This window comes from Clostridium algidicarnis DSM 15099, assembly GCF_002934235.1.
GTDB classification, from domain to species: Bacteria; Bacillota; Clostridia; order Clostridiales; family Clostridiaceae; genus Clostridium_L; species Clostridium_L algidicarnis.
Genome location: NZ_PTIS01000013.1, coordinates 1 through 57,671 on the forward strand (window position 1 = coordinate 1; position 57,671 = coordinate 57,671).

Sequence of the window (57,671 nt, forward strand, 5' to 3'; positions counted from 1 at the left end):
ACTTTGAACCATTAAACCCCATCCCTGAGCTTGAAAGAATTTCTACCATGCCAGGGAAATAGCAAAAGTTAATTGAACTTTCACAACAACTTATAGTAAAAAATCAAGTTGTATAGATATAATCAAATTATTTTCACCTATCAGCATTTTGTTAAAAGTAAACAGTCTGAAAAGGTGTATTCTTGTTGCTCTTTTTTAATTTTCCAGAATAAATTTAAAAGTTCTGGTGAAAGAAAAAGTAATACCTCATTATTTTAGAGCACATTTTCACTTTTCAAAGTGTAATTTAAAACTAAAAAGTTTTAATCTGTTTTTTCATAGATTAGTTAACACTATCATTCTTTTTTACTGCTTATTTGTTTTTCACACCAATTACAAAATAAAAACATTAATAAAAAAAAGCATAACAAAATACTTAAAAATACTAAATCAAGAACCATGCTTAATTCCCTCCTCACTTAAGATATATCCACAATTTTTAATCTTTTCCCTTGGCATAACATCTATTATATATCTTTAAAATTTAAAACTAAACTATGGTTAAATCTTTAAAATAAGCTTATCTACCTTATTAGAGGCAATGAAACAACAAGGGCTATCTATACCGTAGTGATGTTTGATGTTTTCTCGTTTTAAGATAGGTATATAAATATATAAAAGCTACCTTTATCATTTATATAATAAAGGTAGCTTTTAACACTATATTTTTATATTTTTATATTTCTATATTGGTTCCTACATTGTTTTTTATTGCTTTTTCATATATTCTATATGCTGTAACTAGATCTAGTACACCAATTCCAACAGTTTTAAAGAGTGTGATTTCATCATCACTTTCTCTTCCTAGTATTTCGCCTGATATAACTTGTCCTAATTCACCTTCAAAATCTTTGTTTGATATAATTCCTTTTTCCATTGGTATTATAAAGTCCCCTGCTTCTGCAAGAACTCCTTCTTTTGTATCAAAATATATTTTATCTGACTTTTTAATTAAAACTTCGTCTAATTCTTGCATCTTAGGTGTATAAGCCCCAATTCCATTAACATGAGCACCTTTTTTTACTAAACTTCCATTAAAAACTGGCCTTTTAGAGGTTGTAACTGTAGTTATAATATCCGCATCTTTTATAGCCTCATTACCATCCTTTACAGCTATTATTCTTGTATTATACTTAGCTAACTTTACTTTCATATCTTCTACAAATTCCTCTGCTCTAGACTCATTTATATCAAAAATTCTAACTTCATCTAAATCTCTTACACAAATCATTGCCTCTAGCTGCGAAGGTGCCTGACCCCCTGTTCCAAAAAGCACTGCAATCTTAGCATCTTTTCTAGCTAGAATATCTGTAGCAGCTCCTTGCACTGCACCCGTTCTTAATTGAGTTAAATAAGTTCCATCCATTATAGCTGTAACCTCTCCAGTTTTTCCATCAAGTAAAATCATTTGAGCTGGAATTGAAGGCTTTCCTATTTCAATATTTTTAGGGAATACAGATACTATCTTTATTCCAGTAGCATCAATACCCTCTACATAAGCTGGCATAAATAAGCTCTGACCTTCATATTTGGGGATATCTATATTAACCCTTAAAGGCACTATACTTTCACCTTTTGAATATATCTTTAAGGCTTCTTTATCTGCTTCAATAGCATCTTCCATAGTAAATACTTTTTTTATATCTTCTTTAGTCAAAATTAACATTAAATCACTCCCTGTATTTTTTTGGATGCACCCCAGAGGTGCATCCATTATATGGTATAAAAACTGTTTTGTAAGTATACTTACAGGTACTTCTTATATTGTTTTATTTGTTTTTTATAATATGGGTATTTATCCACGTATTATTAGTGAATTCTCTAGACCTTATTTCAACTCTATCACCATATATGTTTAATAATAATCCTTGTGAATATTTACTATCTTCTTCGCCTTTTTCTGAGCAAGTGTAGGCTATTGAAGATGTGTTTACCATAGTAAATCCATCTTCGTAAATAGATTTTGGATGATTTAATATATAGTGTGAATGTCCTGAAAAGAGTATACTTTGTGGATATTCTTTTAGTATTTCCATAAGCTTTCCATCTTTTAATTCCCCAGATTCACAGCTACCATATACGGTATTGTAAATTGGTTGATGCAAAAATATAAATATAGGTTTATTATCTTTATCATGAACTTCTAATACCTTTTTAAGCCATCTGTATTGAGTTTCAGATATTATTGGAGTATCTCCATTAGCCATATCTGAAATCATAGATTCTTCACCACCTAAAGCTATAAAGTGATATCCTTCTATCCATTTATCATAATAAAGAGCCGGCATACCTGTTTTTTTAACAAACCTATCACTTAATTCTTTGTCTGTAACTTTAGACTCTTTGAAAACTCCTCTTTCGTAATACTCATGGTTACCAATAGAAATAACCCTTTCTACCTTTGGATCTAAGGTTTTATTTAACAAGTGCATAAACTCATCATACTGAGATTCTAGACCATTGTTTGTAATATCTCCTACTACAGCTAATACTTTAAGGTTTGGCGCTACATTTTTGTAATCATTTAAAGCCCTTTTAAACAAATTTTTTTCTCTTTCATCACCAATATGCACATCGCTTATAACACCTATTTGAAGATTTGGTATAGAGTTTTTATCCTTTTCCTTACTAGCAAAAACATTACTATGTAGTATAAAATTAAGTGCTATTAGCCCCAGTATAAATATAAAAACCTTTTGTTTCAATTTAACTTAATGTAAATCCTTGTTTTAAAATTGAACTCTTTATTGCTCCCTTAGTTGCGGGCTCATTATACTGGACCTTTACCTTCCCTGTTCCAGCATCAACCTGAACCTCTTGCACACCTTGTATTTTATCTAATGAGTTTTTGATTTTAGTCTTACCTTCTGAATTCATAACCCCTGATACTTCATATTGAATCTTCTTCATAAAAAATCCTCCTTTGTATTTAATAACTTAAACATATTATTATCAAATACAAAGGATTTTATGTAATAACTATTACATATTTATATATACTTTTTAGTGTCCACAATATTTAAAGGATTTTAGTAATTGCTTCAATTTCTTTTGTTAATTAAACTGGCTATCATAAAGTTTATAATAATATTCCTTTCTTTTTATTAATTCTTCATGTGTACCCATTTCCATTATGCTTCCATTATCAATTACCATAATTTTATCTGCATCTTTTATAGTGCTTAATCTATGAGCTATTATAAAACTTGTTCTACCTTTCATAACTCCTAGCAAAGCTTCTTGTATTTTAAGTTCTGTACGTGTATCTACGCTACTTGTAGCCTCATCTAATACTAATATTGATGGATTAGATAAAATAGCTCTAGCTATAGATACAAGTTGCTTTTCTCCTTGACTTAAACTTACTCCACCCTCCGAAATAATTGTATTATATCCTTTAGGTAATTTACTTATAAAAGCATCTGCATTAGCAAGCTTAGCAGCACTTTCTATTTCCTCATCTGTAGCATTTAAGTTTCCATATCGAATATTTTCTTTTATAGTATCCGAAAAAAGATAGCTATCTTGGAGTACTATTCCAAAAGCTTTTCTTAAACTATCTTTAGTGTATTTTTTAATGCTTTTCCCATCTATTAGTATATCTCCCTTTGAAACATTGTAAAACCCTGTAAGTAAATTAACAATAGTTGTCTTTCCAGCACCCGTAGGCCCAACTAAGGCAATATTTTCTCCCCTTTTCACATTAAAACTTATGTCCTTAAGCACATAAGAATCTTCATTATACCCAAAGGTTACATTTTGAAATTCAACATCTCCTCTTACATTGCTTAATACCTGTGCATTTTTTATATCTCTTGGCTCTTCCTTTTCATCTAAAGTTTCAAATACCCTTTCAGCACCTGCTACGGCAGATTGAAAGGTATTAAATATACTTGCTAAGTCATTTAAAGGTCTTGCAAACTGCCTTGAATAGCTAATAAAACTTGCTATTATTCCAACGGTAATTAAATCCTTTACCGCAAGTACTCCGCCTATAGCTGCTACAGCTGCAAATCCAATATTATTAATCACATTCATTAAGGGCATTATATAACCAGACCATACTTGAGCCTTTATTCCTACTTCACATAAGTTTGAATTTAAGTCATCAAACTCTTCAATTATCTTATCTTCCCTATTAAAAGCCTTTACCACATGAATTCCAGATATAGACTCTTCAATATGACCGTTTAATTTACCTAAAACCACCTGCTGTTCTTTGAATAATACCTTGGTTCTTTTTGCTATACTATTTGTCATAAATAAAACCAAAGGTAATGTCACCATACTTGCAACAGTAAGAAGAGGACTTAATATAATCATCATAGTAAAAGCACCTATAATATTTATAAAACTTGACATTAATTGAATTGTAGACTGAGATATGGTAGTACTTACGTTTTCTATATCGTTAGATAATCTACTCATTATTTCTCCATGAGTATGAGTATCAAAAAACATCAAAGGCAAACTTTGAAGCTTTTCAAAAAGTGCTTCTCTTAATCCAAATACAATTCTTTGGGATATACCAGCCATTATAAACCCTTGCAATAGCGTTATCAAACTATCCATAATATATGTTGATATAAGCACTATAGCTATTATCTTAAGGGTTTTAAAATCAACATAAAGCTTCCCTAAATTTAAAGCATCTACAGCTTTCCCTATTAAATATGGAACTAAAAGTCCAAAAGCTGAGCTTATTATTACAAGAGTAAATATTACTATCAATAGTTTTCTTTCTTTCCCAAAATACTCCCAAAGCCTTATAAGAGTTTCTTTAAAATTCTTTGGCTTAACTACTGGTTGCATACCTCTGTTTCTTTTGAAACTGTTTCCAGCGGGTATATTAGGTTTGGGACTTGTATATGAAGCACCCCTTTTATCTTTCTCCATTTATCTCCTCCCCCTTCCTATTTGTGAGTAATATATATCTTGGTAAACTTCAGAGCTTTTCATTAATTCTTCATGAGTTCCTATACCTACCATACATCCATTATCTAATACAATTATTTTATCTGCGGACATAACTGAAGTAATTCTTTGTGCTATTAATAAATAGATAATATTTTGTGAGTATTCCTTTAACCCTTTTCTTATCTCTCTTTCAGTAGTTAAATCCACCGCACTAGTAGAATCATCTAAAATAAGTATGTTTGGATGTTTAATCAAGGCTCTTGCAATAGAAATTCTTTGTTTTTGACCTCCAGAAAGATTCACTCCGCCCTGACCTAAAATAGTATCATACCCTTTTTCAAAAGAAGTTATAAAATCATCAGCTTTTGATATTTTAGCTACCATTTGCACTTCTTCTAAACTTGCATTTTCATTTCCCCACCTTATATTATCTAAAATACTTCCTGTAAAAAGTATTGTTTTTTGTGGAACTATGGATATTATCTCTCTTAGAACTTTTAAATCGAAATCCTTTACATCCACTCCATTTACTTTTATGTAACCTGATTTCACATCATAAAATCTTGGTATTAAATTAACTAAGCTACTTTTTCCAGATCCTGTGGCTCCAATTATACCTATGGTTTCTCCAATATCACAGGTAAATGTAATATTTTTAAGAATATCCCCACCGTTTTTATCATAAGAAAAGTATACATTGTTAAATTCTATTTTTTCATATGTATCTTTTGGAGTTAAGGTATCTTCTTTAACTATTAGGCTGTCTTCCTCTGAAAAGACCTCTCCTATACGCTCTGCTGACGTCCTTGCTCTTATAAACATGTTAAATACATGAGATATCATTATTAATGAAAATAATATTTGTGTCATATAATTTATAAATGCAATTATTTGTCCTACCTTCATAGTTCCGTTATTTACCTTTATTCCCCCAAACCAAATAACTAAAACAATGCCTAAATTTACGGTTAAAGTGATGCTAGGATTTAGAATTGACATAACCTTCATACCCTTTATTGAAGCATCAGTAAGCTCTCCATTTACATCTTTAAATCTTTCCTTTTCATAGCTGAATCTATTAAAAGCTTTTACCACCCTTACCCCAGATAGATACTCTCCCATTACTCCATTTACTTTATCTAAAGCTCTTTGTATGTTTTTAAAAAAAGGATAGCTAACCTTCATATTTATAAATATAAATACAGTAATAATAGGGACTATTGCTATAAGTATGAAAGCCATAGATGGATTAATTAATATGGCCATTATTATACTTCCGATGCACAGTATAGGTGCCTTCACAAATATCCTCATTGTTCCATGAGCAAAGGTTTGTACTTGATTTACATCACTTGTGAGCCTTGTCATAAGTGATGCTGTTTTAAATTTATCTACATTTTCAAAGGAAAAACTTTGTATCTTTTTAAAAAGGTCTCCTCTAAGATCACTACCAAACCTTTGCGATACATTACTTGAAATAATATTTCGTGTTATAGCACATGATGCTCCTATAGCTGTTACAAGAAGCATTAGCCCACCCAAATTAAGCACTAATGATATATCCTTTGTTGCAACCCCTTTATCTATAATTTTCGACATTATAGTAGGTTGCATAAGATCACAAAGAGTCTCAATAGTTATAAATATAAATGCAATCATATACTTATTTTTATACCTTTTTATATACTTATTCAAATAATCCATTATATCACACCCCAAAATTAAACTCATAATATGTTTAAATAAGAAAAAGGCAGATTTTAGCTGCCTTTTATTTCTTTTATATTTCAAAATCATAGACCTATATATATTTTACACAAGCTATACAATTTCTCTTATTATTTTGCTATTATTTCAATTCCATCTTCTGTTACTAAAATCATGTTCTCCCACTGTGATGAAAGTGATCCGTCTTTTGTAATAGCTGTCCAGTCATTATCCTCATCTATAAATAGCTTATAATCACCTGCATTTATCATAGGTTCGATAGTAAACATCATTCCAGGAACTAAAATCATTCCCTGTCCTTTTACCCCATAATGATATACAAAAGGCTCCTCATGAAATTCGATTCCAACTCCATGTCCGCCAAAATCTTTAACTACAGAAAATCCATTATTTTCTGCATGGGTTTGAATAGCTTCTCCAATATCACCTAAAAATCCCCAAGGCTTAACTGCTTCTATTCCTTTTTCTAAACATTCTTTACTTACCTTAACTAGCTTTCTAGCCTCATCACTTACATCACCAATCATGAACATCCTTGAAGCATCAGAATAATATCCATTAAATATAGTAGACACATCTACATTTATTATGTCTCCATTTTTAAGTATTATGTCTTTGCTTGGTATACCATGACAAACTTCCTCATTAATTGATGTGCAAACACTCTTTGGGAAGCCCTCAAAATTAAGAGGAGCTGGTACAGCACCTTTAGATATAGTATAATCATAAACTAACTTATCAATTTCTTCTGTGCTCATTCCCTCTTTAATATTTTCAGCTACTAAATCTAAAATAGCATCGTTAATAGCTGCACTCTTTTTTATAGCCTCTATTTCTTTTGCATTTTTAATCATATCTCTTGTAGGTACTTCATATCCTTCAAGTTCTAGCGAACTTAATCTTTCATCAAAATCTAAATGGCACCTTTTGTATTTGAGTCCACTTCCGCACCAACACTTACTATTTCTATCTAAACTCATTTAATCGTCTCCTTAATATAATACAATTCTTGCTAAATATTATTAATTAATAATATTTATATCATTATACTTTATTATACTCTTTTATGATAATTTTTAAAGTACTGTTTATATTATATGTTGTCTTTTCTATATTCTATATATTTTTATGTACTCTTTATATATTCTTTTTCATATAATACCTTTTAAAAGTAGATCCTATCCTCTTCCATTCTATCCACAATAGCTAATGATTCAACTTTCACGCCTAAATTATTTATGGCTTCTCTTCCACCTTGAAAACCCTTTTCAATAACAATTCCTACTCCTACAACTTCTGCTCCAGCTTGTTTTACTATATCAATTAATCCACAAGCAGCACATCCACTAGCTAAAAAGTCATCTAATATAATCACTCTTTCATTAGCCTTTATAAAACTTTTACTTACCATCACATTATAAGTTTTATCTTTAGTATAAGAATGAACTGACGATTTATAAAGATCATTGTCTATATTTAAGCTCTCAGCCTTTTTTGCAAAAACTACTGGCACAAAGTTAAAATATTGAGATGCTATAGCTGCTATACCAATACCTGAAGCTTCTATAGTAACAATCTTATCCACCTTTTCTCCTTCAAATCTTCGCTTAAATTCTTTTCCTATTTCATTTAATAAAACTATATCCATTTGATGGTTTAAAAAGCTATCAACCTTTAATATTCTTCCATCTCTAACCTTGCCGTCTTGTATTATTCTATTTTTTAACAAATCCATAAAATTCATTCCTTTCGATTAACTACACTATTAAATTTTTAAACAATTTTCATAAAACTTTACACACTTTTATTTTCTAATCCATATGTATTAAAATTATATAAAATTCATTGTACCTTTTAAATAAAAAAATTCGAATATCTTTGTATAAATTCTTATTTAATATTATACCATATTGCTTGATTATTTTTTAAACTTGTAATTTACTTGTATAACATACACCAATTATATTGTTTTTAAATTTACATATGGATTATCTAAATTTAAAAAGGTTGTTGATAATTAAAATTATCAACAACCTCTCTATTTTTTAACATTATATAAAACTATATAATATACTAACTACTTGCTTTTTGGATATTTTTTATATACTAATGAGCATATAAAAGCTGTAAATGGTACCGTTAGTACTACACCTATACTTCCACTTATACCTTGTATAATTTCAGTACCTACTATATCAAGATTTAAAAGTTGCAGTGATGCCATATTGCTTGAAACAATAAGTATTATAAGACTTAAACTTCCTCCTGCAAAAGCTAGTATCAAAGTGTTAGACATAGTTCCTATAATATCTTGTCCTATATTCATCCCTGATTTAAATAAATCTTTAGATGAAAGTTTATGATTTAAACTAAATATTTCATACAGTGCTGAGGATATAGACATAGCCACATCCATTACTGCCCCTAATGATGCTATAAGTATACCAGCAAACATAATTCCATGGAGTTTTAATGAAGAGTTTTCTGCTACATACAACATATTCTCTGTATTTTCCATAGTTAAACCTGATAGGTGTGCAAATTTACCAGATACATAGGATATAATTCCTGCTGCAACGATGCCCATTAAGGTACCTATAATAGCACAATAAGTTTTTTTACTCCTACCATTTAAAAGGTATAGCGTCACAAATGTTATCATAAAAGCTACTCCTATAGCTGCTACCACTGGACTTACGCCTCTTAACATAAGCGGAATCATAAAAAAGATTATACTTACAAAGGTAAATATTAAAGCCACAACAGATTTAACTCCTTTTAATCTTCCTATACCTATAATAGTTAATATAAAAATTCCTACTAGTGAATATATGACATTAGATCTTTTGTAACTGTAAATAGTTATATCACTGATTTGACCTTTATCTTTAAGTATAGCTACAACTATCTCCATATCTTTTTCTACCTTCGTGTTATATAGCCTACTTATGGAATTTTTGATTTGGAAGACTTGCCCCCTATATTCCCCGCTTCTTAACTCTACAGTTATATTTTGCATACCTACTTCTATATAATTTAACTTTTCATCTTTTTGAACCTTTTCAGTATCTATAGATTTTACTATAGCTTTTTCATAGGTTACATTCTTTCTTGCTTTATCTTTTAAAAATCCACCTTGATAAATAAGCTTTGAGGTAGCTACTATTAATATGGAAACTACTAGTACAACTATTATACCTGCATATCTTTTTAGACTCTTCATTATATATCTCCTCATAGAAATTTATATATTATCTTTTGTTTATATTTTATATAATTTTTGAACCTATTACTATTTCTTTTTTTTAATTATTAGTACACCACCTAATGTTAGTGTGATTCCTAATGTTAAAAGCATTTCTAATGTTACCCCTCCTGTTTTAGGAATTTTATTCCACATTGGCTTTTCTCTAGAAGATGTTGTGTCTTTTATATCTACCGGATTCAGTGGCTTTACGGGTATTTCTGGTTTGCTTGGATCCACCGGTTCTACAGGTATTTCTGGTTTATTTGGATCTACTGGATCTACTGGATCTACTGGATCTACTGGATCTAATGGTTCTACTGGATCTACTATATCCCCATCCTTTATCTTTAATATTTCTCCAGAATTTCTAACTCTTATTCTATTTCCTTCTGGGTCTACTGATGCAAGTCCGATAGCTGAAATACTATCTCCAACCTTAATTGTTACATCCCATTTCCCCTTAGTTGCTTCGTCCTTTCCATCCCATATATAACCTTGAAGATGAACTCTTGCAGTTCCTGAGCCATCATTTATATATATGCTATCCGCAGTTATCCTTTCAACCTTACCAGAAGTCTTTATTAATAATCCTTCTGTTTCTTTTAACATTGAGTCTTTAGTAGACATAACCTTAGGCTCTATAGGGCTTTCATTAGCATCTATTATCTCTAGATTTTCATCTTCATTGCCATCAAGAGCTAATTGAAGGTCCTCTTCATATGATCCTGTAACACCTGTTATTCTTACTTTTTGTCCAACTTTTAATGGTGTCTTTGAAATACCAAACACTGTAATTCCAGCTGTTTCATCTTGTACATATATAACCTCAAAGAAAGAGTTTTTTGGATTTACTCCTTCAGATTGAGATGTAACTGTTCCTTCTATGGTATATCTTTCACCCTTTTGTTTTTCTGCTATATTTCTAAATTCTTTTATAGATATCTTTTCTGCTATCTTTTTAGGTGCCAACCATCTTAAAGCATTTTCAGTTATCTTTCTATTAGCATTTTCTATGTTTTCTATTTCAAAATCCGTGAAAAATGATGAACCTGAAACCATAACCTTTGAACCATTTGCTAACTCCTCAGCTGCTAGTACCTTTACATTTCCCTTTTCTACAGGAACATTGTCTCCTTGTTTATCTGCATCCTGTGTTAGAGTTGTATCATGTCCAGAAACTAAAAATTCCACTTTAGAAAGATCTGCCCCCTCTTTTGCCACTACTGAACATCCACTATAAAAACTATAGGTTTGATCTTTTCCTAATCCAGATGTTATACCGTATTTACTATCTGCGAACATATCAAAGGCAAGTCTAAATGTTTGATTACTGTATTTATCATTATCTATAACCTGATCATCATTAATTCTTAAATTAGAATTAATAGCCTGAAGTATAGGATTTAATTGTTTGTCATTGCTATATTCACCTTGTCCATCACCATAATCAGCCTTACTTGCAATTATTATATTCCCACCATTTTCAACAAAGTTTGCAATAACTTGAATTTCCTTTTCTGAATATTTTTTGGGACTTAATATTATTTCTCCTGTTACCTTATCTTTAACCTCAACACTTTGTGGATTTGTTATTACTAATAGTTTAGAATCTTTTAAAACATCTTCGGTTAATTCATTTTTATTAACAACGCATGTTCCTTCATTACTTTCAATTAATTCCTTAAAGTTCCTTATTTGATCTTTATACTTTCCATTAATATACTCATTCTCCTTAGAGCCATCAACAACTACCCTTGCTATATCTTCTGATTTTTTAACTATATGTTTAGTACTTACAACAAAGTTTTTATTTACATCATCAATCTTTATAGTTGCTTTAGCACTTATGGTAAATTCTCCTGTAGATTTTGGGATCCATTTAATCTTAACATCGTCATTGGTTGATGCTTTTAATTTTAATGTATCTTCATGTATCTTTTCTTTATTATTATCTTGCTCTGCAAAGTATTCAATTCTAACTCCTTCTAGATCCTTTTCTGAGTTATTAAATACCTTTGTTGTTAATTCTACTTCTTCACCTAATGCACTAAGTTTTGAATCTGCTACTATAGATGTAAGTCCTACTGATACTGTTTCTCCTACCCAAACTGGTGCAGTAACAGCAATATCTTTATCTGATTGATCTACTCTTATATAATAATAGGAGTATTCTGGTTTAAGTTCTACATTCCAATCAGCTGATGAAGAATCAAACTTCTTTGATTCAACTACAGCACCACCATTAGCTATAATTGATATTTTGGATATCTTGTCCTCTTTATCTTCATCCATTACATTAATTTTAAAATTGAGCTTTTCTGCATCTTTAAATATTGTTCCCATTGGCTCATCATTAACTGTTAGGTTTATTTTTAAGTTTTCATCTTCTGTAGCATATACCTTTCTTTCTCTTAAAGATTGATATATAGCTTCCTCTGTAAGTGCTGGTGCCTCAATAACAGTTCTAGCACTATTAGCATTTCCCCATCTACCTTTATGGTTATCTTGATTGTTAGTTGGTGCTACATGCCATCCTTTATCTAAAGCTCTTGTGTAATATTCAAAACTTGGGAAATATCCACTTCCTCTTATAGGACCTTCACCATTTCCAACTTCTATCATGTTTACTACATTATCTGCAGCACTTGAATAAAATCCAAAGTCTCCAAAATCCCCAAAGGTCTTTCCTGGATGATTTAATTGACTTATAGTTTCTTCAGCTTTTGAAATGGTATCATAATATGTTTTCAAGTCCATTTTACTATTACTTCTTGTTTCAAATCCTTTACTATTAAATGTATTTATATGTCCCCAACCACCTGTAGATTTAGACCAAGTCATCTCATATCCATATAAGGATACAAACTTACCTTCATCTTTGTATTTTGCTGCTGCTACTCTACCTTGTTTCCATTTTTCACTCATTGATCCATCATTTATATTAGCCGCTGTATCATTATCAAACCAATTTGAGTGATCTGTTACTGCTAAGAAATCTACATTTGCTTTATTTTTTCCATATTCATAAGCTTCATCTATAGTTCCTATACCATCTGAAAGATTAGTATGTGAGTGTAATTGTCCAAAATATAGTTCTTTAGATTCTATGCCCACACTAAATGTCCAACTGATTTCAGTATTATTTCCTACTATATCAGCTAATATAACTTTAACATTATGAGCTCCATCTTTTAAATTTTCTTTTGGTGTAAACTTAAATCCCTCTTCAGTTATATCACACTTACTTGTTATGTCTTCATCATTTAAAGCAATCTTTACCGTATCTTTATTAATTCCTGATTCATCTTGAAATTTTGCACTTATTTCTGGTCTATTATTTTCTTTTGTGCTTCCTATTGGCATCTTATTTGAAACCTCAGGTCCATTTTTATCTGTGCGTGCTTTAACTATTACCTTAGTTTGTGACTTTATCTTAGGATTATCTAAAGAGGATACTGTTATAATAGACTCCCCTTGTTTTAAGGCCTTGATTTTTCCTTTATTTATAGTAACAACGCTATTGTCAGATGATTCCCATGAAACGTTGGTTTGTGTTGTATTACTTGGCTTAAACTCAAGTCCTAAGATATTTTCATCTTCAATCTCCATATTCATTTCTTTTTGCACTAATATATCTTCTAATTCTATTACTTCTATTTTACCTCTAGTTACTACTTTTATATCATCTAAGGCAATATTACCACCATTTTTTTCATAAGAAAATTTTAATTGATTAAACTCTTTAGGTAGATCAATCTCTATAAATTCTCCACTTACCTTTATTTCCTCTAACATTTTTACAATTTCCCAATTTCCTTCTTTTAATCCTTCAATTTTAAGTTTCGAATAGTTTGGATTACCTGGAGTAGATAAATTTGAAGCTACCCAAAATGAAACTTCCATGTCTTTTTTGCTATTAAAAGTAGGTGTTATTACTGCATCTACCTGTGTTTTAGCTATCTTTAAAGAAGGTCCATTTCTACTTTCACCAGTCTTAGTTTTATAAAAATCTGTTGTTTTCAAAGTCCACCCTTCTGGTACCTCTTTAGGGTCTTTAGCTAACCCATCAAATCCTTCATAGATAAGTATCTCTTCTTGTGCTTGTTCAGCTAATACAGGTATTACTGGAGAGAAAACGTTTACCAATACCATAGACAAAATCATTAGCCACAAAACCGACTTTCTTGATCTTTTTTTCATTAAAATTCATCCCCCTTGTATTTTATATTTAGGCATCTTTAAAGTATCTTTAACATCACAGTAAAATTTGTGCTATGTTTAATCTATAAATCCTATGTACAAAGTTCCTAAAGTTGAATGGTTATACCCCTGCATAGCACAAATTTTAAATATGAATTAGTTACTTTTTAGATACCTTACTAAGCTAAATCTTTTAAATAATTATGTAACATTTGTGAAAGCGCTTTACTAATCTTTATAGAAATACATATATTCATTATATATTGAATATATGGTTTAAATACTCACTTTTATATTCTTATATACAACTTTAAGTTTATATGCTTATGCTTGAATTGTCAAGCAATTGTAAATTAAGCTTCATTTGTAAAAAAGAATCTATCTCATAATTTTAAAAAGGACTGCCTCAAATTTTTTATTTTGATGCAGCCCTTACTTTAAATATTATGTTGATTTTTAAAAAGTTTATTTTTATGAAGTAGTATCATAAATACTAAAGTTAAAAGTATTCCTTTAAATACACTACTCATGCTTATACTCCACCATATTCCGTTTAGTCCAAGCAAATTTTCTGAAGATAATATTTTGGCTGCTGGTACTCTAAGCCCTGTGAATACTATACCTATAATAGATGGGAATAAGGTTCTTCCAAGTCCATTAAATGCTCCTGTAGTAGTTATTTCAAGACACATAAAGAGCTGAGAATATCCAAGAATTCTTAAATAAACTATCCCATATTCTATAGCTTCTTTTTCGGGTATAAAGAATCCAAATATGTACTTTCCTCCAAATACTAAAAGTAGTGTGGCCAGTATTCCGACTACAGATGCCATTGCTAAGGTGTAAAAATATCCTTTACGTATTCTATCATATCTTTTAGCACCATAATTTTGACCAACAAAGGCTCCAAGAGCTGTAGAAAGCCCTCCTGCAGTCATCCATGATACAGCCTCTATTTGGGATCCAACCTTTTGAACTGCTATAGGTACAGGTCCCCATACAGCAATTATTCTTGCTATTAGCATAGAAAACAATGTAAATAATCCATTTTGGAAGGCCACAGGCATTCCAAGTCTTGCTATATCTTTTACATAATAAAAATCTATTTTAGAAAATATATTTATTTTAAATGCATGTTCTTCACTTTTATACATAATAACTAAAAAACAAGTAGTAACTAAAGCCTGAGCCAAAACCGTTGCTATAGCTGCTCCCTTTACTCCCATAACTGGGAATGGACCTACTCCAAATATCAATAAGGGGTCAAAAATTATATTAAATATAAGACCTACAGTGTTTATTAAAAATGGTATTTTACTATTGCCTGTACCATTAAATATAGCTGTAAATACAGGGTTTAAAAAGTTAAATATAATCCCCATTCCAACTATAGAAAGATAACTTTCAGCCATAGATATTACATGAGTATCACCAAGATTGAAAAAGCTAATAAGGTTACTTTTAAAAATCACAAGTATAAATGTATATATTATAGCAAAAATTATATTTATTTGTAGGCTTGTAACTATATACTTTTTTGCTGCCTTCTCATCCTTTTTTCCAACAGCTTGAGCTACTCTAACTTCTGCACCAATCTTAGATATTAATATAAATGCCATAGAAAGCCAGGTAAAAAATCCAGCAGTGCCAATAGCCGCTACAGCCTTACTTCCAACTCTTCCTATCCATATCATATCCGTCATATTATAAGCCATTTGTATAAAAGAAGTACCCATTATTGGTAATGCAAGTCTTATAAGGCTTGTACCTATATTTCCCTCTACAAGATCTATTTTTTTCAACTACACCACTCATTTCTTAACAAATTTTATTTCTTAACAATCTTAAGTATATCTACAATAATCGCTTTAAGCAATATCCTATATTTATCTTTTATTTTAATGTTTTTTTAAATTACAAAACTCAATCTACAAATTTTATTTCCTAAGAAATACTACAACTCTATCTTTTATTTAGAACAAAACACCTTTACTAGCTGCAAAAAAAGAGATAGAAATCTGAGTTTTCTATCTCTTAAAAAATGTGTTATCTACTTTTTAATATTTTTTATAGATTCTTTTGCATATTTTGTATTAACAATCTTATCATAGGGAGCCCTTTTATCAAGTTCTCCTGCTGTGTCCATTACATCCATTAACTTATTTAAGCTTTCCTCTTTTAATATAGGATCTTCACACCAAGCATCTACAGACTTATATCTTTTAACTACCTTTATTAGATCATCCATGCTAATATCAGTAAAAAATGGTGCTATAGATTTTGCTATGTCCTCTTCACTATGATTTTTAACATATAGTTGCCCTTTGTATATAGCATTTGTGAACTTTTGAATTACTTCTGGATTCTTTTCCATATAATTATTAGTTACACAATATGCTGTATAAGGTATCTCTCCTGATAATTCTCCTATAGAAGCTAATATATATCCCTTATTTTCCTTTTCTACAGCTGTGGCCGCTGGCTCAAATAACGTTACATAATCACCTTCACCCGCTATAAATACTCCACTCATTACATTAAATTGTACATCAGTTCTTACATTTACTTCTCCTTCTTTAGTATTTTCCCCTACCTTAAGCCCCTTATCTTTTATAACATACTCTAATGTCATTTCAGGCATTCCGCCTTTTCTTCCCCCAATTACTTCTTTTCCTTTTAATTCTTCAAGCTTAAAGTCCTTTTTATCTTCTCTTCCAACTAAAAAGCTTCCATCTCTTTTAGTAACTTGCGCAAAGTTTATAGCATAATCTTTACTCTTTTTATTATAGATATATATAGAAGCTTCCGGCCCCATAAGTCCTATTTGTGACTCTCCTGAAACTAGAGCAGCCATGGTTTTATCTGCACCTTGAGCTGACATAAGTTCTACTTTTAACCCTTCCTCTTCAAAAAAGCCTTCATTAATAGCTACATACTGTGGTGCATAAAAAACAGAATGAGTAACTTCCGCAACCTTTATTTTAGTTATCTCATCTTTTTTAGTGCAAGATGTAAGTGTTATTGCTATTGCTAATGTAAATGGCAAAGCCAATGCTATCTTTTTAATAATTTTCATAATGTCACCACCACTTTTTTATAATATAAACCTTTTAATATTTTATTGTAACTTAGTTAATTTCTTTTTTGTTTATATAACTTTTCTATTACATTTACAACTTGATACATAATCAAAGCACAAATTGCTAAAACTACAACACCCATCATAACCAAATCTAATTTAAATACCTGTCCACCATATACAATCAAATATCCTATACCATACCTAGATACTAAAAACTCTCCAACTATAACCCCAACCCAGGACATTCCTATATTTATCTTTACTATATTTATTATATTTCCAATGTTTGAAGGTAATATAAGCTTTCTTAGTATTTGACCTTTTGTAGCTCCAAAGCTTTTTAGCATTTTAATCTTTTCCTCATCTGCATTTATGAAATGATTATATGCAGATAAAATAGTTGTAACTAATGAAATTGTTATTGCAATTACTACTATACCTTTTATACCGGCCCCAATCCATACTATAAGAATAGGTGCCAGTGCAGTTTTGGGTAATGCATTTAAAACAACTAAAAATGGATCTAAAATTTTAGATGCAGTTTCAGACCACCAAAGCATTATAGCTATTAAAATTCCGAGTATGGTCCCTATAGTAAATCCAAATACAGTTTCTAGTACCGAGATCCCTATATGTTTAAATAGCTCACCAGTTTTTACGTATTTTAGAAAAAGCAAATATATATCACTTGGTTTACTAAATAAAAAGGTATCTATTACATTAACCTTTGCTAGGACTTCCCAAATTAATAGACATATTATAAGAATAAAAATTTGCCAAAATAAAATCATTCTTTTTTGTCTTTTTTTATCCTTCAAAAAGCTTTCATAAGGGCTCAAATCTTTATTTTTCATAAATATCTAGCTCCTTCCATAAAACATCAAAATAATCCTTAAACTCCGGTGCCTTCCTTGCAGATAAAGGAGTTTTATCCCCTTCAACTGTAAGCTTAATATCATGTATAGACTTTATGGTTGAAGGCCTTCTAGACAGTACCCCTACAAAATCTGCCATGGATATTGCTTCAGATATATCATGTGTAACTAATATTGTAGTCTTCTTCTCATTTTTTATAATTTTATATATATCATCGCTAACTAAAAGCCTAGTTTGATAGTCAAGGGAGGAAAAAGCTTCATCTAAAAGCAAAATATCTGGATCCACCGCAAGAGTCCTGATTAAAGCTACTCTTTGCCTCATTCCTCCAGACAGCTCTTTTGGGTACCTATTTCTAAATTCCCAAAGCCCATAATTTTTTAAAAGACCTTCTATCCTTTTTTTATGGTTATTATCTAGCTTTTTTTGTATCTCAAGTCCAATAGTTATATTATCCATTATAGTTCTCCACTCTAAAAGATGATCTCTTTGAAACATATAACCTATTTTACCCTTAATATAAACTTCTCCAAAGTTTGGTTTTAAAAGACCGCTTAATATATTAAGAAGTGTTGATTTACCACAACCTGACGGCCCTAATATAGCCAAAATCTCACCTTTTTCTACAGAAAAATTTATATTTTTAAGCACATTTAATTCACCTTCTAAAGTGTAAAAGTCCTTATTAATATCTTTAACATCTACCATTATCTCCATAAACTCACCTCCATAAAAGGTCCTATCTAAACCTAAATTTAACATAGGCGCCTTTATACTATATTATCTAACTCTAATATAAAGTGTGATTAATTCTTTTGAAATATTTATTCTATCATGTTTAAAATCAGAAGCTATATTAAAACATAAAAAGTTATAGGTAGAAACTTCCACCTATAACTTTTATGCTATTTTTAAATATAACATTCATTAATAATTACCCTAACATATTATTTAACATTATTACCTGATTTACCTTCAAAATTTAAATTCTTGTTTACTTTGTCTAAATAATCTACTTCTTGTACTATATTGTTTTCAAAACTTTTCACAGCATTTCTTGTATAACGTCCTATTCTAACTACACCTTTACCGTCTGTATTTAGCCTTTTCATAAAATCTCCTCCTTTTTATATAGTTTCAGCCATTTTTCAAAAAACATACTAGAAAATATAGTACCTATAATTGTAGAAATTCCCCACAGTGGTTTCATTATCATTTGATAATAACTTGTACCCATTATTACATATCATATGTCTCATTTTAAGGGTTCTATCATATAATATGAGTATATAAAATTATCAATTAGGAGTGAATTAATTGGAAAATGCTAAACTTGGAACAAGAGCCTCCTTAATCACTATTTTAGTAAATATAGTTCTTTGTATATTTAAAATGCTAGCAGCTTTTGTCGGCAAAAGTAGCGCAATGCTAGCCGATGCTGTTCATAGTCTTGCTGACATATTAACAACAGTTATGGTTATAATCGGTCTAAAAGTATCAAGTAAAGCAGCGGATACAACCCATCCATATGGTCATGAAAAATTCGAGCCCATATTTGCAAAAATTATGAGTTTTATATTAATATTCACTGGAGTCTCTATAGGCTATAAGGCCTTAATGGACTTAATATCAGGAAATCTAAATTACCCTGGTAAAATAGCATTAATTGCTGCTGCAGTTTCTATATTTGTAAAAGAACTTATGTATTGGTATACAATAAAGATAGCAAAGAAAATAAAAAGTGTTGCAATGGAAACGGACGCTTGGCACCATCGTTCTGATGCATTATCCTCTATAGGTACATTTTTAGGTATATTAGGTGCAAGAATGGGATTGAAAATTTTAGACCCTATTGCAGGACTTCTCGTAAGTTTTTTAATTATAAAAATTGGTATAGAATATTACTTAAAATCCATAAATGAGCTAGTGGACCACTCTGCAGAAGATAATATTGTAAAGCAGATTGAATATATAGCCTCTAACGTTCCTGGAGTTATTAACATTGTTAACTTAAAGACTAGATCCTTTGGAAATAAGGTCTATGCCGATATTGAAATATCTGTAGATGGAGATTTAACTATAAATGAGGGGGATAAAATAGCTGAAAATGTCCATGGGTTAATTGAAGATAATATTTCAGACATAAAACACTGCCTAGTAAAGTTAAAACCTAAATAATAAATTGATATTTATAGGTGGACTCGGTATTTATGGTGCATATATAAATAAAAAGTATACAGGTACTTGGCTTAAGATTCATAGAATAGCAGCTTTTACACTAATAGTTTCTATAATCATACACGTTATATAAAAGGTAGCTTTTTATTGCAAAAAACACCTTATAGAATACACAAATAAAGAAGTGCATCTATAAGGTGTTTTGATTTAATTATGCTGCTATCTTCAAAAATTCTTCCATAGAAAGAGTATACTGAATTTGCTTTGAAAATTCTTTATCTTTTGTAAACCCTATTTTCTTGAAAGCTTTTGTAGATCTTTTATTTTCGTAGCTTATTTTGGCTATTACCTCATCTACTCTCCAATTAAAAAATGCGTGTTTTAATCCTTCAAAAATAGCTTCAGGTCCAAGTCCCTGACCCCACTTTTCTCTATCACCAATTACTATTACCATTTCTGCTCCATTAGGTTTTGGAACAAGTCTCAAAAAACCAATAGGCTCATCTTTTTTTGTAGTTACCATGAAAAAGCTACCATCATTATTAAATAAATGAGTAAGGATTGGCATATTAGTATTATGTATTACTTGTTTAATACTTTTACAGACGTTTTGTCCTTCATTTAAATATTCCACAACTTCTTCATCCTCCAGCCAGTCAATAATCTTCCATGCATCATTAGTAAAGACTTCTTGACGTAACCTTATATTATTAACCTTCATTTTTATATAACCCCCATAAAATAATAAAAACCCTATTATAGGCAAAATTCTCGCCCTTAATAGGTTTCGACTAAATACTTATAAAGCATACCATCCTAATACATTTATGACAACCATTGTATCCTGCCCTTTTATGGGGTAATCTAAGTTTACTAACATTTAAATGAGGATGCCTTTAAAAAAATGCCTATTGCTCCTTTAAGCTAGCTTTTTAGATATAAAAATTATCAAGTGATTCTTAGACTCAGGTGGAGTTTGATTATAAGGAATACATCTCTCCATCTGAGTCTTAGAAGAACTTATCCAAGGGCGTAGCAGCCGTCATACACCACCTTGAAAAGGATAGGGTTGTTACGGATGGTAGTCATCGGATAAATCAAGAATTACCTTCTTAACAAAACCCCACCAAATTAATTTGATGGGGTTTACTTGAATTAAATTTAACTTTTCTAGTCTCTATATTTCCATAATAATAGGTAAAATTATCGGTCTTCTTTTTGTCTTTTCATATAAAAACTTTTCTACAGCCTTTTTCATATTTACTTTTAGGATATACCACTCAACTACCTTATTATCAAGGCAATTTTCAAGTTCTCTTCTAGCAATTTCTTTAGCTTCATTAATTAAGGCATCTGACTCCTTTACATATACAAATCCTCTTGTTATTATATCTGGACCGGCAATTATGCTGAAGGATTCTTTTTCTATGGTTACAACTATTGTAAGCATACCATCTTGAGATAAATACTTTCTATCTCTAAGAACTACATTACCTACATCTCCAACTCCAAGGCCGTCTACAAATACAGACCCTGTGTGTACCTTTCCTGAGATCTTAGCCTCTTTTTTAGAAACTTCTAAAACTTCTCCTGTTTCTAAAATAAATGTGTTTTTCTCATCCATCCCAAGGCCTTGAGCTAGCTTTGTATGATGTCTTAAATGTCTATATTCACCGTGTACAGGCATAAAGTACTTAGGTCGAATCAAAGCATGAATTAATTTTAGTTCATCTCTATATGCATGACCTGATACATGTACCTCTTCTAAATCTTCGTAAATTACCCCAGCACCCTTTTTAAATAATTGATTTATAACTTTATTTATCATTTTAACATTACCAGGAATAGGTGAAGCTGAAATAATAAATAAATCTTTTGGTTCAATTTCAATCTTTCTATGAGTACCAAAAGCTATTCTAGTAAGAGCTGCCATAGGTTCTCCTTGGCTTCCTGTAGTTATTATTGTTACTTGCTCATTAGGATACTTTTTCATTTGATCTAAAGTTATTACTTGACCTTCTGGTATGTGTAAATATCCAAGTTCCATAGCAAGCTCTGAAATATTTTCCATACTTCTTCCACTAAAAGCTACTTTTCTACCGAATTTAATAGATGCATTTACTATCTGCTGCATCCTGTGTATATTTGAAGCAAAGGTCGCTACTATAACTCTTCCCTTAGCATTAGATAATATTCTAGTTAATGTATCACCTATTGCCTTTTCTGAAATGGTGTGACCTGCACGTTCCACATTAGTACTATCAGCTAAAAGCAATAATACACCTTGTTTACCTAAAGTCGAAATCCGTTCTAAATCCATAACTAATCCATCTATAGGTGTAAAGTCTATTTTAAAGTCTCCAGTATGGAATATTACACCAACTGGCGTATGAACTGCGATGCAGCAAGAGTCTGCTATACTATGAGTATTTCTAATAAATTCTACCTTTAAATTTTGTAATTCAACTATATCTCCAGCTTCCACTACATGAAGATCACAATCTGAAAGTATATTATGCTCTTTTAATTTATTTTTAACTATGCCTAAAGTTAAATTTGTACCGTAAACTGGCACATTTATTTGTTTTAAAATGTAAGGTAGAGCTCCAATATGATCCTCATGACCATGAGTTAAAAAAATACCCTTTACTTTATCAGAATTATCTACTAAATATTTTACATCTGGAATGACTAAATCCACTCCATACATGTCTTCATCTGGAAAAGATACCCCACAATCTATAACCATTATTTCATCTTTATACTCAATTGCTGTTATATTTTTTCCTATTTCCCCAAGTCCGCCTAAGGGGATAACTTTTACACTGTTTTCCATTATTATTAATTCCCTCCGTTTCTCTATAAGGATAGTATCTTTCTATTATCTTTCCTTATAATGTTCAAATTAATTCTTTTTTCTTTAAATTTTCAAAACCTTTAAAATACAGTATTTTTCATAAAATAATTCATTTCACTAATTTTAAGTATATATAAATGTTTTATCTAAATTTCTATAATTAATTTTAAGTTTCCTTATGATAACCAATATTACAAACCTTGCTTAAGGTAATATATTATTTTAAGATACATCATAATTTCATTTTACCATTAAATGCTCTTTTATACATCAAATTTTATAATAATTCAAAGGCATTTTAATATATAACAAGTTTTTTTATCTAAATTCATGTTTTTTATCTGTCTATATATCTATTCATAATATATCTTGATATTTTTATATACATATATATCTTTCACTTTATCTTTGTATTTAAACATACACTTAGCTTTTACTTTACTTATATATAAAGAGTCTATAATAATTTTATGTAAATTACTATAGACTCTTTATATTCTTTATTAATACATTAAATACTTAATTCCCCTACTATATTTTTAGTTTTTATATTATTAGGATTCAACTCCATAGACTTTTTGTAATTTTCTAAAGCTGCCTTATTATTACCTTGGCATATGTTATACATTATAAAAAAATATATTTAATTAATTTAGGGGGGCTTATATTTAGAGAATTAAGAAATTCAAAAAGGCAATTACACGATCATCATTTAGAAAGAATACTAAATGAAGAAGAAAAGAAAGTAGCTCTTATGTCATTTATAGATAAATATTCTCCTGAATTTAACAAAGAAGGATCAGAATATATAAATAGAGCAGTTTCAAAGACTAATATTGTAAAAATAACTATTGATAAGGCAACAGCTAAAGGAAATTTAAAATAGATCAAAAGGGAAATATGCTTTCATTTAATTTATCATATTCATTTCTTAAATCCTTATATTTTGGATATTATTTTATTATAAATTTTCTTCATATGGGATTCACTTGAGTGTATATCTATCTCACTGATTGGAATCCACTTAACATCACTATTCTCATCTGGTTTAATAATAACCTGCTCATTCTCATCAGCCTGAACTAAATATACTACTGATATATGTAAATGTGATGAAACATACTTTCCTTTTCTTAAATGTCCTAACACAGGTAAAATATCTAATGAAACAATCTTATTAGTGATAGGAATAATATTTTTTACTCCTGTTTCTTCTTTAATCTCTGATATAGCAACACCTAATAAATCTTCCTCACCGTCTGCATGTCCTCCTGTCAAAGACCATGCATTGAATATATTATGATGTGCCATTACGTCACATTGTAAGAATATTGTGAATTAACGCTATTTCCCCATTATGCTCATTACTCATCAGTTCATTACTTATTTTCAAAATATCAGAATGCTATCCATCTGCATTTTACCTTATATCTAACTCTTCGTTAGGGCATTCTCCCTTTCTAACCGTGATAATAACTGATAGATAATCCTGTATCATTTCTCTGGTAACATTCATTTGCATAAGATATAAATCTGCCAGTATTTTCTTAAATCCTAAAAGCACTTCCCTATGATCCAACTCCACTGGCACAGGTGTATATTCTACCAGGAATACAGTTCTTGCAACATCATACAAAAAATCTCCATGACACAGGTTCATAAAATCTATAACAACTGTATGTCCATTGGATATTAGTATATTACCTGGATGGAAATCACCATGACAAAGAGCATTCCCATCTGGTAATTTATCTATCCTTTGCAATACTTCTTCTTTATTCAAATCAACTGATGGTTCCTTTGGTATATGAGACTTTAAAAATTCCTTGTAATTTGGTACATTACTAATTCTATTTTGAAGCATTGCCTTATGTAGCTTTGCCATATATGCTGCACACCCCTGCACATCACCAGTTTTCATAACCCAATCCAGAAGGGATTCACCTTCCACCCTATCATATATAATGCCCATTCTCTCTTTACATGAGATTATTTCATATACCTTTGGTTTTGCAAAATTCATATTTTTTATGGCCATTGCATTATAAAACTCTTTTTCTACGGATTTTTTAGGATATCCTTCATAGAAAAGCTTAAGCACTCTACCTTCTTCCCATTCATATACAGTTGCTGTATTACCTACGCCAATTATCTTCCCGCATTTCATTTATTTTTCTCCTAATCCTTTATTATTCATTAATCCTTATGCTCATTGTAAAAATAACCTTTAATTCATAGTAATTCACTTCTCTGTCATAATATCAAAAAGATTGTTCTTATGATCTCACCGACCCATTGATTTAGAAAACCTTAAATTAAATGATTTGTTTCTTAACATAGAATCATAACCCAAAATTCAGTTTTCCCAATGTCTGATATTCTTTCAAAAGAGTTGACTTTCTTGAAGCCTACCCCTTCACCACATAAATTTGGTTTCATTCCCAAACCAACATCAATAATATCTTTAGAATCATAAACTCCAAATCCCTTTCCTACTGGAACTTGAGCAGAATCACCAAAGCAATAGTAACCTATAAGATTGTTTTCCCTGTCCGAAACTGAAAAATAATCACCATTAAGAAGTTCATTTATACATTCATCACTTTCATCCATACTATAAAGTAAATAGGGTTCATTATAAATCCACTTTGAAATTTGCTTTGCTTCATCATAATTCATTGATTTTATATTTAGTTCCATGTCTTCTCCCCTTATCTTACAATTTTTATACTATTTTATTAACATTGATCATAGGTAACAGTTTCGTGATATTATACAATAATTCATAATTATTTCCAGTATATCACTACTAATAAAATAAAAATAGAAGTTAATAACTTTAAATATTTTTACAAATATAAGGAAAAACTCAAGTCTTTACCATAGGAAACTATAGACATTATTGCCACAAAAATATTTGATTTAGAAGAATTAAAGGAGCTTGAAAAATGCTTTGCCTAACACTAATGAGCATCCATGGATTTATATAAATTGTATCTATGGATATTCCTTTTAACGTGTAGGTTTTTATGGAAAGTCTTATACCTATGAGGTTTTTTTGTGCAAATAACCATCTTAGATTATATAATCGTTTTAAGTTCATAAAGCTCAAGAAATGATTCTAATCTATTTGTCTACTCTCCAATCATATTTACCGCTAGGTAAGTTTATCTTATGACCATTAATTTTAACAGTATCATCACTATCCCAAGTAATTTCAGAAACATTAATTTTATATTCCCAGTAAATATTTCTTGCCTTCTTATTTTTATTATTTATTATTAACTCCCCTCTCACTGCATAATCTACTGTTGCACCGCCATTACAAAGATATGTTCTAATAGTATATGTTCCATTTGGAGATGTGGACTTACTCAAATATTCGCCATTTGGTAAATTACTCATATTATCCAGAGGACCATTTTCAGTTCTAAAAAAATTATTGCTATAAAAATAGAAATTATTACTATACCAAAAATTATTTTAATCTTCTTCATAGACAAACCTCACAATATTAATATTATTTTTTTCAACTACATAATTTACCTGGCAATATAAGAATATTCATCACTAATATTTACAATTTTAATATTTAAATCACTTAAGTTTGCAGTAATATAATGTGCAATGGCTACGTCTTTGATAATTTTGCAAGACTTTGAAGCATAATTATTTCCCCTATAAGCTTCTTCAATCCTATAACCAATATGGCCCCCGTAATATAGATTTTCATTGTACCTCTACTAACATCTGCATCATGTAAATTTGCCTATTATGAGTAAATTATAACATATTTTATATACCCTGTTATTGATTTTCAAAGACCATGGTTCCTAGTATAACCTTTAATGAAATGATTTTTTTTATTACCGCACCTAATAAATTCATTGTAATAAAACTCCTTTCATTATAAATATTCAGGCTAATTGAACTTAAATAATAAAAAAATACCGTATTATTCACTTCTGAATAACGCGATATTTTAATATGTTATTTATTTTTCATTTAGTCAAAAAATCTATTTTAAGCTTGGAGCATATTTTTTTAATGCTTCTTCTCTAATTGAATTTTGATGATCAAATTCTGATAATACTTCATTAGCATAATCAGAATTTGCATTTTTTAAAGATTTCTTTAAACCGTTACCTTCATTTTGCAAAGGAACTTTTCCATAATTAACACCTGTTATTAGATAATATGGATCTGTTTCTGATTTCTTTAGAAACAATAAATAATCGTTATTTGTTTTCATTAATTCGTATCCAGCAATGTTATAAGTCAAATTTTCCTTTTTATTGTATGCTGCATTTTCTAAAATTATAATTTCTGTTCCTGAAGTAAATGAATTTCCACTTATAACTTTCTCAATTAAAAAATTAGACAAAGTATAAGAGATATCAATTCGACCTTCTTGATTATATATAATTGTCGGCTCTTCTTGATTAATCTTTTTACCAACCACAATAATATCTGTATTATCCTCAACAGAATTTAAATCAGGAAATTCATCAACTTTTGCATCTAAGACTAAGTTCCGACCAAATAAGTGGTCTTCTATACCATTATCAAATTGTGCTTGATTATACGAATTGGTCTTACTTTCAAAAATTAAAAATCCAATTAAAAAAACACATACCACTCCTACTATAGCTAATATTTTTTTCATACTTATACACCACCTTTTTCATACTTATACATCTCATTAGTATTTAGCATTAATACCAGCTTTATCGTCAGATAACGGATATGCTTTATTATTAAATCCTGTTGCTCTCATAACTGACTCTGTGTTATTTACAGATTGAGTATGACTCAAACCTATTGCATGACCAACTTCATGAACTACCGTTTCATTTCTCACAGCAGAAGAAGCGTTTTTAAATGCTCTATAATAACGAATGTCACTTTGACGATTAGTATTATAATAACAAACTCCATAGGTTCCATTATCAGTATCAACAAATCCTTGATAAATATTTACAAAACCACCGTAATCAAATTCTTTAATGAATACCTTACCACCTTGATAACTCCATTTAGTAGCACAATTGAGATGAGATAAATAAGGATTGCCTGAAGATAAATTTATATACTGGGGGTTATATCCTACATTTTGATTATTAAATACGTATGCTTTTGAATCTGTAGAATAAGTTATTATTCCTAATACTAAAAAAGAAAAAAACAGTAAAACTTTTTTCATTTAATCCACCCGACTTCTATTCTATTGTTAATTAATATAATTATAACCATAATACGGATAATCTTCAATATGTTTTTATAATAAAAACCGGATTAATCCCTTCTCTTTGGTCAAAATCTAATAAATTATCATGCTTTCTTAGATTTACCTCTTACCTGAATATTAGTTAGTTTATCCCTCTCTAGTAAATACCTTCTTACCTTACCGCCTTTCTGCTTAACTTTCTCTTTTCCTTCAACGCTTAAATTATAGTAATACGTTTATCTTCTGAATAAGTTATAGTTAACTATACAATAAATATCCAGACATAATATAGTACAAAAACAAATGAAAATAAGAGGTATATATCACGGGACAAAAAAGTAAGAATTCAAGAAGCAATCAGTATCAAAATAACTTTTCATTCATAATATAAGGTGAAAGCTATTTTCTATGGAGGATATGTATGTACAACTGTCCCTATTTTTATAATATGATGAATTTAAATAACTGTATTAAGATAAGCAATAACATGAGATTTGAAAGTATGATGAGATCCATTTCACAAGATTCTCTTATTCCCTTAGATGACAACAATATACATCTTGTTTTAGATTCACAAAATTACTATGATATACCAAAACATTTTCGTAAATCTACTAATATGTTAAATGCCGAAAGTAGCAAAGAATTAAATATTAGTGGGCTAAATACATTAAATATTTCTGGTAGTCAACAATTTTCAGAATACAATTTACCTCTTGTAATAAATAGTATAGACGCTTCATTGCCTATAACAATTATTGACCTTAGGCAAGAATCACACGGATTTATTAATGGAGCCCCCATTAGCTTTGCTAATGCTAAAAACAATGCTAACATGGGTTTAACAAAGGATGAAGTAATTCTTCATGAATATAATAGACTAAATAGTATTAAATTAAACGTTCCTATTACTTATTATAACCATAAAAATATAACTATAGTTCCAAAAAAAGTTGAAGATGAAGATCATCTTGTTACATCTAAATCACTATCATATATTCGCATCCCTGTTACCGATGGTAAGATACCTACAGATGATATGGTAGATTATTTTGTAAGTCTTGTAAAATCACAACCTAAGAATACCTGGCTTCATTTTCACTGTAAACAAGGTATAGGAAGGACTACTACTTTCATGATTATGTATGATATGATGAAAAATGCTCACCATGTTACGGCTGATGATATTATAAAAAGACAACTACTATTAGCAAATTTTGATGAGAGTCATATTAAATCTTTTTATAATAATGAAAGAATTAATCTTTTGAATAACTTCTATTTTTCCTTTGATTTTTTATAAAATGCCAGTGTTAAAATTAAGGCTAAGCCCTCTGAAAAGGGTACTGTAAGCCATACTCCATTTAATGCAAATATATTAGGTAAAATAAATAATCCTAGTAATATAAATACTACTCCTCTAAGAAGGGATGTAATTGTAGCTATCATAGAGTACTCAATGGCTTGAAAGTAACTTCCCATAACTATATTTACTCCCATAATTATAAATGCTATAAAATAAAGCTGTATTCCCTTTGATGTAATCTCCATAAGTTCTAAATTATCTTTATTAAAAAGCCCCACGATTTGTCTTGGGAAAAACATTCCAACTACGAAAAATGTTACTCCAACAAATAATGCAAAAGTTATTCCCATCTTTAAAACCTTATTAACTCTATCCATTTGATTTGCCCCATAGTTTGTACTTATTATAGGTTGGCTAGCCTGGCAAATACCTGTAAAGATAGCTACACACATTAATGATATGTTTGCAATTATGCTGTATGCTGATATTCCTATAGTGCCAGTTATATCTTCTAACACCATATTAAAAGCGAATATTACTATTCCAGAAGAAACTTCTATTATAAAGCTTGGAGCTCCATTTTTTAATATTCTTTTAAATGTATGTATTTCAAGTTTTGTCTTTACAAATTTTAACTTACCCCTACCTTTTATAAAGTGGCAATATATTAATATAAATAAACTTGTAATAGACCCGGAAATAGTAGCAAGTGCCGCTCCCCTCATGCCTAAGTGTAATACTAAAACAAATAGTGCATCTAAAACTATATTAATAATTGTTCCAATAATACTACTCCACATAGCAAGCTTTGGTGCGTTATCATTTCTTATAAATACCGACAAAGCATTTACTATTAGAAAAGAGAAATTAAACATTATAATTATACTTAAATAATCTTTAACCAGCTTAAAATTGCTTTCTGTAGCACCTAGAAATATGCATAGGTTGTCTATAAAAACACTTCCTAAAATAGTAATTAGTGCTCCAAATACTATTGCCATTATCATAGATTGAGTAAATATTTTATCTACCACATGGAACTTTTTCCGTCCTATATTTATAGCCATAACAGTGGCTCCACCTACTCCTGAAAGTAGCCCTAATGCAAATATTACATTGTAAACAGGTAATGCAATATTAAGAGCTGCAAGTCCTTCGCTTCCTATTCCTCTTCCTATAAATATAGTATCAAATAAAATATACATAGATGACATAAAAGTAGATGCAATACTTGCACCTAAATATCTTAAGAAAAGTTTAAGTATATCATCTTGTAAAACGTCCGCCTTTTGTTTCATTCCTTGTCCTCCATAAAAAAAGTGGCAGATTAATATGCCACCTTTTTAAACAACCTTTGTTTTTTTATTCTATTACCTTTTTCTTTAACATAGCCATAACTATCATACCTATAACTGAACCTACAACCAAGGATATAAAGTATCCAAGTGGATTGGATATAACAGGTAATACAAATATTCCACCATGTGGAGCTCTTAAAGTACATCCAAAAGCCATAGATAAAGCTCCTGCTGTTGCTGATCCAATTACACAAGCTGGAATTACTCTTAAAGGATCTGCTGCTGCAAAGGGAATAGCTCCTTCTGTTATAAATGATAAACCCATTATATAATTTACTAAACCTGATTGTCTTTCTTTTTTTGTAAATCTATCTTTAAAGAAAGTTGTACATAAAGCTATTGATAGCGGAGGCACCATTCCTCCAATCATTACTGCAGCCATAAAGTGAAATTGGTTATTAGCAAGAGAAGCTGTTCCAAATACATAAGCTGCCTTATTTATAGGGCCTCCCATATCTATAGCCATCATTCCCCCTAAAACTGCTCCAAGAACTATCTTACTACTTTCTCCCATGTTATTTAAAACATTTGTTATTCCATTATTTAGTGCTGAGAGTGGAGGATTAATTCCATATACAATTATTACTCCTATTAGTAAAATACCAAGTAGAGGATAAATAAGTACTGGTTTTATACCCTCTAAGCTACTTGGAAGTTTGGAAAATATCTTTTTTAATGCTACTACTAAATATCCTGCTATAAAACCTGCTAAAAGTGCTCCAAGGAAACCTGATCCGCCTTCATTTGCAAGCATGCCACCAACAAACCCTACTGCTAAAGCTGGCCTATCTCCAATACTCATAGCAATATACCCAGCTAAAACTGGAAGCATAAATCCAAAGGAAGTACCACCTACCTTCATTAGAAATTCTGCAAATGGTGTATTAGAACCAAAATTTGATGGATCTATACTATAATCATCAAATAAGAAAGCTAAGGCTATTAATATACCTCCACCTATAACGAAAGGTAACATGTGAGAAACACCATTCATTAAATGTTTATATATCTCACGACCTACGCCTTCTTTTTCCATTATACTTTCTTCATCTTTACCTTTACTACCATGATGATAAATAGGAACATTCCCACTTATGGCCTCACTTATTAGCTCCTGAGGTTTGTGTATACCATTTGAAACTCTAGTTTGAATAACTCTTTTACCATCAAATCGAGCCATTTCAACATTTTTATCTGCTGCTATTATTATACATTCAGCCTTTTCTATTTCATCTTTAGTTAGAATATTCTTTGCTCCTCCAGCTCCATTAGTTTCAACCTTTATAGCTATGTCCATATCTTTACCCTTATTTTCTAAACTTTCCGCTGCCATAAATGTATGGGCAATACCAGTTGGGCAAGCTGTAACAGCTAATACTCTATATCCATCTTTTTGTTCTATTTTATCTTTTTCTTTGTCCTCTTCTTCAGTTATTTTGTTATTTTCTTTAAAATCTATTAATCTTAAAAATTCTTCTTTATCCTTTGCATCTATTAAACTATTTTTAAAATCTTCATCCATTAAAATAGTAGAAAGCCTTGAAAGCACTTCTAAATGAACATTATTTTCTCCTTCTGGAGCAGCTATCATGAAAAATAGTTTTGCTTTCTCCCCATCTAAACTATCATAATCTAACCCATCTTTAATAACCATAGCACTAAGTCCTGCTTTTTTAACTGCCTTTGTTTTAGCATGTGGTATTGCAATACCATCTCCGATACCAGTAGTACTAAGCTCTTCCCTTTTTAACACTTCATTTTTGTACTCTTCTTTATTTAATAAAATCCCTCTGCCATCCATTAAATCTACTAATCTACTTATAGCTTCATTTTTAGTTTTTATTATAGGGTTTAATTCTATACCATTTTTATTTAATAAATCAATGATTTTCATTTATTACCCTCCTTTTATATATATTTTTACATAATCTCATTTAATAATTTTTCTATTAAATCTTTTTTAGCAAGGTCTTCTGAAAATGCACTAGCACTGCCTGTGGCCACTCCCATTTTGAAAGCTTCCTCTAGGTCTTTATTTTTTAAATATCCCGCTATAAATCCTGCTACCATAGAATCTCCAGCCCCTACTGAATTTTTCACGTCTCCTTTAGGTGCAACACTTTTCATAACTTCTCCATTAGACTTTATAAATATTGCTCCCTTTGATGCTCTAGACACAAGTACATTTTCTGCTCCCATTTCTTGAAGCTTTTTTGCATAATATATTATTTTATCATCATCTTTAATCTCTATATTAAATAAATCTGAAAGTTCATGATGGTTTGGTTTAATCAAAAATGGCTTATACTTTAATACATTTAATAAAAGTTCTCCTGTTGCATCTACTATAAATTTTACTTTTTTCAAATTAAGTCTTTCCATTATAGTTTCATAAATGTCTTTTGGAAGAGTATCCGGTATGCTTCCTGCAAGAACTAAAAAATCTCCTTCTTTAATAGCTTCTAGCTTACTAAACAATTCATTAAGCTCTTCCTTACTTATATAAGGACCTTTTCCATTTATCTCTGATTCTTCCTTAGATTTAAGCTTTACATTTATTCTTGACATACCATTATTTAATTTAATAAAGTCTGTATGAACACCCTTTGATTTCACTCTTCTTTCTATTTCGTCACCAGTAAATCCAGCTATACATCCAAGTGCTACACTTTCAACTTCCAAGTTGTTTAAAACAGTAGACACATTAATGCCCTTACCACCTGCATAAATTTCTTCATAAGATGTTCTATTCACACGTCCAAGGTTAAAATCATCAACCCTAACCACATAGTCTAAAGCTGGATTAAAAGTAATCGTATAAATCACTTTATAGTCACCTCCAATATTTCTGTTAAAGCTTTGTATTTATTATCCAAAAGCTTAGTTGTAATTATACTTGCCTTTGAAATATTTCCAAAAGTTATAGAACTAATTTCATCAAATTTAGAATCATCAGCTAGTATATATGCTGATCTAGCTCTATTTAGAGCCTCTTCTTTAACTGACGCTTCTTTAATATCAGGGGTTGTATAACCCCTTTTAATTGATATACCATTAACACCAAAAAAGCCCTTAGTAAAGTTATATTTCTTTAGGCTACTAATTGCTTCAATTCCAACTATGGCCTCTGTGATACCCTTTACCTCTCCACCTAAAATATAAGTTTTAAGATCATTTTGAATAAGCTTTTTAGCATGACCTATAGCATTTGTAACGAATATAGCTTCTTTTTCCTTTATAAAATCTATCATAAGTTCTGTAGTAGTTCCTGCATCTAAATAAACAAAATCATAAGGCTTTATAAGTGATGCTGCATATTTGGCTATTTCAAGCTTTTCATTAGTTTTTAGTCCTTGCCTTACAGCAACCTTATCTTCCCTTGTATTAATATCCTTATCTAAGGCCATTGCCCCTCCATGAATCTTATTTAGTTTTCCCTCTTTATGAAGTGCATTTAAATCTCTCCTAATTGTAGACTCAGATGCATTTAACTTTATAACCAAATCACTAACATGAACCACAGAGTTATTCTTTAATTCTTCAAGAATAAATTCATATCTTTCTTCTGTTAACATCTCTATCACTTCCTAATTACATATTACATCTTTCCTTGAAATAAATCAACTATTTCCATTCATAATAATTCACAATCATCTATATGCCTTTAAATTCATTCATATTTAATTATAAAATAAGCACTACTTAATCTTAAAGTAGCGCTTATTTTTTTCATTATACTTATTATTAGTATTTATCTTTTCAAAATAATATTAATCACAAATAAATTATATTATTATAACTAACTTTTCCACATAGATGGCCTTAATATAAGTAACATTGGATATATCTCAAGTCTCCCCGCTAACATACAAAATGAAAAAACTATTTTGCTAAGTGATGAAAAGCTACTAAAGTTACCTATAGGTCCCACCACTTTAAATCCTGGTCCTATGTTACCCATAGTTGCAAAAACCGATGTTACTGTGCTCTCAAGATCCATTCCATCTATAGATACAATTATCACTGCTACTACGATAATTGCCATATATGCAAATATAAATATACCTACCTCAGATATAATTTTGTCATCAACTACCTTGCCGTCAAGCTTTACTGAATTAACCATTCTAGGGTGAATTATTTTATTTATATTCCGTTTTATAGCCTTAAATAAAAGCACTATACGCACAGTTTTAATTCCTCCACCAGTAGATCCTGCACAACATCCTGTAAGCATTAGCAGTGCTAAAATTGACTTACTAAGTGTGGGCCAAAGATCAAAGTTCGTTGTAGCATAACCTGTAGTTGTTACGATTGAAGCAACTTGAAATGAAGACTGCCTAAAAGATGTAGCTAAGGAATTCCCATTTAACCCTTTAATATTAAAAGCTATTATAATCATAGCAGCAAATACTATTAAAAAGTAATACTTTACCTCTTCATTTTTAAACGCTTGCTTTATATTCCCTGTAATAAGATGAAAATATACCGTAAAATTAACTCCAAAAAGCAACATAAATACAGTTATAATAACTTCCACATAAACATTTTCATAGGCTCCAACACTACTGTTCATACTAGAAAATCCTCCTGTACCTGCTGTACCAAAGGCATGAATTAATGCATCATAAAAATCGAGTCCTGCAAATAAAAGTAATACTATTTGAATTATGGTCATAACAAGATATATTAAATACATTATCTTCGCGGTCTGTTTTATCCTAGGAACAACTTTACCTGGAGAGGGACCTGGACTTTCTGCTCTTAATAAATGTATAGTATTTCCCCCAATAGATGGCATAAGTGCTAAAGTAAATATCAAAATTCCCATACCACCTATCCAATGGGTAAAACTCCGCCAAAATAAAATTCCCTTAGGTAGGGATTGTACTTCTTGCAAAATAGTAGCACCTGTAGTGGTAAATCCTGATACCGTCTCAAATATACAATCTACGAAAGAAGGTATTGATCCACTTATGTAAAATGGAAGAGCTCCAAAGATGGATATAGCAATCCAACATATAGCAACAGCTAAAAAACCATCCTTAGCATAAAATGTCTTTTTCTTAGGGTTTATTAAAGACATAAACACACCAATAATTAACATTATTATGATAGTTACAATAAAACTATTAGTATCGCCACCACCGTAATATACGGATACAATAAGTGGTAATATCATAACTAATGCTTCATATTTTATAACATTTCCAAGTACCTTTAGTACCATTAGGTAGTTCATATTAGAGTCCTCCCTCAAGGAGTATATCGTTTATTCCCATTACATTATGTCTTTCTGTTACTATAATTACACTGTCATTAACTTTAATAATATCATTTCCTCCAGGAATTATTATCTTATGATTTCTAACTATAGCTGCAATTAATACACCTTTTTTAATCTTTATATCTTTTAAAGGAACATTTTTGCACCTAGTATTAGCACTTGCTACGAATTCTAAAGCCTCAGCTTTTTCCCCTACTATTTTATATAAATTTTCAATAAAGTTTCCATCTTTACTTTTAAGTCCTCTTACATATTTTATTATTTTATTGGCCGTAATCATTTTGGGACTTATAACACTTTCAACTCCAACCTTTTTAATTATATTACTATAATTCACACGTGTTACCTTGGTTATTACATTATGTACTCTTGCATTTAAAGCAAAAAGAGATGACACTATATTTTCTTCGTCTCTATCAGTTAAAGCTATAAATACATCAGTTTCATTTAAATTTTCAGATTCTAATAGCTCTTCTTCAGTTCCATCGCCATGGATTATAATAGCCTCTGGTATTAATTCATTTAATTCTTCACATTTATTATAATCTTTTTCTATTATCTTTATTTTTGCTCCAACTTTATTAATTAATTTCACAAGATAGTAACTTATCCTACCTCCACCTATTATCATTACATTTTTGACTCTCTTTTGATACTTACCAAGATGTTGTAAAAAGGAGGTTATATTGGAATGATCCCCTATAACATAAACTTTATCATTAGCTTTAAGCACAAAATCACCTGTAGGTATTAAAACCTTATCATTTCTTTCTACTGCACAAAATAACACAGAACACCTTTTTAAATTTATATCAGATATAGCTTTATTCACAATAATATCCTCATTTAAAAGTCTAAAACTAACTAAATCAGCCATGCCATTTGCAAAGGTTTCTATGCTAGATACAGATGGAAATTTTATAAGCTCTGCAATTTCCATTGCGGCTTCTTTTTCTGGATTTATAATCATCTCAATACCAAGCTCATCTTTTAACATTGAAAGTTCCTCTGCATACTCAGGATCTCTAATTCTTGCAATAGTATGTTTTGCACCTAGCCTTTTTGCTGCTAAAGAGCAAAGAGCATTCCTCTCATCACTATCGGTAACAGCAATGATTACATCGGCTCTTTCTACCTCAGCTTCTTTAAGTACATTAACTCTTGTACCATTACCTTTTATACACATTACATCAAGACTATCAGTAGCCTTCTTAAGCACTTCAGGATTCTTATCAATAACCATAACATCATTTCCTTCTTCTGATAGATGTTTAGCTAAAGTATATCCAACCTTCCCAGCCCCCACAATTATAATATACATTTTGTTTTTACCTTTCCTTTCATATGCATTATATGGTAAACAATATCTTATAGACAATAAATATTATAATACAGTTTCTATCCAATAGCCACCATGAAAGCGCAAAAGATAATGTCTAAATCAATTAAATAAAAGAGTAGTCACTTATAAATAGTGGCTACCCCTTTATTTTTAGGAAACTACAGTTTTGCTTTCCATTTCTTTTTCCAAAAGAAGCTGATTTGTATAAAGATTATAATAGTAACCCTTTTTCCTTATAAGTTCCCTATGAGTTCCATGTTCAGTTATCTTTCCTTTTCCTATAACAAGAATCTTATCTGCTGATACTATGGTTGAAAGCCTATGAGCTACCACAAAGCTTGTTCTATCCGAAAGCACTTTTTCTATAGCATTTTGTATCATTCTTTCTGTTTCTGTATCTATAGATGATGTAGCTTCGTCTAGTACAAACAGTGCTGGATTTGCAACTATTGCTCTTGCAAAGGATATAAGTTGTTTTTCTCCTGTTGAAAGGTTTCCACCACCCTCTCCAACCTCTGAATCATAGCCTTTTTCCATCTTCATTATAAAGCTATGAGCATTTACAAGTTTTGATGCTCTTTCAATTTCTTCATCTGTAGCTTCAAGCTTTCCATAGATTATATTATCTTTAATAGTTCCACTAAAAAGGTGTGGACTTTGAAGCACATAACCTATATTTGATTGTAGCCACAACATAGACCTTTCTCTATAGTCTTTACCATCAATTAATATTTCACCACTTGTAGGTTCATAAAATCTACATAATAAATTTACTATAGTGCTTTTTCCTGAACCAGTTTCCCCAACAAGTGCAACAGTTTCTCCTTGCTTTACCTTTAAATTAAAGTTTTCCAAAACCTTTTCTCCATTTTTGTATGAAAAACATACATCTTTAAATTCAATGTCTCCATGTATCTTATCCCAGTTTTCTTTTTTAGCATCAAATAAATCTCCATACTTTTCTATTACATCTTCTCTATCCCATATATCTGGCTCTGTTTCTATAAGGGATATTATTCTTTCTGCTGATGCTTGTGCATTTTTAAGTTCTGCAAGCGTTCCAGCTAGCTGACTTACAGGGTCAAAAAACTGTATAGTATATGAAATAAACATTACAAATGTACCATAAGACAAGGTTCCAGCCATAACACTATTACCTCCAAACCATAGCGCAAATCCTGTGCCAATACTTCCCATAGATAAAACAATAGGAAGAAATAACGCAGAAAACATAGCTGCTCTTACGGAGGAATTTCTCATTTTAGTAGCATCCTCTTTAAATTCATTTAAGTTTTCTTCCTCTCTAACAAGAGTTTTAGTAGTTTTAGCTCCAGATATCTCCTCACTAAAATCTGCTGTTAACTGAGAGTTTAATTTTCTTACACTTCTATAGGATTTTAATATTTTCTTTTGAAAGTACATTCCTATAAAAAATAATGGAGGTACAACGCACATACTTATAAGGGTTAGCTTTACGTTATTATAAAGCATTATTCCTATAAAAGATACCATGAGAACCAAAGCCCACACCATATCTATAAGCCCCCAAGATATGATTTCACTAAGCTTTGCCACATCCGACGTCATCCTTGCCATAAGCCATCCTACAGATGAATTATCATAATAAGAAAATGATAATTGTTGAAGCCTTTTGAATCCAAGATTCCTTATATGATAGGCAAGGTGAGTTTCAATTTTACCTGCCTGCATTATAAATAGTTTTATATTTAGAACTTGAAAAACAACTATAACAAAATAAACTATAGCAAAGGTCTTTATCCCCTCTAAACTCTTACCTACAATAAAATTATCAATAGCATATCTTGTAAGAAGTGGCATTATAGCATCTACCCCTGCTACTCCTACCATTAAAATTGCTAAAAATATAAGTCCTTTTTTGAATTCAAGAAGATACTTAAAAAACCTCCGCCAAATTCCAATATCCAGCTTTTGTGTTGATTTATCTTCATCTATTCTAGCCATTCCATCATCCCCTTTTTACTCTTTAATGCCTTTTTCATAACTCTCTCTAAAGACTTATCTATAATAAAATTTTTATTCATTTAAAGCCTCTTCTTCATCTTCACTAAAAGCATCTAATGAATTTTGTATGTCCCATATTCTTTTATAGATACCATCCTTACTTATAAGTTCTTTATGATTTCCCATATCTTCAATCTTTCCTTGATTTAAAACTATTATTTTATCTGCATCCATAACTGTTGAAATTCTATGAGATATTATAAATGTAGTGTTATCTTTACTTTTCTTTTTTAACTCTTCTCTAATTACCCTGTCTGTTTCTGCATCTACTGCACTTAAGGAGTCATCAAATATTAATATAGGCATGTTTTTTATAAGCGTTCTTGCTATTGCAACCCTTTGCCTTTGTCCTCCAGATAGAGTAACCCCCTTTTCTCCAACTACAGTATCATACCCTTTTTCAAAGGAGCTTATAACTTCATGCACCGCAGCTGATGTTGCTGCACTTTCGATTTCCCTATCGCTAGAGTCTAATTTAGATATCATAATGTTTTCCTTTATAGTACGTGCATAAAGAAAAGGCTCTTGTAGCACAATTCCTATATTATTTCTTACCCATTTTCTTTCAATATCTTTAAGCTCTATGCCATCTATTTTTATAGAACCACTGTCATAATCATAAAGTCTTAATAAAAGATGCACTAATGATGACTTTCCTGATCCAGTAGGTCCAACTATAGCTATAGTTTCACCTTTTTTAACACTAAAACTTAAATTTTCAAGTATTTTAGTATCCTTGTCATATTTAAATGACACATTTTCAAAGGTTACCTCACCCTTGATGTCAGGCTTTAAAGATTTACCATATTCCTGTTCTACTGGTGTTTCAAGAATATTTGTAATTCTTTTAAGAGAAACTGTCATTTTTCCCATATCTGAAAGAATTCTTCCAAGTTGTCTTACAGGCCAAAGTAACATACCCTCATAGGTATTAAAAACCACTAAAGTTCCAAGACTTATCTCACCTTTATTTGCATAATATATACCGGCAATTAAAACGAGTCCAATTTGAGTCATACAAAGCAAATCCGATATAGACCAATAATTAGAAAGTAATTTAACTAAGTTAAAATTCAAATCTCTATACTTTCTATTTTGTTTTTCATATTTTTCTATTTCAAAACTTTGCCTTCCAAAAGCTTTTACCACTCTAACCCCACTTAAATTTTCTTGAAGTACAGAGGTAAGAACCCCTTCTTGTGCGTCAGCCTTTTCAAAATTGTGCTTAATCTTTTTGAAGAATACATATGAAAATATAAATATAAATGGCACTATTACCATGGCAATCACTGTCATCTTTTTATTTAGTGATAGCATCATTATAAGTGCAAAGGTTACTATAAATACTGCCCTTCCTATATCCACAAGTTGCACTGCAAAAAATCTTCTAATAGTATCTACATCTGATGTACAACGTTGAATTAAATCTCCTGATTCTGAATTCACATGATATCCATAGGGTAAGTTTTGAATATGATCATAAAGTTTTACCCTTATATTTTTAGCAATATTTTCAGCTGCCTTAGCTGCAAGCTTTCCTCTTAAAAATAAGAAAACCCCTCTTATAACGGTTAGTGTTATTAGAAACAAAGAACATATCCATAAGTTTCTAGAAAGCACTCCTTTACCACCAAAAAAACCTATAATTTTCTCAATAAATGGTGATGCATTCAAAGGCGTATTTCCGATAATAGAATCTATAGTCGTCTTTATAACCATAGGTTCTAGCATAGCTATAAATGTTGATATAGCTATAGAGGCAATTGCCGCAACATATAACAACCTATTTCCTTTAACTAGTTTTAAAAGTTTTTTCAAATTAATCCCCCCTTGTATTGTCATAATAATGTTCCCGTCAAATTAATCTTTTCAAAAAAATTCTAATATGGTTTTTTAACTCAGGTACTAAAATTAAAATACTCACTTCTTACTTTTTCTTTAACATAATTTTTAATCATACTTACCACTCCTTTTATATTTTTTGTAAAATAAAAAACCGAAGAATGTAATATTCTACGGCTTTAAACGCATAAACTGTATCTTAAGTTTAAATAGAGCTCACAATTGATATGAAATCTTGTTTTTAAACTAAAAATTACAACCTTTACCCAGAGTTACAGTATGTACCTTACAGTGAACTATTATAGGCACGGACTTTAACTTAAGATAAAGTAGCTTTTAGAAGGATAATCTAATCATATATCCTTAAAGCTAATATAAAAAGCCATAGGTACACAACCCATGGCTATACATTACTAAATTACAAATTAAAAACGTATACCAAGATCGTGCATGTATAATTTATTAAATTGTGCTGAAACATTAACATCATGGGCTACTTTATTATTAACAGAACTCACTAAAATGTTCATATCATTGCCTGCTACGAACCTTTGAATCATCAACATATTCACGACCTCCTTTTTTTTATTTGTTGTGGTTATTTACCACATAATAATTATATAATGGAAATTAATAAATTGCAACAAAAATTTCAGATTATTCAAAAGAATCTTTATTGTGTGTTTGTAGGTTTTCTATGATAGCCTTAAATTTTTTAGGATTAATCTCATGGGTAACGAAGTCCCCCTTATAAAAAAGAGAATAATTAGTATAGCAACATGGACTATTTATAGCCTCTTCTCTAGTTTTTAGTCTAACAGCTTCATATATACAATTATTATCCTTTGCTATTTCTTGTTGAACTATATTTACGTTATAATCCATAAAAGGACATGCATCAGAATAATATGCTACAAAGCCTCCATTATCATAATAAGAAGTGGCCTCTTTAGCTTTAGGTAAAATCTTAGGATCCATAGCTTCCTCATTAAATTTTAAGCATAATAGTTCAAAATAAGGCTTAGCTTTATCTACCACTAAAAATTCTTGCTTTAAAAAGAACTTTTTATCACTCATAAAGGGCCTTTTCTTATCACTGCATAAAGTAACTATTCCATCTTTACCTTTTGCCTTTGCTTCCTCTATACACTTACTAAGTAGCTCTTTCCCATAACCTTTTCCAGCATATCTTCCTGATACCCAAAAACAATTTATCACCATATAATTAGGTGCATTTACTGGAACATATGCTATTTCTGAAGGGCAATATTCTATAAAAACCTTTGCTCTTTCATCTAACTTTGTAAATTTATATCCATTTTCTATATTGTCTTTAAGCCATTGCTTTTTAAGTTGATAACCATCTTTACACTTTTTATCTGAAATAGCACAACATATATGCTCGCTTTCTATGTTTTCTTTAGTTAAAGTAATAAATCCCATAAATACCTCCTATAAATAAACAAACTCTTTATATTGTAGTTATTAATTAATCTGAGATTTCCTCTATATTTTAATTTTAAGTAAAAGTTCTATTTACTTCTTAATTCCACTAACTCTTCTTCTGTAAGATTACGCCATGTACCAGTATCTATACCCTGGATTTTTATATTAATAATTCGGATACGCTGAAGACTTATCACATTATACCCAAAAGTCTTGGTCATCTTTCTAATTTGCTTATTAAGCCCTTGAGTAAGTATAATTCTAAAAGTATCTTCACTAATCCTACTTACCATGCAAGGCCTTGTTCGAGCTCCAGAAATTTCTACACCTTCTGACATTCCCTTTATAAAAGCATCATCAAAAGCTCTATCCACAGTTACTATATATTCCTTCTCATGGTTATTTTCTGACTCTAAAATCTTATTTGCAAGGTCACCATCATTAGTCATTAATATTAACCCTTCAGATGCCTTATCTAATCTTCCAATAGGAAAAATGTATTCCTCATAATTCATAAAGCTAATTATGTTACCTTCAACTTCCTTTGCCGCAGTACAAGTGATTCCTACAGGTTTATTTAATGCAATATATATCTTATCCTTGGGCAAAAGAGGAGCATCATCAATAAGAATATGATCCTCCTTCTCTACCCACTGCCCTTTAATAGCTAACTTTCCATTTACCTTTATTCTACCTTCCTCAATAATTTTATTTGTTTCACTCCTAGAACAAAACCCATAATTACTAAGAAGTTTATTTATCCTCATATTAAAATATCTGTCCTTTCACTTGTATCTGATATATCTAATTCGGCCTACATATAAAATACATTAGTATTATTTCCTATTAATAACCTTCACCTGCAAAGATTCAATTACATCTAGTGCTTTTTCATGTAACTCATCATTAAAACTAGCACAAAGTCTTTCATCAACTATAATCTCTGCATTCCTATATTGTGATTGAAACATAATAACATTGCTTATTACGCACATATTGGTAACCACTCCAACTAGCTCAATTTCATTAATATTTTTTCCTATTTCACTAGCTAATTTCACCATGTCCTTGGGCTCTATTCCAAAACCCTCCTTATTATAATGCAATGTAGCTTTCGAGTTTATAAACTCATTTAATTTTCCATATAACATGTGTCCATCAGTATCCTTTATACAGTGGGAGATTGGCAAAGCTTTACCTTCCCTAGTATCTAAATAATTTTCATAATGAGTATCATAAGTAAATAAAACCTTGTCCTTATTTTTAAGATATTCATTTACCTTATTATATATAGGCATTTCTAATGTTTTAGCCTTTATGAATCCTAATGTACCATCTACGAAGTCATTTTGATAGTCAACAACTACTAATAATTTAGTCATCATTAGCACCTCCTAATCCCCATTTTCTCATTATACTAATTATTTTACAATACCTAGCTACTTAACATATTAATTATATTCTTCAAAATAATTAATATTATATTGTAATATTTTACTTAATCTTTTGTTAACAGCTTTTTATAGGTCCTATCAATACCTATAGCACCAATTGGTGCTGTAATTAAAATAGAAAGTACTGCAACTGTAAGAATAGTGTTTCCAGCTAAAACCCCAGCTGAAAGAGGTATTGAACCAATAGCAGCTTGAACAGTAGCCTTAGGCAAATAGGCTATGGCACAAAAAAGTTTTTCTTTATTTGTAAGCTTAGTTTTTATTAAACATATATAAACTCCACATATTCTAAAAATAAGTGCACTTAAAATAAGAATAACTGCCATAAGGCCTGCATCTGAAACAAACCTAATGTCAACGGCAGCGCCTACCAGAACAAAAAGCAAAATTTCAGCCCCCACCCATACTTTTGAGAACTTATTAGATAAACGCTTAGCCAAAACCTCGTATTTTTTTAAGATAGTTCCTCCTAAAGCCATTACTGCTAGTAATCCTGACATAGGAATATAGGATTTAACTTCTGCTTCAAGACTTATAAATAAAAAAGAAACACTAAGAATTATTAATATCTTTACAGTATCTCTTATATGAAGTTTTTTGAATACAAACACAAGTAAGAGTCCTGATAAAATACCTATAGCTAAGCCAACAACTATGGAAATTGGAACTGCTACAAGACTTAATACACTAAATCCTCTTCCCTGATACATACCCATAAAAGCTGTAAATAATACAATAACATAGACATCATCTACAGATGCCCCTGCTAATATTAATTGTGGTATGCTTTTTTCCTTACCGTACCCACCCTCCATAACTTTAAGCATCCTAGGCACAACTACCGCTGGGGAAACAGCAGCCAGAACAGTTCCCATTATAGCAGCCTCTATATATGACACCTTAAAAAGTATTGGAGCAAGTAATGTTATTGCAACAAGTTCAAAGGTAGCTGGTACAAAGCACATCAAAATGGCGGGTCTTCCTACCTTTTTTAAATCCTTAACATCTAGTGAAAGACCTGCCCTTGAAAGTATTACAATAAGGGCTATTTGCCTTAGATCCTTAGATATATTAAGAATATCTGGTGATATTAAATTTAATACAAAAGGTCCAAGAATAACTCCAGTAATAAGCATACCTAAAATTCCTGGTAACCTAAGTCTATTTAGGATACCACTTAATGTGAATCCTATAATAAGAATAAGAGCAAGACTAAATAACATAAAAATCCTCCTTTATTAAAGCACAAAAAAAGCTGATAGCTCCGCAATAATATTATTGCAGAAGTCATCAGCTAAATAAGCGGTTTTAGCATTTGCTAAGGGAGTACTTCATTCCCAATAGTGATATTATAACACAATAATATCATAATATACACCTTGTTGTGATTAAAATATCATACTTATTGAAATTATACTCTACACTTGACAACGTTTAATATTTGTTATATTCTTTAATTGAGATTGATTTTCATAATCATAAATGTTTAGGGAGGGTATTTAAATGAAAATAGTATATTGGTCTGGAACAGGTAATACAGAAAAGATGGCAAAATTAATTAAACAAGGTATTGTAGCTGAAGGTAAAGATGCAGAAACAATATTTGTATCTGATGTAAATATTGATGCTTTATTAGAAGAGGATACTCTAGTCTTAGGCTGCCCATCTATGGGGAGTGAAGTATTAGAAAAATCAGAATTCCAACCATTTATAGACGAAATTTCAACTAAAGTATCTGGTAAAAAAGTTGCACTTTTTGGTTCTTATGGCTGGGGAGATGGCGAATGGATGAGGAACTTTGAAGATAAAATGCTAGATTGCGGTTGTACTATTATAGGTACTCCTTTAATAATTCAAAATGAACCAGATGATAGTGATAAAGAGTGTATAATTTTTGGAAGAAAAATAGTTACTTCATAAAATAAGTTTGGCGGTGGTATGAATTGATACATCTAGATTTTTATAAAAAATTGAATTCAATGAATAATAAAGAGCATGTAGAAACCTTTTTGGTATATCATTTATCATTAGTAATCGCAGAAATTAAACCAGCTGCCACAGTTACAATAAAAAAGAATAATATTAAATTGTATAAAGGTTGGAATGATTTTGGAATTAATTTCATTGACAGTCTAAACTTGAAATTTGTAGAGTTAAGAGAAAGTTATGATTCTATCATAGTTATGATCTATAGTGAATCTTTATTGAAGCAAGAATTAAGTAAATATGACACCATGGATTTTTTACTTACTATAGGGTATCCCCCTAATGGTTCTATTAATAACTATGTAACTACATTAAAATCTAGATATGAAAAGTATCACTGCCCTCACGAACTCGGATTGTTCCTTGGAATACCATTTAAAGATGTTAAAGACTTCATGGAGTGCACTACAAAAAGATGTTTGTTATGTGGCTATTGGAAAGTATACAATGACAGTAATAAAGCAAAATTTACTTTTAATAAATATGATGAAATAAAAGAATATACCATAAAAGAATATACCATAAAAAATATACTTAAAGGAAGCTCATGTTTTGACCTTGCCTTAAGTATAAAAGGATACGTTTATACCAGTGCTAAGTCTATATCAAGTGATTCTTAGACTCAGGTGGAGTTTGCTTATAAGTAATACATCTCTCCATCAAAGGCTTAGAAGAACTTATCCAGGGGCGTAGCATCCGTAACACCCCCACCTTGAATAGGATAGGGGTGTTACGGATGGTAGCCGTCGGATAAATGATGGTAAATCTATATAGATTTAGCAGTGTTACACTTCCAACACTGTTACTTAACTAAACTCTTCAAAATAAGACCATAGACTAATTAATTAGTCCATGGTCTTATTTGTTAAATTGATATTGTTTTTTAACTTATAAGTTTAAAACTGTATTATAATATCTATCCGACAAATCATCATGAGTAATAATAAATGTTATTCTATTGCTACTGTCATCAATTATCCTATTTAAAATATCATTTGCGCTTTCTTTATCTATATTTGAAGTTATCTCATCTAAAATAAGAACATCCGAATGATTATATAAAGCTCTAACTATGGCAATCTTTTGTTTCTCTCCTCCCGAAAGATTAGTTCCCCCTTCAAGTATAACAGTATCCAAATTAATATTTTTAAAAATTGTCTCTAAAATAGGATCTTTAATTAAGTCATTTTCTATTTGTAATAATCTCTCTTTTCCCAAAAATAAATTATCTCTTAAAGTACCTTTTATAATAGGAACATTTTGAGATAGATACTCTACATTAGATCTAATACTTTTATTTGTTATATTGATGATACTTTCTTTATTTAACTTTACACCTTCCGATTCTCTAAACTTTGGAATTAGCTTAAGTAAAGTGGATTTGCCTGCACCACTTGAACCTTTTATCCAAATTATATCACCTTTTTTATAGCTACCATTAATATCCTTAGATAATACTCTATCTTTTATCATTAGTTCATCTATTTGTAAATCAACTGTATCTATTGATTCTATATCAATATGTCCGTCTAATTCTCTATGTTGTTTAAGTTCTTCTACAAACCTTTTTGAGTTTACCATATCTCTTTTATTCAAATTAGAGCTGGTCAACTGATTTACTTGATTAAAAAACAAAGGCAATATTATTGTATAAATAACCAGATTCATTGGATTTTGATTTAATTTCATATAGTCCATTACTAAGAAAACCATAACCATAATGTTTACTATAGAATTCATTGATTTTAACAAAGTACTTGATGACTGAGCATAAATATTCACCTTAGCCATTGATCCGTAAATCTTATTTAATGATGAATCAAATTGTTCAAATAATCTTTCATAATTAGGTAATTGTTTTAAATAATCTGTTTGGTTTACTATAGAGAGAATCTCTTGCCATCCAGATGAAGTGCTCTCTTGCATATTTTTTGATCGTTTCATTAGTTCTTTATTTAGTAGTCTATAACCAAAATAATTAATAGGTACAATTATTACTAATATAATAGCAATATAAGGATTCATCAAAAAAACCATTACAGTTATTGAAGTAATTATTATGAGACTTGACCATATTTTAATAGCATCTCCTGTATAGTATGCATAGAAACTATTTACTGAAATAGCTATTCTCTCAATCAAATTCATAGGTCCCTTTTCATTGATTTCATCATACTTCAAATGAAACATACTATTTAACATCATTACACAATTTTTTATATTAAAACCCTTTGCAAACTTTTCTCTTATTGATGTAAATATAATTTCTATAATTAAAGCAAGTAACAAAACTACGAATAACCATATAACTCTTTCAGATGTAAACCCTATACTGTCATTATTCCATATCTGTATAAGTATAGGTGGTGTCAAATATGCTAAACTATTTATTATAACCATACATATCATAACAATTAAAAACTGACGATATTTCACTTACAATCACATCCTATAAATATTTTACCCGCCTTTGAATTATAGCATAATGATATTTTTATTAGTTTAATTTGATAACTCTAATCTACTTACCATATCTTTTCAATACTAAATTATCAAAGTTTTAAATAAAATTTATCAATTATCATCTTATTTATTACTTTATCAGAGATATGATAATCAGGTTCAATACCACAACCTAATTTAAGATGTGAACCTGATTTTGATATAAATTCATATTCTGGAAACCTTATATAATAATTGTTAATCCTTTTTACAGAATTTAAAACCCATTTTCCTTCTGTTTGCGCACCAATAATTGTCACATTATCAAATTCACTTAGTTTCATTGCTAACATCTCAGCAGCACTAGCAGTTTCTTTATTTACAAGTAAATATATGTGTAGTGGTTTATAGCATATTTTTAATTTTGATGTTATTTTGAAGAAAGAATCTTGTTTCTGAAGATACAATAAGACATCTCCATGATTATAAAACAGCTCTAGTATTTTAATCAAATTATGTACTCTACCACCTTGATTATTTCTTAAGTCTAGCCAAATCTTTTTATTATCAAAGTTAGTTACACTTATTAAATCAAGATTTTCAAAGTCATATAAATGTATATACAATTCATTATCATTTATGATTTGATATTCATTCTTTCTAGATTTTGTAATTATATTTGGATATTTGAGATTTATAGTTTTTATATATCCTTTATTATCTTTAATCTTAATCTTATATTTATCTGATCTATTTGCTAACCCCTTTGATGAATTCATACCATTAATATCTATAACCTTAACAGTATTATTGATATTTTTAAATCCACTTATTATATAACACTCATTATTATAAAACCTATATTTTATTCCTAATAAATTGAATATATTAAATGCAGGTTCACTATTTAATATATCAAAGTATTTACAATTTCTTGAATAAACAAACTTTGGTAAGCTTTCAATTAGCTTACTATTATCAACTTTAAATGCATATTGACCAATTAACTCTTTAATAATATCTCCTTTATTAACCATATATATTTAATAAGCCTTCCAATTTCTTTTTTACAATTTGTTTATGATAATCACAAATACATTCTGCTTTAGCATCTAATGAATCATATACATTAAAAGCTATTGCTCTACAACCTCCACCACATAAATATTTATATTCGCAATCTTTGCAACCTTCTATATTATTAACATTTCTTTTTTTAAACTCTTCTGTAATTTTTGATTCTTTAAGTAGATTATACCAATTCTCATCAAAAATATTTACAATTTTAAATTTATCATTTAATAATGCTTGACATGGATATATATATCCTTTACAGTCAATTGAAATTTCTTTATAACAGCCACCACAAATATTACCTGAAAAATTCAACAAATTTTCATCAACTTCTATCATATCTATTTTTGGCATAAAATCAACTTCACTAATATTATTAGGTATAAATATATTAGATATGAATTTAAAACCATTATCTATTGAAAATCGTTCAACTTCTTTCCATATATGTTCATTAATACTTGATACAACAGATCTAATATATATTTTGTTTGAATAATTTATTGCAATATTTGATAAGTCCTTTGTTAAACTCTCTATATTTAATCCTATTCTCTGATTACTACTTTGTCTTAAAGTGTCTAAACTTACAATTACTGAATCAACATTATCTAATACTTTTACATTTTTCAATAATTTTGTACCATTAGTTAATAAAACTAATTTAAAACCCATTTTCTTGAATTTGTATGTTATATACTCTAAATCATCTCTTAATAATGCTTCTCCACCAGTAAAAGTTATCTTTTTTACATCAATTTTTTTCAACTTTTCTCCTATCATTAAAATATCATCTGTAGTTAGAAAATCTGTATCATTTAGATTTTTTTTATTATAACAATAATCGCATCTTAAATTACATCTTTGAGTTAAATGCAAATATACTTCATCTAATGATACCTCAACTTTTCTATTGCTCAATCTTTCCGCATATGATAATCTATGATATTCATGATAATTATTAAATAAGACTCCATTTTTTATAAGTAACGATATACTTAAATCATCGATAATCCCATTACTTATTAGATTATCAATACTATAATCTGACTCAAAAATATTTTTATATGTACCAATACTTATAATACATGCCTTATTTAAATGATAATTATAAACTAAAACATTCTTGTTATTACTTGTAAAAATTAATTCTCTTGATCTATCCATATTTACCTCCATTAAGACGCTTAACGCCGTCATAAACAATTGTATCATTGAGCCCGTACACTTATAATTGATATCTTCAAATATAGGTGTTCTAGGATGAGAGTCAATATTGCTATTTCTCTTTATTTACTTACATGGGATGTTTACCATAAGGTTGGTTTATCCTATATGTTGTAGCGTTGACATCTAAAAAAATAGTCCGTTGCAATAATTGTATCTACTTATAAAAATAGTATATCTATTTATCAGTAGGCTAGAGACTCCTTTATACCATAAAAAGATATTCAATCTTTGCCAAAAATTAATAGTTATAGATTTAAATTGGTTGGTGTGGAGCCTTCAGAAAAAACGTACTTAAAACTGTATAATTATTTCTAAGAGTCCTTTCCTTTTTATAATATTTTTCAATGGCTTATAAAAAGATTTAAAAAAGTCATCTAAAAATAAGCAATCATATTTTTTAGTACATTATTACTTTTTTAAATAAGACCTATTAATTATACTTATCTTTATGCAAGAAAGGGACACAGTATTTAATATTTCGTGTCCCTTTTTAGATTAAACTACTTTATTATGTCTTAAGCGCCACCTCCTTGGCCTATTAGATAGCCACATGCACATGAACATGCATCCATCTGTTCAAGAACATCTGTCGGTAGCTCTATTACATATACTTCATTGCATTCCATAAATTTACCTCCTTATTTATTTTGATAGTGTTAACACCATCTTTATCTTTTGACTTAATTAGGAACACAGTATTTAATATTTCGTGCCCCATTTTAGATTAGACTACTTTATTATGTCTTAGGCGCCACCTCCTGTTCCTACTAGAGCGCCACATGCACATGTACATCCATCCATCTGTTCAAGAATATCTGTTGGTAGCTCTATTACATATACTTCATTGCATTCCATAAATTCACCTCCTTATTTATTTTGATAGTGTTAACACCATCTTTATCTTTTGACTTAATTAGGGACACAGTATTTAATATTTCGTGTCCCATTTTAGATTAGACTACTTTATTATGTCTTAGGCGCCATCTCCCATGCCTACTAGAGCGCCACACATCCATCTGCTCAAGAATATCTATGGTAGCTCTATTACATACGCTTCATTGCATTCCATAAATTCACTTCCTCATTTATCTTTTGGCTTAATTAATGCTATTTATTTAAACTTAGACGTTTAAAACTGTATTATAATATAATTTAGTAAATCATCATGCGTAAAAATAAATGTTATTCTATTACTACGGCCAACAATTATCCTATTTAAAATATCATTTACGCTTTCTTTATCTATATTCCAAGTATAACAGTATTTAAATTACCTTTTTGGAAAGTCATCTTCTAAATAGGTCTTTAGTTTAATTTTAGTCAATACGTAAATGTGGCTTTTTGTTTATAAATAACTTTTATATAAGGTTACCTAATTATGACTTGTAACCCATCTGTTACTATATATCATATAGCATTTACGATATTATGTAAATAAATACCACTCTACATATTCCGACAATATTAGACACATGATAGCTATATGTGTAAGCCTACATCACTCTAATTAGAAAGTCTTTATGAGACAATTCACCACACGCTAAAAAAAGTGCCACTAAATTAACTTTAGTGACACTTTTACTTTTTCTATTCTATTTAAAAAATTATTTTATCCGATGGCTACCATCCGTAACACCCCTCTCCTCTTCAAGGTGGAGGATGACGGCTGCTACGCCCCTGGATAAGTTCTTCTAAGACTCAGATGGAGATATGTATTCCTTATAAGCAAACTCCACCTGAGTCTAAGAATTACTTGATATCTGATTTAATCATTGGAAGTATTACTTCAACATCAGCGTGTGGTCTTGGTATTACGTGAACTGATACTAATTCTCCAACTCTTTCAGCAGCAGCAGCTCCTGCATCTGTAGCAGCTTTAACAGCTCCAACGTCACCTCTTACCATTACAGTAACAAGTCCAGCACCTATTTGCTCTTTACCTACTAAAGTTACATTTGCAGCTTTAACCATAGCGTCTGCTGCCTCTATTGCTCCTACTAATCCTTTTGTTTCTATCATTCCTAATGCATCATGTTTCATTTTAAATTCCTCCTAAATATTTTTATTATATTTATATTAATTTTATAAATATTACTTAACTATTGTTATCTTTGTTTTTGAGCTAATGCCCATTGCGTTAGCTTCTTCAATGTCAAGATGACATTCAAGTTTTGAAGTGTCATTTGCTCTAATAGCAACATTGCTATATATTCCACCTCTTAAGTCATCAATTTTTATTGATACTATATCTCCATTGCAAACACCTAAGTTTTTAGCATCTTCTTTTGTCATATGAATATGTCTTTGTGCAACAACTACTCCTTCTTCAAGTTGAACAGATCCTTTTGGTCCAATTAATGTAACCCCGGCTGTTCCACTTAAGTCTCCAGATAGCTTTACATGTTGCTTTACTCCAAGTTTAATGCAGTCTCCCATCAATACCTCAACTTGAGTTTTACTTCTTTCAGGTCCTAAAACTCTAACTCTTTCAATTGCTCCTTTTGGCCCACAAATTATCAAAACTTCATTACAAGCATATTGACCAGTTTGAGATAAATCTTTAAACTTTGTAAGCTTATAATCTTTTCCAAAAAGACTTTCTATATCTTTTTCTGAAAGATGCACATGCCTATTAGAAATTCCTACTGGAATCTTTGATAAATCTTCTTTAGTTAACGTATTTGCTTGCTTATCCTTAACAGCCTCTAATACAAGCTTTAGTAATTCTTCATAATTATCCATTAGTTATTGCCTTTCATAGATGAAATCATTTGATTAACTAAAGCTAAAAGTTCTTCTTCTTTTAATTTGCTACTATTAGATTCAGTAACCGTAGTTTTCTCATTAGAATCTTTTAAAGTTTTTGCTGCTGCAGCAATTTGATCTGGGCTCATATTCATACATTGATTTCTAGCTGCATGACAATTTTCTGCAGTTTTTATACGGTTAAAGCTTGGATCATTAGATGCTAATGTTGCACAATCTTTTAAGCCGTAAGCAACTCTCTTAATGTTTATAAGGTGTTTTGGAGTAACATTTTCAGATGTTGAACTTCCTCCCCATGTACCACAACCTAATGTGAATGAAGGACTAAGTCCTGTGCTTGCACCTGTTCCACCTTGTGATCCACCAGTATTAACAAGAATACGGGAAGCTGGTTTCTTTGCAAAAGCCATAACCATGTCTCTATCTTCAGTATGTATACTCATTGTATGTCCAATTCCATTTTGAAGTAATTCAATACTTAATTCACATGCTTCCTTCCAATCCTTTACTGTGTAGAAACCAAGAACTGTTGTAAGCTTTTCATATGATAGTAGGTTATTACCACCTACACCATTTTGTTTTCCTATAAGTACTTTAGTACCTTGTGGAATTGAAATTCCTGCAGAACAGGCTATAACTTGTGGACTTCTTCCAACAAATTTAGCATTCATAGTATGTCCATTTTTAAATAATATTTTGCATACTTTATCAGTTTCTTCTTCTGTCATAAAGTATCCACCTTGTTTTTTAAACTCTGCAACAACTTCATCGTGATTGCATTCTTCACATATTATAGATTGTTCTGAAGCACAGATTGTACCATTATCGAAAGTCTTACTTGCCATAATATTTCTGACAGCTTTTTCTATATTGGCAGTCTTTTCTATATATGCTGGAGAGTTTCCTGCTCCAACACCAAGAGCTGGTTTTCCTGCACTATAAGCAGCTTTAACCATTCCTGGGCCACCTGTTGCTATTATTATTGCAACTTCATTACATTTCATTAATTCATTTGTAGCTTCAATAGTTGGTGTTTTTACAGTACTTATAATATTCTCTGGTGCACCAGCTTCTATAGCTGCATCGTTCATTAACTCAATTGCTTTAATTGTACATTTTGCAGCAGATGGATGTGGAGCAAATACTATAGCGTTACGAGATTTTATAGAAATCATAGCTTTAAAAATTGCAGTAGAAGTTGGGTTTGTTGAAGGTATTATACCCATAACTAAACCAACTGGTTCAGCAATCTCTATAACCTTATTCACCTTATCTTCGTTAATTACGCCTATAGTTTTCATATCTTTTATTGAATCATATACTGCAGAAGATGCCATATGGTTTTTATAAGTTTTATCCTCAACTTTACCAAAACCAGTTTCTTCAACTGCCATTTGTGCTAAACAAACAAGATTTTCTTGTGCAACTCTAACCATATTGCATAATATTTTATCGATTTGTTCTTCACTATAAGTAGCAATTTTATTAGCTGCCACTTTTCCAAGTCTAGCAAGGTTTCTTGCCTCTTGTACTGAATATAAATCCTTATCAAAATTTTCCATTGTACGTTCATTCCTTTCGTAAATTTATAGAATTTCAAACTGAAATCTTAAATTCACATTTATTAATTAAGAAAAATCAAGTAATTAAATCTTACTATTTTTTTCGTAATATGCTTTGAATTTTATAATTAATAGCTTCTTATCAGCTTTTGAAATTGTTCTACCCGTAATTACAAAGTCTTCATACTCACGAGCTAAGTTTCTAAGCTTAACAACTTTTAGCTTATCTAATATTAAAATAGCTTTTTCTATGCCATCTTCACTTACTAATTTATCTACATCATTTTTATGTAGTTTTTCTAAATCCATTTCTTTAACTTGTACTAAACCTTTTACAAGTTTTTCTTCTTCTACTATTTTTGAAACGTCTTTTTTAGATTGTACTTTTATATCTTCTACTTGTGGTGCTGTAGATTGTACTCCTACATCTTTATTTTCTAACTTCTCTACCTTAGTATTCTTTATATCTTCTTTTTGTATCTCTTCTATTCCTATAACATCCTCATTAGATGTGATAACTTTCAAAACCTCAACTGTAGCTTTAGGTCCAATTATAGTTTTAAGCTCTTCGCTTGGTCTTGGCATTATGTGATCTGAAATTAAATATTCTGGGTTAATCTTTTTTACAGCTGCCGAACCCGCTTCTATAGCTGCCCTAACTGAACCTACATCCCCTGTAACTATAACTGTTACAAGACCACCACCTACATAAGTTTTTTCAACAATACTTACATCTGATGATTTTAGCATTGTATCAGCAGCCTCAATTGCTGTAATTAATCCTTTTGTTTCTATTAAACCAATTGCTTGCATAGGTTTATCCTCCTAGCTTTTTTATGAAAGATCCGCCCAGTTTGCTGGATATGTTACATAAAACATCCTTGCTTTATCTGGTGAACCCCAAACTACTTTAGAACCTGATGGTACAAACAAAACATCTCCTGGATATGCTGTGTATATCTTTTCATTGATTTCAACTGTTAAAGTTCCTTCTATAACATAATCAATTTCTTCATAAGTTAATTCCCAATCAAATTTTGAGTCTTGAATCACCAAAAATCCAGCGCTCATTTTTGATTCCTTTTTACTTATTAATTCTTGAAAATACACTCTTGCATCTTTATTTCCAGTATCAAATGTATCCATTTTTACTGTGTTTCCTCTAACGAGTTTAACTCCACTAGAATCACACTCTGCATCAAATAAAAGATTCTTTGGTTTTAAATTTTCCATAAGTTCTTCTAAAAGACCTTTGTCCATCATTGCTCTAAAGACGTTAAGTATCATTTCACTATCAATATCTTCTATACCTGTAGTCTTTTTATCTTCTACGCTTTCTATTTTAGGTTTTGTAGTTTTAAATAAACCTTTATCTTCTGTTGTAAATGTTATTTCATTGTTTATTGCAAGTTCTTTAGCTGATGGTGTAATTATTTCAGTTCCATCTATATACAATGTCTTTTCTCCACTTACTATTAACTCTTCAACGCTCTTTGCGCTAATTAACTTTTTCATATTTTCACATCCCTTCAGATAATTTTAGTCTTTATATTAATCCTAAAGTGCTATGACTTTTCTAAAAGAAATTGTGTTTTAACTTAAGGTGCAATCATTGTCAATTATCCCAACTACAACTGCATCTACTGGGATATTATCCTTTTCTAACATCATACGTGCAGATGATCCAGTACTTACAATAACCCTATCTCCAATACCTGCCCCCATAATGTCAGCAACAATAAACCTATGTCCTTCACCTATTTCACCGATATCCTCAGCTAGCATAAATCTAAGTCCATTAAGTGATTCTGATTTCCTAGTAGCCCATACTGTATCAATAATTCTTGCTATTATCATTTTAATTTACCTTGTTCCATTTTAAGTTCAATCTCATTTAATGCAGATTCAACTGATGAGGTGTCACCAAAAATAGCAAGTAAAACCATATGCTGAGGACATGTACCCCTAATATCTTCCACATCAACACCAACAGCTTTTTCAGCAATATCTGCAACATAAATCATATCAATAAGTTTACCTTGAACGAGGCCTATTGTATCAGCATTATCTAAACTTGCTTTGCAATTTCCTCCCATTCGTCTTCTAAGAATCTCTTTAGTGCCATTGGAAGGTGATTTTATAATTCTAAAATCCACTTTTAAACACACTCCTTATTATTCAA

51 protein-coding genes and 1 riboswitch (1 of these 52 running past the window's edge) are annotated in these 57,671 nt (G+C 30.2%); of the genes, 5 read left to right on the forward strand and 46 right to left on the reverse strand.

Going from position 1 to position 57,671, the window contains the following annotated elements:
• Window positions 1–715 precede the first annotated feature (715 nt).
• The 14 genes from BD821_RS09285 to BD821_RS13450 all read right to left on the reverse strand — a co-directional run bounded on the left by BD821_RS09285 (window position 716) and on the right by BD821_RS13450 (window position 19,201).
• A complete protein-coding gene (locus BD821_RS09285; protein ID WP_104410237.1) occupies window positions 716–1,705 on the reverse strand; it encodes an ornithine cyclodeaminase family protein in 990 nt (329 codons plus the stop codon).
• 103 nt (window positions 1,706–1,808) lie between these two features.
• Window positions 1,809–2,744: a metallophosphoesterase family protein gene (locus BD821_RS09290; RefSeq protein ID WP_104410238.1), complete on the reverse strand. Its 936-nt coding sequence runs from the start codon at window positions 2,742–2,744 to the stop codon at window positions 1,809–1,811.
• A 1-nt stretch (window position 2,745) separates the two neighbouring features.
• A complete protein-coding gene (locus BD821_RS09295) occupies window positions 2,746–2,949 on the reverse strand; it encodes a heavy-metal-associated domain-containing protein (RefSeq protein WP_029452653.1) in 204 nt (67 codons plus the stop codon).
• A gap of 144 nt (window positions 2,950–3,093) precedes the next feature.
• Window positions 3,094–4,935, reverse strand: coding sequence for an ABC transporter ATP-binding protein (locus BD821_RS09300; RefSeq protein WP_104410239.1), 1,842 nt, complete (start codon window positions 4,933–4,935; stop codon window positions 3,094–3,096).
• Window positions 4,936–6,660, reverse strand: coding sequence for an ABC transporter ATP-binding protein (locus BD821_RS09305; RefSeq protein ID WP_104410240.1), 1,725 nt, complete (start codon window positions 6,658–6,660; stop codon window positions 4,936–4,938).
• Between the two features lie 134 nt (window positions 6,661–6,794).
• Window positions 6,795–7,664: a methionyl aminopeptidase gene (locus BD821_RS09310; protein WP_104410241.1), complete on the reverse strand. Its 870-nt coding sequence runs from the start codon at window positions 7,662–7,664 to the stop codon at window positions 6,795–6,797.
• Window positions 7,665–7,849: 185 nt separating this feature from the next.
• Complete coding sequence (locus BD821_RS09315; RefSeq protein WP_104410242.1) at window positions 7,850–8,419, reverse strand: xanthine phosphoribosyltransferase; 570 nt, start codon at window positions 8,417–8,419, stop codon at window positions 7,850–7,852.
• Between the two features lie 342 nt (window positions 8,420–8,761).
• On the reverse strand, window positions 8,762–9,907 hold the full coding sequence (locus BD821_RS09320; RefSeq protein WP_104410243.1) for a YibE/F family protein: 1,146 nt from the start codon (window positions 9,905–9,907) through the stop codon (window positions 8,762–8,764).
• A 69-nt stretch (window positions 9,908–9,976) separates the two neighbouring features.
• The gene (locus tag BD821_RS13595) at window positions 9,977–14,131 is read right to left on the reverse strand and encodes a CehA/McbA family metallohydrolase (RefSeq protein ID WP_104410244.1); all 4,155 of its coding nucleotides are present in this window, start codon (window positions 14,129–14,131) and stop codon (window positions 9,977–9,979) included.
• 437 nt (window positions 14,132–14,568) lie between these two features.
• On the reverse strand, window positions 14,569–15,933 hold the full coding sequence (locus BD821_RS09330) for an MATE family efflux transporter (RefSeq protein ID WP_226104535.1): 1,365 nt from the start codon (window positions 15,931–15,933) through the stop codon (window positions 14,569–14,571).
• Window positions 15,934–16,181: 248 nt separating this feature from the next.
• Entirely contained in the window at window positions 16,182–17,207 is a 1,026-nt protein-coding gene (locus BD821_RS09335) for an ABC transporter substrate-binding protein (protein WP_104410245.1), read from the reverse strand.
• A 56-nt stretch (window positions 17,208–17,263) separates the two neighbouring features.
• Window positions 17,264–18,067 carry an ABC transporter permease gene (locus tag BD821_RS09340; RefSeq protein ID WP_104410246.1) on the reverse strand — a complete coding sequence of 268 codons (804 nt, stop codon included), beginning with the start codon at window positions 18,065–18,067 and terminating at the stop codon, window positions 17,264–17,266.
• On the reverse strand, window positions 18,057–18,806 hold the full coding sequence (locus BD821_RS09345; protein WP_104410247.1) for an ABC transporter ATP-binding protein: 750 nt from the start codon (window positions 18,804–18,806) through the stop codon (window positions 18,057–18,059). The genes BD821_RS09340 and BD821_RS09345 overlap by 11 nt, the downstream gene beginning before the upstream one ends.
• Window positions 18,807–19,036: 230 nt before the next feature.
• Window positions 19,037–19,201 carry a hypothetical protein gene (locus BD821_RS13450; RefSeq protein ID WP_169994096.1) on the reverse strand — a complete coding sequence of 55 codons (165 nt, stop codon included), beginning with the start codon at window positions 19,199–19,201 and terminating at the stop codon, window positions 19,037–19,039.
• A 205-nt stretch (window positions 19,202–19,406) separates the two neighbouring features.
• Here BD821_RS13450 and BD821_RS09350 point away from each other — a divergent pair, with 205 nt between their 5' ends.
• A complete protein-coding gene (locus tag BD821_RS09350; RefSeq protein ID WP_104410248.1) occupies window positions 19,407–20,267 on the forward strand; it encodes a cation diffusion facilitator family transporter in 861 nt (286 codons plus the stop codon).
• Window positions 20,268–20,478: 211 nt separating this feature from the next.
• Here the strand turns inward: BD821_RS09350 and BD821_RS09355 are convergent, their stop codons facing one another.
• Both BD821_RS09355 and BD821_RS09360 read right to left on the reverse strand, forming a co-directional pair.
• A complete protein-coding gene (locus BD821_RS09355; RefSeq protein WP_104410249.1) occupies window positions 20,479–20,988 on the reverse strand; it encodes a GNAT family N-acetyltransferase in 510 nt (169 codons plus the stop codon).
• A gap of 456 nt (window positions 20,989–21,444) precedes the next feature.
• Window positions 21,445–23,103 (reverse strand): ribonuclease J, encoded by a 1,659-nt coding sequence (locus tag BD821_RS09360; RefSeq protein WP_169994098.1) that lies wholly within the window; start codon window positions 23,101–23,103, stop codon window positions 21,445–21,447.
• Window positions 23,104–23,734: 631 nt separating this feature from the next.
• On the opposite strand from BD821_RS09360, the gene BD821_RS09365 reads away from it, so the two are divergent.
• Entirely contained in the window at window positions 23,735–24,010 is a 276-nt protein-coding gene (locus tag BD821_RS09365; RefSeq protein WP_104410251.1) for a hypothetical protein, read from the forward strand.
• A 53-nt stretch (window positions 24,011–24,063) separates the two neighbouring features.
• Here the strand turns inward: BD821_RS09365 and BD821_RS09370 are convergent, their stop codons facing one another.
• The 6 genes from BD821_RS09370 to BD821_RS09400 all read right to left on the reverse strand — a co-directional run bounded on the left by BD821_RS09370 (window position 24,064) and on the right by BD821_RS09400 (window position 28,327).
• A complete protein-coding gene (locus BD821_RS09370) occupies window positions 24,064–24,435 on the reverse strand; it encodes an NUDIX hydrolase (RefSeq protein WP_104410252.1) in 372 nt (123 codons plus the stop codon).
• A gap of 109 nt (window positions 24,436–24,544) precedes the next feature.
• Window positions 24,545–25,291, reverse strand: coding sequence for an aminoglycoside phosphotransferase family protein (locus BD821_RS09375; RefSeq protein ID WP_104410253.1), 747 nt, complete (start codon window positions 25,289–25,291; stop codon window positions 24,545–24,547).
• Between the two features lie 164 nt (window positions 25,292–25,455).
• Window positions 25,456–25,824: a GNAT family N-acetyltransferase gene (locus tag BD821_RS09380; RefSeq protein ID WP_104410254.1), complete on the reverse strand. Its 369-nt coding sequence runs from the start codon at window positions 25,822–25,824 to the stop codon at window positions 25,456–25,458.
• Between the two features lie 426 nt (window positions 25,825–26,250).
• Window positions 26,251–26,529 carry a DUF5412 family protein gene (locus tag BD821_RS09385; protein ID WP_104410255.1) on the reverse strand — a complete coding sequence of 93 codons (279 nt, stop codon included), beginning with the start codon at window positions 26,527–26,529 and terminating at the stop codon, window positions 26,251–26,253.
• Between the two features lie 613 nt (window positions 26,530–27,142).
• A complete protein-coding gene (locus tag BD821_RS09395; protein WP_104410256.1) occupies window positions 27,143–27,790 on the reverse strand; it encodes a hypothetical protein in 648 nt (215 codons plus the stop codon).
• A gap of 36 nt (window positions 27,791–27,826) precedes the next feature.
• Complete coding sequence (locus tag BD821_RS09400; RefSeq protein WP_104410257.1) at window positions 27,827–28,327, reverse strand: matrixin family metalloprotease; 501 nt, start codon at window positions 28,325–28,327, stop codon at window positions 27,827–27,829.
• A 445-nt stretch (window positions 28,328–28,772) separates the two neighbouring features.
• Here BD821_RS09400 and BD821_RS09405 point away from each other — a divergent pair, with 445 nt between their 5' ends.
• A complete protein-coding gene (locus BD821_RS09405) occupies window positions 28,773–29,654 on the forward strand; it encodes a fused DSP-PTPase phosphatase/NAD kinase-like protein (protein ID WP_226104538.1) in 882 nt (293 codons plus the stop codon).
• Here BD821_RS09405 and BD821_RS09410 read toward each other — a convergent pair.
• From BD821_RS09410 to BD821_RS09465, 13 genes are all read right to left on the reverse strand, one after another.
• Entirely contained in the window at window positions 29,630–30,955 is a 1,326-nt protein-coding gene (locus BD821_RS09410; RefSeq protein WP_104410258.1) for an MATE family efflux transporter, read from the reverse strand. The two genes, BD821_RS09405 and BD821_RS09410, sit on opposite strands and share 25 nt — an antisense overlap.
• A 64-nt stretch (window positions 30,956–31,019) precedes the next feature.
• A complete protein-coding gene (locus tag BD821_RS09415) occupies window positions 31,020–32,909 on the reverse strand; it encodes a PTS fructose transporter subunit IIABC (protein ID WP_104410259.1) in 1,890 nt (629 codons plus the stop codon).
• A 26-nt stretch (window positions 32,910–32,935) separates the two neighbouring features.
• Window positions 32,936–33,841 carry a 1-phosphofructokinase gene (gene pfkB / locus BD821_RS09420; RefSeq protein WP_104410260.1) on the reverse strand — a complete coding sequence of 302 codons (906 nt, stop codon included), beginning with the start codon at window positions 33,839–33,841 and terminating at the stop codon, window positions 32,936–32,938.
• Window positions 33,838–34,590 (reverse strand): DeoR/GlpR family DNA-binding transcription regulator, encoded by a 753-nt coding sequence (locus tag BD821_RS09425; protein ID WP_104410261.1) that lies wholly within the window; start codon window positions 34,588–34,590, stop codon window positions 33,838–33,840. The genes pfkB and BD821_RS09425 overlap by 4 nt, the downstream gene beginning before the upstream one ends.
• A gap of 224 nt (window positions 34,591–34,814) precedes the next feature.
• Entirely contained in the window at window positions 34,815–36,257 is a 1,443-nt protein-coding gene (locus BD821_RS09430; RefSeq protein ID WP_104410262.1) for a TrkH family potassium uptake protein, read from the reverse strand.
• Between the two features lies 1 nt (window position 36,258).
• Entirely contained in the window at window positions 36,259–37,623 is a 1,365-nt protein-coding gene (gene trkA, locus BD821_RS09435) for a Trk system potassium transporter TrkA (protein WP_104410303.1), read from the reverse strand.
• Between the two features lie 171 nt (window positions 37,624–37,794).
• A complete protein-coding gene (locus BD821_RS09440) occupies window positions 37,795–39,627 on the reverse strand; it encodes an ABC transporter ATP-binding protein (protein ID WP_104410263.1) in 1,833 nt (610 codons plus the stop codon).
• A gap of 72 nt (window positions 39,628–39,699) precedes the next feature.
• Window positions 39,700–41,505 carry an ABC transporter ATP-binding protein gene (locus tag BD821_RS09445; protein WP_226104785.1) on the reverse strand — a complete coding sequence of 602 codons (1,806 nt, stop codon included), beginning with the start codon at window positions 41,503–41,505 and terminating at the stop codon, window positions 39,700–39,702.
• A 449-nt stretch (window positions 41,506–41,954) separates the two neighbouring features.
• Window positions 41,955–42,095, reverse strand: a complete 141-nt coding sequence (locus BD821_RS13455; RefSeq protein WP_157469642.1) for a hypothetical protein — start codon at window positions 42,093–42,095, stop codon at window positions 41,955–41,957.
• 91 nt (window positions 42,096–42,186) lie between these two features.
• Window positions 42,187–42,972, reverse strand: coding sequence for a GNAT family N-acetyltransferase (locus tag BD821_RS09450; RefSeq protein ID WP_104410265.1), 786 nt, complete (start codon window positions 42,970–42,972; stop codon window positions 42,187–42,189).
• A gap of 89 nt (window positions 42,973–43,061) precedes the next feature.
• On the reverse strand, window positions 43,062–43,742 hold the full coding sequence (locus tag BD821_RS09455; protein WP_104410266.1) for a pseudouridine synthase: 681 nt from the start codon (window positions 43,740–43,742) through the stop codon (window positions 43,062–43,064).
• Window positions 43,743–43,811: 69 nt separating this feature from the next.
• Window positions 43,812–44,357, reverse strand: coding sequence for a cysteine hydrolase family protein (locus BD821_RS09460; RefSeq protein WP_104410267.1), 546 nt, complete (start codon window positions 44,355–44,357; stop codon window positions 43,812–43,814).
• A gap of 116 nt (window positions 44,358–44,473) precedes the next feature.
• Complete coding sequence (locus tag BD821_RS09465) at window positions 44,474–45,652, reverse strand: cation:proton antiporter (RefSeq protein WP_104410268.1); 1,179 nt, start codon at window positions 45,650–45,652, stop codon at window positions 44,474–44,476.
• Window positions 45,653–45,703: 51 nt separating this feature from the next.
• Window positions 45,704–45,777, reverse strand: a riboswitch (Fluoride riboswitch).
• A gap of 155 nt (window positions 45,778–45,932) precedes the next feature.
• On the opposite strand from BD821_RS09465, the gene BD821_RS09470 reads away from it, so the two are divergent.
• Both BD821_RS09470 and BD821_RS09475 read left to right on the forward strand, forming a co-directional pair.
• Window positions 45,933–46,349 carry a flavodoxin gene (locus tag BD821_RS09470; protein WP_104410269.1) on the forward strand — a complete coding sequence of 139 codons (417 nt, stop codon included), beginning with the start codon at window positions 45,933–45,935 and terminating at the stop codon, window positions 46,347–46,349.
• A gap of 59 nt (window positions 46,350–46,408) precedes the next feature.
• Window positions 46,409–47,035 (forward strand): DUF3793 family protein, encoded by a 627-nt coding sequence (locus tag BD821_RS09475; protein ID WP_242971486.1) that lies wholly within the window; start codon window positions 46,409–46,411, stop codon window positions 47,033–47,035.
• Window positions 47,036–47,303: 268 nt separating this feature from the next.
• On the opposite strand, the gene BD821_RS09480 is transcribed toward BD821_RS09475, so the two are convergent.
• The 11 genes from BD821_RS09480 to eutJ form a co-directional block, all read right to left on the reverse strand.
• On the reverse strand, window positions 47,304–48,851 hold the full coding sequence (locus BD821_RS09480; protein WP_104410271.1) for an ATP-binding cassette domain-containing protein: 1,548 nt from the start codon (window positions 48,849–48,851) through the stop codon (window positions 47,304–47,306).
• Window positions 48,852–48,967: 116 nt separating this feature from the next.
• Window positions 48,968–49,894 (reverse strand): S41 family peptidase, encoded by a 927-nt coding sequence (locus BD821_RS09485; RefSeq protein ID WP_104410272.1) that lies wholly within the window; start codon window positions 49,892–49,894, stop codon window positions 48,968–48,970.
• On the reverse strand, window positions 49,887–51,098 hold the full coding sequence (locus BD821_RS09490; protein ID WP_169994102.1) for a radical SAM/SPASM domain-containing protein: 1,212 nt from the start codon (window positions 51,096–51,098) through the stop codon (window positions 49,887–49,889). The genes BD821_RS09485 and BD821_RS09490 overlap by 8 nt, the downstream gene beginning before the upstream one ends.
• A 1,812-nt stretch (window positions 51,099–52,910) precedes the next feature.
• Complete coding sequence (eutM, locus tag BD821_RS09495; RefSeq protein WP_104410274.1) at window positions 52,911–53,201, reverse strand: ethanolamine utilization microcompartment protein EutM; 291 nt, start codon at window positions 53,199–53,201, stop codon at window positions 52,911–52,913.
• 51 nt (window positions 53,202–53,252) lie between these two features.
• Complete coding sequence (locus BD821_RS09500; protein WP_104410275.1) at window positions 53,253–53,903, reverse strand: phosphate propanoyltransferase; 651 nt, start codon at window positions 53,901–53,903, stop codon at window positions 53,253–53,255.
• Window positions 53,903–55,489: an acetaldehyde dehydrogenase (acetylating) gene (locus BD821_RS09505; RefSeq protein WP_104410276.1), complete on the reverse strand. Its 1,587-nt coding sequence runs from the start codon at window positions 55,487–55,489 to the stop codon at window positions 53,903–53,905. The genes BD821_RS09500 and BD821_RS09505 overlap by 1 nt, the downstream gene beginning before the upstream one ends.
• An 84-nt stretch (window positions 55,490–55,573) precedes the next feature.
• Window positions 55,574–56,302, reverse strand: coding sequence for a BMC domain-containing protein (locus BD821_RS09510; RefSeq protein WP_104410277.1), 729 nt, complete (start codon window positions 56,300–56,302; stop codon window positions 55,574–55,576).
• Between the two features lie 21 nt (window positions 56,303–56,323).
• Window positions 56,324–57,004: a cupin domain-containing protein gene (locus tag BD821_RS09515; RefSeq protein ID WP_104410278.1), complete on the reverse strand. Its 681-nt coding sequence runs from the start codon at window positions 57,002–57,004 to the stop codon at window positions 56,324–56,326.
• 78 nt (window positions 57,005–57,082) lie between these two features.
• Window positions 57,083–57,346, reverse strand: a complete 264-nt coding sequence (locus tag BD821_RS09520) for a EutN/CcmL family microcompartment protein (RefSeq protein WP_104410279.1) — start codon at window positions 57,344–57,346, stop codon at window positions 57,083–57,085.
• Window positions 57,343–57,645, reverse strand: coding sequence for a BMC domain-containing protein (locus tag BD821_RS09525; RefSeq protein ID WP_029452611.1), 303 nt, complete (start codon window positions 57,643–57,645; stop codon window positions 57,343–57,345). Before BD821_RS09525 ends, BD821_RS09520 begins: the two co-directional genes overlap by 4 nt.
• Window positions 57,646–57,663: 18 nt before the next feature.
• A protein-coding gene (eutJ, locus tag BD821_RS09530) for an ethanolamine utilization protein EutJ (RefSeq protein ID WP_104410304.1) crosses the window boundary here: on the reverse strand, window positions 57,664–57,671 show its final stretch. The gene runs 838 nt beyond the window's last position; only the last 8 of its 846 coding nucleotides appear in the window; its start codon lies beyond the right edge, outside the window; its stop codon occupies window positions 57,664–57,666.

Excerpts from the sequence above, each read along its gene's own strand:
- BD821_RS09285 (WP_104410237.1), bottom strand. The coding sequence starts at position 1,705 with ATGTTAATTTTGACTAAAGAAGATATAAAAAAAGTATTTACTATGGAA.
- BD821_RS09295 (WP_029452653.1), bottom strand. The coding sequence starts at position 2,949 with ATGAAGAAGATTCAATATGAAGTATCAGGGGTTATGAATTCAGAAGGT.
- BD821_RS09300 (WP_104410239.1), bottom strand. The coding sequence starts at position 4,935 with ATGGAGAAAGATAAAAGGGGTGCTTCATATACAAGTCCCAAACCTAAT.
- BD821_RS09305 (WP_104410240.1), bottom strand. The coding sequence starts at position 6,660 with ATGGATTATTTGAATAAGTATATAAAAAGGTATAAAAATAAGTATATG.
- BD821_RS09310 (WP_104410241.1), bottom strand. The coding sequence starts at position 7,664 with ATGAGTTTAGATAGAAATAGTAAGTGTTGGTGCGGAAGTGGACTCAAA.
- BD821_RS09315 (WP_104410242.1), bottom strand. The coding sequence starts at position 8,419 with ATGGATTTGTTAAAAAATAGAATAATACAAGACGGCAAGGTTAGAGAT.
- BD821_RS09320 (WP_104410243.1), bottom strand. The coding sequence starts at position 9,907 with ATGAAGAGTCTAAAAAGATATGCAGGTATAATAGTTGTACTAGTAGTT.
- BD821_RS13595 (WP_104410244.1), bottom strand. The coding sequence starts at position 14,131 with ATGAAAAAAAGATCAAGAAAGTCGGTTTTGTGGCTAATGATTTTGTCT.
- BD821_RS09335 (WP_104410245.1), bottom strand. The coding sequence starts at position 17,207 with ATGAAAATTATTAAAAAGATAGCATTGGCTTTGCCATTTACATTAGCA.
- BD821_RS09340 (WP_104410246.1), bottom strand. The coding sequence starts at position 18,067 with ATGAAAAATAAAGATTTGAGCCCTTATGAAAGCTTTTTGAAGGATAAA.
- BD821_RS09345 (WP_104410247.1), bottom strand. The coding sequence starts at position 18,806 with ATGGAGATAATGGTAGATGTTAAAGATATTAATAAGGACTTTTACACT.
- BD821_RS13450 (WP_169994096.1), bottom strand. The coding sequence starts at position 19,201 with ATGAAAAGGCTAAATACAGACGGTAAAGGTGTAGTTAGAATAGGACGT.
- BD821_RS09355 (WP_104410249.1), bottom strand. The coding sequence starts at position 20,988 with ATGAAGGTTAATAATATAAGGTTACGTCAAGAAGTCTTTACTAATGAT.
- BD821_RS09360 (WP_169994098.1), bottom strand. The coding sequence starts at position 23,103 with ATGGAAAACAGTGTAAAAGTTATCCCCTTAGGCGGACTTGGGGAAATA.
- BD821_RS09370 (WP_104410252.1), bottom strand. The coding sequence starts at position 24,435 with ATGGCACATCATAATATATTCAATGCATGGTCTTTGACAGGAGGACAT.
- BD821_RS09375 (WP_104410253.1), bottom strand. The coding sequence starts at position 25,291 with ATGAAATGCGGGAAGATAATTGGCGTAGGTAATACAGCAACTGTATAT.
- BD821_RS09380 (WP_104410254.1), bottom strand. The coding sequence starts at position 25,824 with ATGGAACTAAATATAAAATCAATGAATTATGATGAAGCAAAGCAAATT.
- BD821_RS09385 (WP_104410255.1), bottom strand. The coding sequence starts at position 26,529 with ATGAGTAATTTACCAAATGGCGAATATTTGAGTAAGTCCACATCTCCA.
- BD821_RS09395 (WP_104410256.1), bottom strand. The coding sequence starts at position 27,790 with ATGAAAAAAATATTAGCTATAGTAGGAGTGGTATGTGTTTTTTTAATT.
- BD821_RS09400 (WP_104410257.1), bottom strand. The coding sequence starts at position 28,327 with ATGAAAAAAGTTTTACTGTTTTTTTCTTTTTTAGTATTAGGAATAATA.
- BD821_RS09405 (WP_226104538.1), top strand. The coding sequence starts at position 28,773 with ATGTACAACTGTCCCTATTTTTATAATATGATGAATTTAAATAACTGT.
- BD821_RS09410 (WP_104410258.1), bottom strand. The coding sequence starts at position 30,955 with ATGAAACAAAAGGCGGACGTTTTACAAGATGATATACTTAAACTTTTC.
- BD821_RS09415 (WP_104410259.1), bottom strand. The coding sequence starts at position 32,909 with ATGAAAATCATTGATTTATTAAATAAAAATGGTATAGAATTAAACCCT.
- BD821_RS09425 (WP_104410261.1), bottom strand. The coding sequence starts at position 34,590 with ATGTTAACAGAAGAAAGATATGAATTTATTCTTGAAGAATTAAAGAAT.
- BD821_RS09430 (WP_104410262.1), bottom strand. The coding sequence starts at position 36,257 with ATGAACTACCTAATGGTACTAAAGGTACTTGGAAATGTTATAAAATAT.
- trkA (WP_104410303.1), bottom strand. The coding sequence starts at position 37,623 with ATGTATATTATAATTGTGGGGGCTGGGAAGGTTGGATATACTTTAGCT.
- BD821_RS09440 (WP_104410263.1), bottom strand. The coding sequence starts at position 39,627 with ATGGCTAGAATAGATGAAGATAAATCAACACAAAAGCTGGATATTGGA.
- BD821_RS13455 (WP_157469642.1), bottom strand. The coding sequence starts at position 42,095 with ATGTTGATGATTCAAAGGTTCGTAGCAGGCAATGATATGAACATTTTA.
- BD821_RS09450 (WP_104410265.1), bottom strand. The coding sequence starts at position 42,972 with ATGGGATTTATTACTTTAACTAAAGAAAACATAGAAAGCGAGCATATA.
- BD821_RS09455 (WP_104410266.1), bottom strand. The coding sequence starts at position 43,742 with ATGAGGATAAATAAACTTCTTAGTAATTATGGGTTTTGTTCTAGGAGT.
- BD821_RS09460 (WP_104410267.1), bottom strand. The coding sequence starts at position 44,357 with ATGACTAAATTATTAGTAGTTGTTGACTATCAAAATGACTTCGTAGAT.
- BD821_RS09465 (WP_104410268.1), bottom strand. The coding sequence starts at position 45,652 with ATGTTATTTAGTCTTGCTCTTATTCTTATTATAGGATTCACATTAAGT.
- BD821_RS09470 (WP_104410269.1), top strand. The coding sequence starts at position 45,933 with ATGAAAATAGTATATTGGTCTGGAACAGGTAATACAGAAAAGATGGCA.
- BD821_RS09475 (WP_242971486.1), top strand. The coding sequence starts at position 46,409 with ATGAATAATAAAGAGCATGTAGAAACCTTTTTGGTATATCATTTATCA.
- BD821_RS09485 (WP_104410272.1), bottom strand. The coding sequence starts at position 49,894 with ATGGTTAATAAAGGAGATATTATTAAAGAGTTAATTGGTCAATATGCA.
- BD821_RS09490 (WP_169994102.1), bottom strand. The coding sequence starts at position 51,098 with ATGGATAGATCAAGAGAATTAATTTTTACAAGTAATAACAAGAATGTT.
- eutM (WP_104410274.1), bottom strand. The coding sequence starts at position 53,201 with ATGAAACATGATGCATTAGGAATGATAGAAACAAAAGGATTAGTAGGA.
- BD821_RS09500 (WP_104410275.1), bottom strand. The coding sequence starts at position 53,903 with ATGGATAATTATGAAGAATTACTAAAGCTTGTATTAGAGGCTGTTAAG.
- BD821_RS09505 (WP_104410276.1), bottom strand. The coding sequence starts at position 55,489 with ATGGAAAATTTTGATAAGGATTTATATTCAGTACAAGAGGCAAGAAAC.
- BD821_RS09510 (WP_104410277.1), bottom strand. The coding sequence starts at position 56,302 with ATGCAAGCAATTGGTTTAATAGAAACAAAAGGATTAATTACAGCAATT.
- BD821_RS09515 (WP_104410278.1), bottom strand. The coding sequence starts at position 57,004 with ATGAAAAAGTTAATTAGCGCAAAGAGCGTTGAAGAGTTAATAGTAAGT.
- BD821_RS09520 (WP_104410279.1), bottom strand. The coding sequence starts at position 57,346 with ATGATAATAGCAAGAATTATTGATACAGTATGGGCTACTAGGAAATCA.